At 40.8% G+C, this 57,671-nt stretch carries 43 protein-coding genes (1 of these 43 running past the window's edge); 27 read left to right on the top strand and 16 right to left on the bottom strand.

The features are described from left to right. The 9 genes from tsaE to QZ488_RS02500 all read left to right on the top strand — a co-directional run. Positions 1-11 carry the final stretch of a tRNA (adenosine(37)-N6)-threonylcarbamoyltransferase complex ATPase subunit type 1 TsaE gene (gene tsaE, locus QZ488_RS02540; RefSeq protein ID WP_293746065.1) on the top strand. Its footprint begins 481 nt before the window's first position, so 11 of the gene's 492 nt are visible here — the last part of the coding sequence; its start codon lies beyond the left edge, outside the window; it ends in the stop codon at positions 9-11. Positions 12-21: 10 nt separating this feature from the next. Further along, positions 22-1,356 (top strand): N-acetylmuramoyl-L-alanine amidase, encoded by a 1,335-nt coding sequence (locus QZ488_RS02535; protein ID WP_293746064.1) that lies wholly within the window; start codon positions 22-24, stop codon positions 1,354-1,356. Positions 1,357-1,391: 35 nt separating this feature from the next. Further along, positions 1,392-3,200, top strand: a complete 1,809-nt coding sequence (gene mutL, locus QZ488_RS02530; RefSeq protein ID WP_293746063.1) for a DNA mismatch repair endonuclease MutL — start codon at positions 1,392-1,394, stop codon at positions 3,198-3,200. After that, positions 3,193-4,146 carry a tRNA (adenosine(37)-N6)-dimethylallyltransferase MiaA gene (gene miaA / locus QZ488_RS02525; RefSeq protein ID WP_293746062.1) on the top strand — a complete coding sequence of 318 codons (954 nt, stop codon included), beginning with the start codon at positions 3,193-3,195 and terminating at the stop codon, positions 4,144-4,146. Before mutL ends, miaA begins: the two co-directional genes overlap by 8 nt. A 77-nt stretch (positions 4,147-4,223) precedes the next feature. Continuing rightward, positions 4,224-4,469 (top strand): RNA chaperone Hfq, encoded by a 246-nt coding sequence (hfq, locus tag QZ488_RS02520; protein WP_293746061.1) that lies wholly within the window; start codon positions 4,224-4,226, stop codon positions 4,467-4,469. 19 nt (positions 4,470-4,488) lie between these two features. Beyond that, on the top strand, positions 4,489-5,778 hold the full coding sequence (gene hflX / locus QZ488_RS02515; RefSeq protein WP_293746060.1) for a ribosome rescue GTPase HflX: 1,290 nt from the start codon (positions 4,489-4,491) through the stop codon (positions 5,776-5,778). 82 nt (positions 5,779-5,860) lie between these two features. Beyond that, positions 5,861-7,018, top strand: a complete 1,158-nt coding sequence (gene hflK / locus QZ488_RS02510) for an FtsH protease activity modulator HflK (RefSeq protein ID WP_293746059.1) — start codon at positions 5,861-5,863, stop codon at positions 7,016-7,018. A gap of 3 nt (positions 7,019-7,021) precedes the next feature. Next, positions 7,022-7,903 carry a protease modulator HflC gene (gene hflC / locus QZ488_RS02505; RefSeq protein ID WP_293746058.1) on the top strand — a complete coding sequence of 294 codons (882 nt, stop codon included), beginning with the start codon at positions 7,022-7,024 and terminating at the stop codon, positions 7,901-7,903. Between the two features lie 210 nt (positions 7,904-8,113). Further along, a complete protein-coding gene (locus QZ488_RS02500; RefSeq protein WP_293746057.1) occupies positions 8,114-8,500 on the top strand; it encodes a DUF1304 domain-containing protein in 387 nt (128 codons plus the stop codon). A 296-nt stretch (positions 8,501-8,796) separates the two neighbouring features. On the opposite strand, the gene prsT is transcribed toward QZ488_RS02500, so the two are convergent. Together prsT and QZ488_RS02490 are read right to left on the bottom strand one after the other, a co-directional pair. Beyond that, positions 8,797-11,565, bottom strand: coding sequence for an XrtA/PEP-CTERM system TPR-repeat protein PrsT (gene prsT / locus QZ488_RS02495; RefSeq protein ID WP_293746056.1), 2,769 nt, complete (start codon positions 11,563-11,565; stop codon positions 8,797-8,799). A gap of 113 nt (positions 11,566-11,678) precedes the next feature. Continuing rightward, the gene (locus tag QZ488_RS02490; RefSeq protein ID WP_293746096.1) at positions 11,679-12,917 is read right to left on the bottom strand and encodes a TMEM143 family protein; all 1,239 of its coding nucleotides are present in this window, start codon (positions 12,915-12,917) and stop codon (positions 11,679-11,681) included. A 341-nt stretch (positions 12,918-13,258) separates the two neighbouring features. On the opposite strand from QZ488_RS02490, the gene QZ488_RS02485 reads away from it, so the two are divergent. From QZ488_RS02485 to QZ488_RS02475, 3 genes are all read left to right on the top strand, one after another. Continuing rightward, positions 13,259-15,001 carry a DEAD/DEAH box helicase gene (locus tag QZ488_RS02485; RefSeq protein ID WP_293746055.1) on the top strand — a complete coding sequence of 581 codons (1,743 nt, stop codon included), beginning with the start codon at positions 13,259-13,261 and terminating at the stop codon, positions 14,999-15,001. Positions 15,002-15,173: 172 nt separating this feature from the next. After that, entirely contained in the window at positions 15,174-16,565 is a 1,392-nt protein-coding gene (gene cysG / locus QZ488_RS02480; protein WP_293746054.1) for a siroheme synthase CysG, read from the top strand. 171 nt (positions 16,566-16,736) lie between these two features. Beyond that, positions 16,737-17,960 carry an EAL domain-containing protein gene (locus QZ488_RS02475; RefSeq protein WP_293746053.1) on the top strand — a complete coding sequence of 408 codons (1,224 nt, stop codon included), beginning with the start codon at positions 16,737-16,739 and terminating at the stop codon, positions 17,958-17,960. Between the two features lie 93 nt (positions 17,961-18,053). On the opposite strand, the gene QZ488_RS02470 is transcribed toward QZ488_RS02475, so the two are convergent. Continuing rightward, positions 18,054-18,800 carry a ferredoxin--NADP reductase gene (locus QZ488_RS02470; RefSeq protein ID WP_293746052.1) on the bottom strand — a complete coding sequence of 249 codons (747 nt, stop codon included), beginning with the start codon at positions 18,798-18,800 and terminating at the stop codon, positions 18,054-18,056. A 106-nt stretch (positions 18,801-18,906) separates the two neighbouring features. Here QZ488_RS02470 and QZ488_RS02465 point away from each other — a divergent pair, with 106 nt between their 5' ends. From QZ488_RS02465 to QZ488_RS02455, 3 genes are all read left to right on the top strand, one after another. After that, the gene (locus QZ488_RS02465) at positions 18,907-19,725 is read left to right on the top strand and encodes a GGDEF domain-containing protein (RefSeq protein ID WP_293746051.1); all 819 of its coding nucleotides are present in this window, start codon (positions 18,907-18,909) and stop codon (positions 19,723-19,725) included. A 60-nt stretch (positions 19,726-19,785) separates the two neighbouring features. Next, the gene (locus tag QZ488_RS02460; protein WP_293746050.1) at positions 19,786-20,487 is read left to right on the top strand and encodes a TIGR02285 family protein; all 702 of its coding nucleotides are present in this window, start codon (positions 19,786-19,788) and stop codon (positions 20,485-20,487) included. A gap of 410 nt (positions 20,488-20,897) precedes the next feature. Continuing rightward, positions 20,898-21,206 (top strand): hypothetical protein, encoded by a 309-nt coding sequence (locus tag QZ488_RS02455; RefSeq protein ID WP_293746049.1) that lies wholly within the window; start codon positions 20,898-20,900, stop codon positions 21,204-21,206. A gap of 108 nt (positions 21,207-21,314) precedes the next feature. Here the strand turns inward: QZ488_RS02455 and QZ488_RS02450 are convergent, their stop codons facing one another. Further along, on the bottom strand, positions 21,315-22,061 hold the full coding sequence (locus QZ488_RS02450) for a hypothetical protein (protein WP_293746048.1): 747 nt from the start codon (positions 22,059-22,061) through the stop codon (positions 21,315-21,317). Positions 22,062-22,143: 82 nt separating this feature from the next. Then, positions 22,144-22,437, bottom strand: a complete 294-nt coding sequence (locus QZ488_RS02445) for a putative quinol monooxygenase (protein ID WP_293746047.1) — start codon at positions 22,435-22,437, stop codon at positions 22,144-22,146. Between the two features lie 99 nt (positions 22,438-22,536). Here QZ488_RS02445 and QZ488_RS02440 point away from each other — a divergent pair, with 99 nt between their 5' ends. From QZ488_RS02440 to msrB, 3 genes are all read left to right on the top strand, one after another. Beyond that, positions 22,537-26,172 carry a hydantoinase B/oxoprolinase family protein gene (locus tag QZ488_RS02440; RefSeq protein ID WP_293746046.1) on the top strand — a complete coding sequence of 1,212 codons (3,636 nt, stop codon included), beginning with the start codon at positions 22,537-22,539 and terminating at the stop codon, positions 26,170-26,172. Positions 26,173-26,205: 33 nt separating this feature from the next. Beyond that, on the top strand, positions 26,206-27,423 hold the full coding sequence (locus QZ488_RS02435) for an Nramp family divalent metal transporter (RefSeq protein WP_293746045.1): 1,218 nt from the start codon (positions 26,206-26,208) through the stop codon (positions 27,421-27,423). 229 nt (positions 27,424-27,652) lie between these two features. Further along, positions 27,653-28,225 carry a peptide-methionine (R)-S-oxide reductase MsrB gene (gene msrB / locus QZ488_RS02430; protein WP_293746044.1) on the top strand — a complete coding sequence of 191 codons (573 nt, stop codon included), beginning with the start codon at positions 27,653-27,655 and terminating at the stop codon, positions 28,223-28,225. A gap of 440 nt (positions 28,226-28,665) precedes the next feature. Here msrB and QZ488_RS02425 read toward each other — a convergent pair whose 3' ends face one another. After that, complete coding sequence (locus QZ488_RS02425) at positions 28,666-30,492, bottom strand: M2 family metallopeptidase (protein ID WP_293746043.1); 1,827 nt, start codon at positions 30,490-30,492, stop codon at positions 28,666-28,668. A gap of 1,170 nt (positions 30,493-31,662) precedes the next feature. Between QZ488_RS02425 and QZ488_RS02420 the strand changes: the two genes are divergently transcribed. From QZ488_RS02420 to QZ488_RS02405, 4 genes are all read left to right on the top strand, one after another. After that, positions 31,663-33,393 (top strand): DUF4856 domain-containing protein, encoded by a 1,731-nt coding sequence (locus QZ488_RS02420; RefSeq protein WP_293746042.1) that lies wholly within the window; start codon positions 31,663-31,665, stop codon positions 33,391-33,393. A gap of 159 nt (positions 33,394-33,552) precedes the next feature. After that, entirely contained in the window at positions 33,553-34,809 is a 1,257-nt protein-coding gene (locus tag QZ488_RS02415) for an imelysin family protein (protein ID WP_293746041.1), read from the top strand. Next, positions 34,802-37,045: a TonB-dependent receptor gene (locus tag QZ488_RS02410; protein ID WP_293746040.1), complete on the top strand. Its 2,244-nt coding sequence runs from the start codon at positions 34,802-34,804 to the stop codon at positions 37,043-37,045. Before QZ488_RS02415 ends, QZ488_RS02410 begins: the two co-directional genes overlap by 8 nt. 39 nt (positions 37,046-37,084) lie before the next feature. Beyond that, complete coding sequence (locus tag QZ488_RS02405) at positions 37,085-38,044, top strand: sterol desaturase family protein (RefSeq protein ID WP_293746039.1); 960 nt, start codon at positions 37,085-37,087, stop codon at positions 38,042-38,044. A 791-nt stretch (positions 38,045-38,835) separates the two neighbouring features. Here QZ488_RS02405 and QZ488_RS02400 read toward each other — a convergent pair. The 7 genes from QZ488_RS02400 to QZ488_RS02370 all read right to left on the bottom strand — a co-directional run bounded on the left by QZ488_RS02400 (position 38,836) and on the right by QZ488_RS02370 (position 45,789). Then, entirely contained in the window at positions 38,836-40,548 is a 1,713-nt protein-coding gene (locus QZ488_RS02400) for an ABC transporter substrate-binding protein (protein WP_293746038.1), read from the bottom strand. A 75-nt stretch (positions 40,549-40,623) separates the two neighbouring features. After that, positions 40,624-40,899, bottom strand: coding sequence for a DUF2160 domain-containing protein (locus tag QZ488_RS02395; RefSeq protein ID WP_293746037.1), 276 nt, complete (start codon positions 40,897-40,899; stop codon positions 40,624-40,626). Positions 40,900-40,927: 28 nt separating this feature from the next. Further along, positions 40,928-41,725: a carbohydrate ABC transporter permease gene (locus QZ488_RS02390; protein WP_366508967.1), complete on the bottom strand. Its 798-nt coding sequence runs from the start codon at positions 41,723-41,725 to the stop codon at positions 40,928-40,930. Continuing rightward, entirely contained in the window at positions 41,718-42,605 is an 888-nt protein-coding gene (locus QZ488_RS02385; protein ID WP_293746035.1) for a sugar ABC transporter permease, read from the bottom strand. Before QZ488_RS02385 ends, QZ488_RS02390 begins: the two co-directional genes overlap by 8 nt. Continuing rightward, the gene (locus QZ488_RS02380; protein WP_293746034.1) at positions 42,598-43,734 is read right to left on the bottom strand and encodes an ABC transporter ATP-binding protein; all 1,137 of its coding nucleotides are present in this window, start codon (positions 43,732-43,734) and stop codon (positions 42,598-42,600) included. Before QZ488_RS02380 ends, QZ488_RS02385 begins: the two co-directional genes overlap by 8 nt. Then, positions 43,734-44,846 (bottom strand): ABC transporter ATP-binding protein, encoded by a 1,113-nt coding sequence (locus QZ488_RS02375; RefSeq protein WP_293746033.1) that lies wholly within the window; start codon positions 44,844-44,846, stop codon positions 43,734-43,736. The genes QZ488_RS02380 and QZ488_RS02375 overlap by 1 nt, the downstream gene beginning before the upstream one ends. A gap of 82 nt (positions 44,847-44,928) precedes the next feature. Continuing rightward, entirely contained in the window at positions 44,929-45,789 is an 861-nt protein-coding gene (locus QZ488_RS02370; protein ID WP_293746095.1) for a hypothetical protein, read from the bottom strand. Between the two features lie 192 nt (positions 45,790-45,981). On the opposite strand from QZ488_RS02370, the gene QZ488_RS02365 reads away from it, so the two are divergent. The 3 genes from QZ488_RS02365 to QZ488_RS02355 all read left to right on the top strand — a co-directional run bounded on the left by QZ488_RS02365 (position 45,982) and on the right by QZ488_RS02355 (position 51,171). Next, positions 45,982-47,130 (top strand): efflux RND transporter periplasmic adaptor subunit, encoded by a 1,149-nt coding sequence (locus QZ488_RS02365; RefSeq protein ID WP_293746032.1) that lies wholly within the window; start codon positions 45,982-45,984, stop codon positions 47,128-47,130. A gap of 10 nt (positions 47,131-47,140) precedes the next feature. Further along, positions 47,141-50,335: an efflux RND transporter permease subunit gene (locus tag QZ488_RS02360; protein WP_293746031.1), complete on the top strand. Its 3,195-nt coding sequence runs from the start codon at positions 47,141-47,143 to the stop codon at positions 50,333-50,335. Positions 50,336-50,475: 140 nt separating this feature from the next. Further along, entirely contained in the window at positions 50,476-51,171 is a 696-nt protein-coding gene (locus QZ488_RS02355; protein WP_293746030.1) for a cupin domain-containing protein, read from the top strand. Positions 51,172-51,199: 28 nt separating this feature from the next. Here the strand turns inward: QZ488_RS02355 and QZ488_RS02350 are convergent, their stop codons facing one another. Beyond that, on the bottom strand, positions 51,200-54,298 hold the full coding sequence (locus QZ488_RS02350; RefSeq protein WP_293746029.1) for a beta-galactosidase: 3,099 nt from the start codon (positions 54,296-54,298) through the stop codon (positions 51,200-51,202). A 128-nt stretch (positions 54,299-54,426) separates the two neighbouring features. Between QZ488_RS02350 and QZ488_RS02345 the strand changes: the two genes are divergently transcribed. After that, the gene (locus QZ488_RS02345) at positions 54,427-55,266 is read left to right on the top strand and encodes an AraC family transcriptional regulator (RefSeq protein WP_293746028.1); all 840 of its coding nucleotides are present in this window, start codon (positions 54,427-54,429) and stop codon (positions 55,264-55,266) included. Positions 55,267-55,328: 62 nt separating this feature from the next. On the opposite strand, the gene QZ488_RS21455 is transcribed toward QZ488_RS02345, so the two are convergent. Together QZ488_RS21455 and QZ488_RS02335 are read right to left on the bottom strand one after the other, a co-directional pair. Beyond that, positions 55,329-55,523, bottom strand: coding sequence for a hypothetical protein (locus tag QZ488_RS21455; protein WP_366508966.1), 195 nt, complete (start codon positions 55,521-55,523; stop codon positions 55,329-55,331). A gap of 114 nt (positions 55,524-55,637) precedes the next feature. Further along, complete coding sequence (locus QZ488_RS02335; RefSeq protein ID WP_293746094.1) at positions 55,638-55,721, bottom strand: LacI family DNA-binding transcriptional regulator; 84 nt, start codon at positions 55,719-55,721, stop codon at positions 55,638-55,640. A 315-nt stretch (positions 55,722-56,036) separates the two neighbouring features. Between QZ488_RS02335 and QZ488_RS02330 the strand changes: the two genes are divergently transcribed. Further along, positions 56,037-57,671: TonB-dependent receptor (locus QZ488_RS02330; RefSeq protein WP_293746027.1), on the top strand; the 1,635-nt coding region annotated here is incomplete at its 3' end.

Below are 57,671 nucleotides of genomic sequence, written 5' to 3'. Positions count from 1 at the left end.
AATTAAACTAGAAAAATAATAATGCGAATATTTTGGTCACAACAATTTAATGCAATATTAGTCAGTTTTTTACTGATGGCTTTTAGTACGACAAGTTTTGCTAAAAACACTATCGAAGGGTTACGTATTTGGCCTTCTCCCAGTACCACTCGTTTAGTTTTCGATTTGTCTGATACCCCAAAATACACTTATTTCACCTTAAAAAACCCACAACGATTAGTCATCGACATAGAAAACACACCAAAAACGTTCAACTTTTCAAAGATTACCAATGACAGTAAATTGGTCAAAAAGGTGCGTTACAGTAAGGCCAAAAAGCCAGGGGCAGTAAGAGTCGTTATTGAATTAAACAAAACTCTCGAAAAAAATATTTTTGCTCTGCCACCCACTGCACCTTATGGCGATAGATTAGTCATTGATTTAAACGATCCAGAGAGCGCCGCGCCGCAAATTGTTTTGAATGCCAAATCAACAACCGACAGAGACATTGTGATCGTTATCGATGCGGGCCACGGTGGAGAAGATCCCGGCTCGATTGGGCCCAGTGGTAGTTACGAAAAAAATGTCACTTTAGGTATAGCTAAACGATTGGAAACTTTAATCAACCAAGAAAAAGGCATGAAAGCGGTGATGACACGCACCGGTGATTATTACATTTCGCCGAATAAGCGCCCGCAACTTGCCAGAAAAAACAAAGCAGATATGTTTGTGTCAATTCATGCTGATGCCTTCACTACCCCTCAACCTAACGGTGCGTCTGTTTGGGTTTTATCCATGAAAAGAGCGAATACTGAATTAGGTCGTTGGATGGAAAGAACCGAACGCCATTCTGAATTATTAGGTGGTGCTGCTGAAATTATTCAAGATACCGCAAATGAACGTTATCTAGCCCAAGCGTTGCTCGATATGTCTATGGATCATTCGTTGACCACCAGTTATGACGTGAGTCGTGACATGATAAAACACCTAAAGAAAGTCACAAAGTTACACAAAAAGACACCTCAAGCCGCGAGTCTTGCGGTGTTAACGTCACCAGATATCCCTTCGATTTTGGTAGAAACTGGCTTTATCTCTAATCCAAAAGAAGAGAAAAACCTGAATTGGTCGAAGTACAGACAGAAGCTAGCTCAATCCGTATTTAACGGCCTGAAACAACATTTCAAAGGATCGCCTCCTGACGGTTCCTTATGGGCTAAATGGAAACAAGAAAACCGTACTCATAGAGTTCGCAGCGGTGAATCTTTATCTTTACTGGCTCAACGTTATAATGTTCAAATCAGTTCTCTTAAAAAAGCCAATAATCTCAATACCAATATGGTACGTATTGGACAAGTTCTGACGATCCCTAGTACCTAATCCACTCGTTTAGCATTTATACCAAGGTCATTGTTTTGCCGATTCAAATTCTTCCCGCTAGATTAGCCAACCAAATTGCCGCTGGAGAAGTGGTTGAACGCCCTGCTTCTGTGGTTAAAGAGTTAGTGGAAAACAGCCTCGATTCAGGGGCAACATCAATTGAAATTGATATCGAGAAAGGTGGTCATAAACGCATTTTAATCCGTGATAACGGTAGCGGCATTGTGCATGAAGAACTCGCTTTGGCGCTAAGTCGCCATGCCACCAGTAAAATTGTCAAATTAGAAGATTTAGAAACCATTTGTAGTTTGGGATTTCGTGGTGAAGCCTTGGCAAGTATCAGTTCCGTTGCTCGTTTAAGCTTAAGCTCGAAACCAAAAAACCAGAATCAAGCTTGGCAAGCCCACTGTGAAGGCCGTGAAATGCAGGTTCAACTCAATCCGGTGGCCCATCCCGATGGCACCAGTGTTGATGTGGTAGATTTGTTTTTTAATACCCCTGCCAGGCGCAAGTTTTTAAGAACTGAAAAAACTGAATTCGCCCATATAGATGAAATAGTGAGGCGTATTGCGTTAAGTCGTTTTGATGTGAGCTTTAGTCTTAAACATAATGGTAAATTACTGCGAAAGTACCCAGCAGTGAAAGCGCAAGGTACTGAGATAAAACGCTTAAGTGCGATTTGCGGCAAAGAATTTAGCGAACATTGCATTGAGCTAAATAGTCAGTATCAACAATTTGAGTTAAAAGGTTGGTTAGTTCAACCAGAACAAGCTAAAGCTCAAGCTGAATTCCAGTATTTCTATGTAAACGGACGCATGATGCGCGATAAGTTAATCAATCATGCTGTTCGCCAAGCGTTTGAAGGGCTTATTGGTGCCGATTTATATCCCGCCTATGTACTGTATTTGACCCTTGAGCCAAATCAAGTGGATGTAAATGTACATCCGGCCAAACATGAAGTCAGGTTTCATCAGGCACGTTTGGTACATGATTTTATTTACAGAGCATTAACAGACACGCTGAATCAATATTTTCAACAAGGGCAACAACAACCAAATGCTGAAGTAAATATTTTGCCCCAGGCCGAACCTAAGCATGATTATATTCAACCTTTGCAAAGGCCAGCACCTGAACCAAAAGTGGATGAAGTTCCATCAAGCTATTCTGGAACTAAGACTCAATCTTTTGGCTATACCAATACATTGGTAAAAAAAGGAATGGCCGAGCACTTGGTTAACTCTTCTCAAGTCATTAATCAAACTTCAAAGAACTACCAACAGTTGATGACGCCGACACAGCACACTAATTCAACGAACAGTTCAATCACGATTCCTGGGCAATGGCTTCAAGTAACAGATAAACAAATCTTACTTAATATTGAGCATAAGTTTTATTTACTCGAGACAAAAGCACTGCATCTTAGTGTGATGTCTAAGCTGTACTCTGATTCGATGCCCGTTAGCCAACCTTTGTTGATGCCTATTTCAATTACATCCTCGGCTGAATTACTAACACAAGCAAAATTACTTTATCAGCCACTTCTAGAAAATAATGTGGAAATTGGCTGGACCCCAAATAGAATTATTTTACGAAAAGTACCCGCTGGATTAAGGCCATTTCGTTGGAGTGAATGTTTAGAAGATATTTTAGCGTGTCCAAAAATAGAAACTCATCAAGTGCGTGAGCACTTGCTAACATGTATTGTTTCAAATGAAGATATAGGTGCGAATCAGGTTCAGGAGCTGTGGCAACAATTTGCTAATACCTCAGTTAACTTAAAACGTGATGTAGCTCAAATAGGTAAATTGGTGGATTTAGATGGGTGGTTAAAATCCTATGAGTGATCACATCGTACATTCCCCTAACTCGTTACCACCAGCATTGTTTTTGATGGGGCCTACTGCCTCAGGCAAAACAGACCTCGCAATTGAACTTTGCGAAAATTTACCCTGTGAAATAATCAGTGTTGATTCTGCGTTGATTTACCGTGGCATGGACATAGGCACAGCTAAACCAAACGCTGCTGAGTTAAAAATAGCACCACATAAGTTAATTGATATTTTAGATCCTGCTCAGAGTTACTCAGTGGCCGAATTCAGAAAAGATGCCCTTTTAGCCATGCAAGACATCACCGCTAGAGGCAATATCCCATTATTAGTGGGTGGCACTATGATGTATTACAAAGCTTTAATTGACGGACTTTCGCCCTTACCTGAGTCTGATCAAAATGTAAGGCAAGCCATAGAAGCACAGGCCGAAAAATCAGGTTGGAATGTATTACATCAACAATTAGCGCAATTCGACCCTACCTCTGCTAAACGTATACACCCGAATGATCCCCAACGTTTAATTCGGGCCTTAGAAGTTTATCTTCTAACCAATCGCTCAATGACAGACTTGATGGCAACTAAATCCGCCCCCATACCCTATAATATAAAGCAGTTTTGTATCGCTCCCGACGATCGTAAAGTTCTGCATGAACGTATTGCTCAGCGATTTCAAATAATGGTCGATACAGGGTTTCAGGCGGAAGTTGAAAAATTAAAAGGTAGGAGTGATCTACATTTGAACTTACCCTCTATTAGATGTGTTGGGTATAGACAAATGTGGCAGTATCTGGATGGTGATTTTGATTTTAACGAAATGCGTGAAAAGTCTATCGCCGCGACTCGGCAATTAGCCAAAAGGCAGTTAACATGGCTAAGAGGATGGGAAAATATTTACTCATTGGATACATTTTCTTTAGACAATCTGTCGAAAGTTATTAAACTGAGTCAACTTCAATCCTAAGGCGGCCTATACAGCTATATGTTTTACTGTATAATCCTGTTTTAGGGTAAAATTTATAAGAATAAAAAGGATAGATCATGGCAAAAGGGCAATCATTACAAGACCCGTTCCTCAATGCGCTGCGTAAAGAGCGTATTCCTGTATCCATTTACCTTGTTAACGGTATTAAACTACAAGGACAAGTAGAGTCGTTTGACCAATTCGTGATTTTACTAAAAAATACTGTAAGCCAAATGGTTTATAAACACGCAATATCTACCGTTGTCCCATCACGCGCTATTCCAATGCCCACTGTTGGTCAGACGGAAGCAGACGAAAACTAGATGGTTTTAGGAGAGTGGCTTGTTTGACCGTTATGCAGCAGGTGAGCAAGCTGTTTTAGTGCATGTTGATTTTGCTGATGAAAATAGCAAAGAAGATTTATTAGAATTACAATTACTTGTGTCGTCTGCTGGTGTGAACGCTATTGATGTTGTCACGGGTTCTAGACAAGCACCCCAAGAACGTTATTTTGTAGGTAGCGGTAAAGCTGAAGAAATTGCGAATGCTGTAAGAGCACAGCAAGCTGATGTGGTGATTTTCAATCATAGTTTGTCCCCTTCCCAAGAGCGTAATCTAGAACAGCTTTGTCAATGTCGAGTACTGGACCGCACTGGACTGATTTTAGATATTTTTTCTCAGAGAGCCCGAACCCACGAAGGTAAGTTACAAGTAGAGCTTGCACAACTTCGGCATATCAGCACTCGTTTGATTCGTGGCTGGACTCACCTAGATAAACAAAAAGGTGGAATTGGTTTACGCGGCCCAGGTGAAAGTCAACTTGAAACTGACAGGCGACTATTAAGAGCAAGAGTCAAGGCAATTCAACGCCGCCTCGACAAAGTTCAAAAACAACGGGAGCAAGGCCGTCGTTCCAGAATTCGAGCAGAAATACCAACGGTCTCCTTAGTCGGGTATACCAACGCAGGCAAGTCAACGTTGTTTAATACCATGACACAGTCATCTGTATATGCGGCTGATCAACTGTTTGCCACGCTTGATCCAACACTTAGAAAGATTCAGTTACAAGATGTTGGTTCAGCCATTCTTGCTGATACGGTTGGTTTTATCCGCCACCTCCCCCATGATCTTATTGCGGCTTTTAAAGCGACTTTACAAGAAACGCAACAGGCAGACTTGTTATTACATGTAGTCGATTATTCTGACGACCAATTTCGAGAGAATATCGGACAGGTAAATGAAGTACTTGAAGAGATAGAAGCCAATGATATTCAGCAATTGGTGGTGTGTAACAAAATTGATCGCATGGGTGGCGTCAGTGCGAAAATAGATCGAGATGAATCAGGCATGCCTATTCGTGTTTGGATATCTGCCCAGCAAGGTATTGGTATTGATTTGCTGCTCGACGCAATTACTGAATGTTTATCAAAAAACATGGTACAACATAGCCTGTTGATTCCACCGCAGAAAAGTAATTTGCGAGGTGTGTTTTTTGAGATGAACTGCATTGCATCACAAGATTATGCCGAAAATGGCGATTGGCAAGTCGAAGTGCGAATGGAGCAAAGTGATTGGAATAGACTTATTAAACGTGTCGACGTTGATTTAGAGTCATATATAGTAAAAAATTAGCAACATAAAACAGATCAAAAATTTTTAAAAACTCGTATTGGTCATAGACCTATTTATTGAATTAACTAGTTGGAGAGAAATAATGGCTTGGAATGAGCCCGGTGGAAACAATAATGATCCTTGGAAAAACAAGGGCGGCCGAGATCAAGGCCCACCTGATTTAGATGAGGTTTTCAAAAACTTAATGAATAAGTTTGGCAAATTTGGCGGTGGCGGCAATAGTGGCTCATCAGGGGGTAAAAGCCTTGGTGGTATAGGTATCGCCGTTATTTTTGGCATATTAGTCATTGGTTGGGTGTTTAGTGGTTTCTATACTATTCGTGAAGCCGAACGTGGCGTAGTGTTGCGTTTTGGCGAATTTAGCCATTTCGTCGATCCTGGGCTGCGTTGGAAACCAACATTCGTCGACACTGTTAAACCTGTAGACGTGCAAACGATTCGCTCTATGCCTTCATCTGGTTCAATGTTAACTGAGGATGAAAACGTGGTACGTGTTGAGATGGAAGTCCAATACCGTATTCTCGAACCTTACAAATACAGTTTTGCCGTAACTAGCCCTGAAGAGAGTTTAAGTCAGGCATTTGATAGTGCAATTCGTTACGTAGTGGGTCATTCAAAAATGGATGATGTACTAACAAGTGGTCGTGAAGTGGCGAGACAAAGCGTAAGAGATGAATTGACCGGCATTATTGAATCTTACGACATGGGTATAGCCGTTCTCGACATGAACTTTAAAGATGCAAGACCTCCAGAAGAAGTGAAAGAAGCTTTTGACGATGCAATTGCAGCACAAGAAGATGAACAGCGCTTTATCAACGAAGCTGAAGCTTACTCTCGAGAACTTGAACCTAGAGCACGTGGTCAAGTTAACCGGATGGCACAAGAAGCTCAAGCCTATAAGGAACGAGTGACATTGGAAGCACAGGGTGCAATCGCACGATTTGAGGAATTATTACCTCAATATATTGCTGCGCCAGAAGTGACTCGTAGCCGTATTTACCTTGAAACAATGGAAGAAGTTTACAGTAATACCAGCAAAATTTTGGTGGACACTGAAGGCACTGGCAACATGATGTATTTGCCACTGGACAAAATACTGGGGAATCAATCTGGGCCAACTGTTCCTGCGAATATTCGCAGTACTTTAGAGGGTTTGCGTAATCAGGAAGCTGATCCACAACCAGTTAGCAACAACTCCAGAAACAGCCGCAGTAGTGGCGTACGTAGTGGGAGAAACTAAACCATGAAAAATTTTATTGCTTTAATTATTGTGGCGTTAGGCCTACTCGTATTTGGTTCTTTGTTTGTTGTTGAAGAAGGCAACAAAGCGATTGTTATCCAGTTTGGTAAAGTACAAAGAGACAGTGAAACGGATGTAACCAGAGTTTTCGAACCGGGTTTACATTTAAAGCTACCTTTCTTTGACCGTGTGGTAACGCTTGATGCTCGTATTCAAACGTTAGATGAAGCACCCGACCGCTTTGTGACTTCTGAGAAAAAGGATTTGATTGTCGACTTGTATGTTAAGTGGAAAATTGAAGACTTCGCTAAGTATTACCTTGCGACTGGTGGTATCAAATCTAGCGCAGAAATACTGTTACAACAAAAAGTAAATAACGGTCTACGATCTGAATTTGGTACACGTACTATTCAGCAAATTGTGTCTGGTGAACGTTCAGAGTTAATGGATGAAGCCATGGAACAAGCTTCTACTAGCTCGGATGAGCTAGGAATAGAGATTATTGATGTACGTGTTAAACAAATCAACTTACCACTTGAAGTTCGGAACTTTATTTTCCAACGCATGCGCACAGAACGTGAAGCGGTAGCGAGAGAGCATCGCTCTGAAGGTAAAGAAAAAGCTGAATTTATTAAAGCTGATATCGATGCCAAAATCACTGTTATGTTAGCTGACGCAGAACGTAATTTACGTAAACTGCAAGGTGAAGGTGAAGCACAAGCAGCGCAAATTTACGCTGAAACTTACTCCAAGAATGCTGATTTTTATAGCTTTTTACGTAGTATGGACGCTTACAAGAAAAGCTTTAGTAGCAAACAAGATGTGTTGGTTGTAGAGCCGGACAGTGACTTCTTCCGATATATGAAGAATCCTATCGGAAAATAACTATAACAATCTATGTATATTTGAAAGCGCCGCGAGGCGCTTTTTTGTTTCTACTCTATGCTTAATTGCACTTTTTTATGTCGACAAGAATAATGTAAACCTTAAAGTCTGCAAATTAAGACACTGGTATCTGCGCCAGTCCTTGCAACTGAAGTCAATTTACCACACTATAAAAAATACATCTGATGCAAAGTAGCCAAGGTATTATTAATGAAGTTTTTAGCTGGTTTTATGACCTTTTCAGTCGCCCTATTGCATATAGGCATAATGGTATTAGAGATGTTTTTCTGGAATCATCCTATTGGCCAAAAAATATTTTCAATGACAGAAGAGGTTGCAAAGTCGTCTGAAATTTTGGCTATGAATCAAGGTTTATATAATAGCTTTTTAGGTTTTGGTTTACTTTGGGGATTAATCAGCGGTAATCAAAGTCTAAAAGTATTTCTACTCTTATGTATCACTATTGCTGGCATTTTTGGTGGTCTCACAGCTAAAACCAGTATCCTATATGTACAGGCGTTACCTGGGTTTATTACACTATTATTAGTTCTAAAAGCCAAAAGACGCCAAGCCGGTGAAGCACGCCTATTCTCCTAATGAGTGGTTAAAATTAGCCACTCATTTAGTGGTCGAAATAATAATCCCATTCGATATGTCGCCAGTTTAGACTGGCTTTAAGTAGCAGAATTCCAACACTCTATATTCATTTAGTCTGGACAACGCGAATGATTCCCAACAATACTCTTCACTATTATCAAGAGTCCGGTGTCGTATATTTTGTTAGCCAATAGTTCAAAAAACCTCAATAACAATCAACATAAAAAAGGCTACAAACGTAGCCTTTTAATCAGTATTCCTAACATTTACCTGAATAACCTCAACCTAATCAAGTATTACTCAAGACCATAATCAGCTTTTAGCTTGGCTTCTCTGATAAGAGATGCTTCTAGCTTCATTTCGCGCTGGCTAAGTTTACGTTTAGCTAAAAAGGTTTCTTCTGCCAATAATAGTGCTTCGACATAATTGAGATATATTTCCTCATTTTGCATGGCATCAGTTATCGCTCGTTCATATAGACTTAACGCCTCTTTATAGTCTTTTTCCGCCACATATATTTGCGCTAAGGTATCCAACGCAGCTGAGTTATTGGGTTGAAGTTCAACTGCTTTTTGTCCAAACCCCTTAGCCTTATCTATATCCCCTTTTTGTAAATATAAATACGCTAAATTATTGTGGGCTATATAATTATTGGGGTTTTGTTGTAAGGCCACTTCATAGGTTGCGATTGCGCCTGCTACATCACCTCCTATCTGCCTTTCGGCCAATAACATTTTAGCAGCCAAATCTTTGGGTTGTTTTTCAACATGCTGCTTAAGTAACTCAAAGGTCTTGTCACGCTGCTCCAATGAGTCGTAAGTAAACGACAACAGGATCAAGTTTCTATTATTTGGCGTTGCGTTATAAGCAATCAGCGCGTTTTCTAATGCTAACTCTGGTTGATTGTTGTTTAACTGAAAGCGCGCCAGAAAGCTTTTAGCCAAAGGTAATCCAAGCACATTTTCTGGCAAATCATCATATGCCTTTTGTGCAGCAGGGTAATCTGTCTGCATCAGCAAAAAGTGAGTGTTTAACAACTGCATCTGCACGTCATCACGATTCTTCAGGTAACCTTGGGTTAATTGTGATGCCTCTGTAAGCTTATTCTGATTGTCGAGTAATAATAATTTACCGATTATGGCGTCCTTATCATTGGGTTCAATAGCTAACCACGCATCGTAATGCAGTGTTGCCGGCCTTAATTGATTAGTTTTAATGTAGCTTTGGCCTAAAGTTTTCCAATAACCTTTTGGCAAGTCTTTCTGGTCTTTTACTTCGGTTAACAGTTCAATAGCGGTTTCATAATTGGTTTCGACTACTTGAACCCTTGCTAAAAGTAACCTGGCAGCAATATTGGCAGGGTCGCGGTCAAAAGCAGATTGAATTTTTTCAATCCCTGAAGATAGTTTATTGATTTGTTTACTAACCAAATAATTGGTGGCCAGAACAGGTACATTATTCGGAAATTCAATTAGCATCTGCTCTAATAATAGATTCGCTTTTTGCATTTCTTTTTGCGCCACCATCACATTAACCATAGCCAAACTTGAAATGGGACTATTACTGTCTAAAGCAGACGCTTTCTCAATTTCTACTGTTGCCTCTGCAAATTTCTTTTGCCTTGTATAAATATCGCCAGCCAATAAATAGGGTTTTGAATCAGTAGGGCTGGTTTTTTTCCAATTATTTGCCAGTTCTAGCGCTTTGTCATATTGCTTCGTCACTAAATAAGCTTTTGCTAAAGTAGTTTGTGCGCTCTCTAATTCAGGAGACTTACTAACCGCCTCTTCTAGGTTTACTATGCCATCAAGGTTATTAAGTGAAAGTTGTAATAGTCCTAAGCGCGTTAAATCTTCAGCGGTACGGCTAATATCAGTAGATTTTTCAATTAACACTTTGGCATCTTTTTCAAAACCATCTCGCAGTAATTCAAAACTGGCCTTGGAAAATAAAGGCGCATCCTCTTCTGTTAACTGATCGAGTCTTTCCAACACGTCTCCGACTTCTGAGGTTAAACCTAGTTGTAACTGACTGGCTGCGAGTAATTTAAGGCCAGGATGATTATCTGGCAACAAGGCCGCGATGTAAGTCAAATGTCGATGGGCACTTGAGAAGTCTTGAAGTTGATAGGCTGAATAACCTGCAATCAGGCGAATCGACGGAGCTTCAACATTTCCCATAATGGCAACTTCTGCTCGTTTTAAGGCATTAGCATAATCACCTTGTTGTGCATAAGTTGCAGCCTTCAATTGATTCAAAAGAGGATTTTGATCATTCAACAAGAGAAGTTCATCTAAGTAGGGATCGGCTGCGGCTAAATCACCTATATCGACCAATAACTTGGCCAATACAAAAGTTGTTTGTTTATCTTCAGGATAAAACTGCACATAGTCTTTAAATATCTCAGCAGCTTCATCTGGTGCACCAAGTGACAATTTTAGTTGTGCTAATAACTTCAATATTTCTGCATTTTGCGGCGCTCGTTCGCGAAGCTCTGATACCAAAGCTGACGCTTTTTCATACTCTTGATCTAACACCACCATATAAGCTGCAGTCAGGCCCTTAAAAACAGAACTCGTTTCTATTTCAGATAATTCTTCAATCAATAAGCGAGCTTCATCTAACTTATTTAATCGGGCCAAAGACACCACTTTGAAATAGCCGATTTCAGCACGTTCAACTGAGGTTAAACCACTATCCTTATGTTCTATTTTACTGATAGCTGAATAGGCGCCAGTGCGCTGATAAGCTTGAGTTAATAGCGGTAATACTTTTGCTGCTTCAAAGCCATAGTCTAAAGCACGGTTAAGCTCTTTTTCAGCGCTTTCAAATTGTTTTTGTTGAATATAGAGTTTGCCAAGTTCAAACCTTGCTTGAGCTGACTTTGGTTCAATTTGCACCGCATTTTTCAGCGCTACTATTGCAGCCCCCGGATCATTTTCAGCGACATATTGTTGCGCTTCTTTTATATATTCGTCACTAGTTTGTTTACTGCAACCGGATAACACCCCTAATGCTACAACTGCTAACGCGAATTTTAATTGAGTAGAATTAAAACGTTTCATTTTGATTGTCCCTTGTATAAATACCTATGTAGCCATAATGACATGCGCTTTTACCTTATGCGACCAGCACTAACAATTTAATTAGCTGCTGATAGTCACTTTACAAATAGCGCTTAGGAAAAATTAAATAATGCATCCCACTGAGCATCCAGTTTGACTTGTGCGGTTTTTATAGGCAATGCAGTGTATTGCCCATCAGTTAATTTGACGATACCAAATCGCTGCAATTTGGATAAAGCATCGGTAATTTCAAAATCAATTTCAAAATCGAATTTTTTCTTAAACCACAATTCTATTTTTTCGTCTAACTGCTGCATTGCCATTGGTCCTTCCTGAGTAATAAGAAAGTAATAAGCCAATATAGCCTCTTTGCATTCCTCTTCCTCAGCCGAGTCAATAAGGTGATGAAAGACCCCTGAGTTGTTATCTAAATTTTTAAAGTACAGGTTGTCTGCTAACGCTTTCATAAATCGTAACTTACGGTTTTTAAACTTACTCCATTCTTTAAAAATAAAACCACCTAACACTCCTGTCCCTACACCCAGAGCGATCAATTCTTGGGTATTAATCGTCACTTCTTTATTACTCAAGCCCAGCCAGAAACCAAAAAGTCCAGCTAACACTATTAGAGAAGCGCCAAGTTTAGTCACTAGAACCACAGTTCCCCCGACTAACGCAGAGCCACCTATTATGGCTTTATCGATAGTCCTCATTCGAACCTGACTATTCGGAAATAACATTTCCAAATCGGCCTTAGGCACATTCTGAAAAAGTTTAATAATGGTGGAACCCGATTCAAAATTGGCCGTAGTAGATTTGCTTTGAGCAAAATAATTTACATCTTTAAACTTAATATACACTGCTACTTTGTCGTAATTGGTGAAAGTGATTTTTTGTTTGAGCAATCCCCAAAACTTACTGATGGTTTCAGTTTGTTGGTATTCCCCACGTCGATAAAACACTACATCTTCAAAATCTTCAAATTCAACCGCTAACCTGACTTTAAACAGGGACTCTTCCTGCAATGCCTCTTGCAGATCTTGATCTGTCACTTTTTCAAAATTTGCTGCATTTAAAACTTGGGTAAACCTGAAAGTAAAATTACTTTGTTTAGCCAGCAAAATGTCATCCGTTAACTTTGTCATAGGTAAAGTATCTGAATTAGGATCAAAAGGTGCGTAACTGTCTTTTAACTCCTCAAGAATTTGATGATATTCAAAATGCATTGTACTCACTATCAACTGACAAAGAATTTTAAATCCTTTCAGCTGGTCACTGGATAAACGCCCATCATCTAAACAAGTTTGAATTAAGTCTGATTTTCTCAACGGGATAAATCTGTCTTTTTTGATACTTTGCTGCATAGGGGCTTGTGATCCTGATTCTAAAAACTACTTTCGACAAAAATTAGCCAAATGAGGAATTTTCTCGCTTTATGTTAACCGTTAAGCACAACTAAAACACATATTTGCAACATCATTGACAATAAAGCATAAAGTTACCTGCTACAAAATGACATTTTCCAAAAATAATGCAATTAAACAAAGCATTACATGGAGTAAATGGTGAATATCGAATATAATTTAACCTTTGAAACCGTGCCGGCTTCGCCTTAAATAATTGTATTACCGATTTTCGAAATTGTATTACCGATTCAAATAATGCTGTGCCTGCCTGTACCCTGGGAATATTGATGACTACCACCACATCTGAAATAACATTTAGAGATTTAAACCTACCCGAAGAACTGCTGCAAGCATTGGACAAAGTCGGCTACGAAAAACCAACACCTATTCAAGCAGAGTGTATTCCACTTATTATTGATGGCCACGATTTATTAGGCACGGCGCAAACTGGTACCGGTAAAACCGCTGCTTTTGCTTTACCTATGTTAGCTAACATTGATCCTGACGAAAAAAATACTCAACTATTGGTTTTAGCCCCTACAAGGGAATTGGCCATTCAAGTAGCTGAAGCTTTTCAGGTTTATGCCAGCTTTTCTAAAAAAATTAACGTACTACCTATTTATGGTGGTTCGTCTTACGACAACCAAATTCGCCAACTAAGACGTGGCACGCAAGTGGTTGTTGGTACACCTGGGCGTGTAATTGACCATATTAAAAAAGGCACACTTAAACTCGATAAGTTGAAGTTTTTAGTACTAGATGAAGCCGACGAAATGTTACGTATGGGTTTTATCGACGACGTAGAATGGATTTTGGGCCACGCTCCTAAAGAACGTCAAACGGCTTTGTTTTCAGCAACGATGCCAGACCCAATTCGTAAAATAACCAAACGTTATTTGAATGACCCTAAGTCAGTCAAAATTGAATCCAAAGTCACCACTGCCAGCACTATTCGCCAGCGTTATGTGCAAGTAGCTGGGCACCATAAATTGGAAGCCCTGACGCGCATAATGGAAGTTGAAGTGTTTGATGGTGTAATCATCTTTGTACGTACTAAAACTGCCACTATGGAATTAGCTGAAAAGTTATCTGCAAGAGGTTATGCAGTTGAACCGCTTAATGGTGACATTCCACAAAACTCGCGCGAACGCACCGTAGACCGCTTGAAGAAAGGCAAAATCGACATTCTAGTCGCTACCGATGTAGTGGCTCGTGGACTGGATGTTGAGCGTGTAAGTCACGTTATCAACTTTGACGTACCTTACGATACAGAATCATATGTTCACCGTATTGGCCGTACCGGACGTGCAGGACGTCAAGGTGATGCGATATTATTTATCTCACATCGTGAAAAACGTATGTTGTTTTCTATTGAGCGCGCCACTAGGCAAACAATTGATGCGATGACTATCCCATCAATCTCAGAATTAAACGAAACACGCTTGTCTCGTTTCAAAAATAGTGTGATTGAAGCAATGGGTGATTCATCTATTGAAACACTCATACCTATCGTTGAGTCAATTCAAGCAGAAACAGAAGCTGCACCTGAAGTGATCATGGCGGCATTAGCCAAAATCGCACAAGGTGATGAGCCGCTAATTCTTAAAGAAAGCGACCGCCCTGATTTAAATGCTAGACCACCTAGAAATGACCGAAACGACAGAAACGATCGTGCCCCTAGAGAGCGTGGTGGTCGTAACGAACGTGGTGGCGAACGTGTTAAACGTGAGCGCAAATCTGGACCACCGAGTGAAGGTATGCAACGTTACCGCATAGAAGTGGGTCACACTCATGGAGCCAAGCCTGGCAACATAGTGGGCGCAATCGCTAATGAAGCAAACATTAGCAGTAAAAATATTGGTTCTATCGAAATTTATGATAATTTCAGCACCGTTGATTTACCTAAAGACATGCCCAAAGCAACACGCGAGACCTTGCAAAAGACTCGGGTTGCTGGCCGTAGTTTAGGAATGCGCGAATGGTCAGAACAAGCGCCCAAAAAACGCGGTAATCCAGCTAACCGCGACTAAGCTTCGAGCTTACAAAAATTAACAAGGGGCTGCATAGCCCCTTTTTTTTGTGTGCAAACCTAAAAAAAACACCTTTTTAATAACCTAATGGAATATCAATTCTGTTTTAATTGGTTTTCACTTTTAGTCTAAAAGGGCACACTGAACACGTCTTTTTCACGAGTATTAACACATGCAATATTTCCCGATATTTTTAGATACCACTGACTTAACTTGTTTAGTTGTAGGCGCCGGAGAAGTAGCTGCACGTAAAGTGGAATTACTGTTAAAAACATCTGCACACATCACAGTAGTCGCCCCTTTGGTGTGCGATACCGTACAACGATTTGCAGAACAAAAAAAGATCCAACTTATTGTCAGACCTTACTCTGAGTCAGATCTGACCAACCAACAAATTGTGTTTGTTGCTACCGATAACAGTGAATTAAACGCACAAATTCACGATCAGGCACGTGCTCAAAAGATTTTGGTCAATGTGGTAGACAACACCCCACTTTGTCAATTTATTACTCCTTCGATTGTTGATCGTTCACCTATCATCATTGCCATAAGCAGTGGTGGTGTCGCGCCAGTTTTACTGCGATATTTAAGGCAAAAACTCGAGTCAGTGATCCCAACAAAAGTAAGTTTATTAGGGCAGTTCTCTGAAAAATTTAGAGATTCAGTAAAGAAACGATTTAAGTCTGTTACTGAGCGCCGCTATTTCTGGGAAGACGTACTCGATGGCGATATTGCCGAAAACGTCTTACAAGGTAACGAACAACTCGCTGAGCAAAAAATGTTAGAAAAACTCAATGCTCAAGATGCCAACAAAACAGTTGGAGAGGTGTATTTAGTAGGTGCAGGCCCAGGCGATCCAGATTTATTGACGTTTAGAGCCTTACGCTTAATGCAAAAAGCCGATGTGGTAGTGTATGACCGTTTGGTGTCGCCAGAAATCCTAGAACTGGTTAGACGTGATGCAGAAAAAATCTACGTGGGCAAAGCGAAAAGCAAGCACACTGTACCACAAGACCAAATCAATGAGTTATTGGCAAAAGAAGCGTTAGCGGGTAATCGCGTGGTTCGACTAAAAGGTGGAGACCCTTTTATTTTTGGCCGAGGAGGTGAAGAACTCGAAACACTCATCGAACATGGTGTGAATTTTCAAGTCGTTCCCGGCATTACAGCAGCCAGCGGCGCAGCCAGTTATGCCGGCATTCCGCTAACACATAGAGATCACGCCAAGTCAGTGGTATTTGCCACAGGACACTTACAAGACAACAGTATTAACCTCAATTGGCAAGGATTAGCCCAGCCAGACCAAACCATAGTGTTCTATATGGGTTTAACCGGTTTACCTATTATTTGCGAGCAATTAGTCAAACATGGTCTAGCTGGCACAACGCTCATTGCTATGGTGGAATCGGCGACGACTTCACAACAAAAAGTAGTAACAGGCACCTTGCAAGATATTCAACAAAAAGCTGAAATCGCACAAATCAAACCACCAGCACTGATCATTGTAGGCTCGGTGGTAAGTTTGCATAAAAAACTGAATTGGTTTGGTCAAATCAACAATTAGTCATTCAGAAAATAAATGTATCTAAGGCTTTTTTTCTTGTTACGCAAGGCTTATTGTTGCAGGCTTAATAAATACTCAAACATTTTTACGTTTCTAACAGCATAGAAATTAGTCCCATCAAAATGTTCGGGTCAGTGTTACGATTTGTAATATCAACCGGAAGATATCACTATGAATTTTTATGTTGCACGCCAGCCTATTTTTGACAAAAACAAAAATCTATTTGCCTATGAGTTATTGCTTCGTGACAGCCTAGACAATGTATTTCCGCAAAATATAAATGATGATGAAGCTACCGCCAAAATTATTGAAGGTTTGGAATTTAATTTAGGCTTAGAAAGTTTAACCCAAGGCACCTTAGCTTTTATCAACTTTACCCATGACTCGCTAGTAAACGGCTATCCTTTGTTATTGGACAAAGAGAAAATTATGGTTGAAGTGCTCGAAACAGCCAAACCTAATAACAAACTTCTTGCTGCATGTATTAATTTGAAAGAAAAAGGGTATTCCATTGCTCTGGATGATTACGAGCATGATTCAGCATGGAAACAATTTTTTTCCTATGTGGATATTATCAAGCTCGACTATAGCTTAACCTCCGAACCGCAGTTTCAAGAAATTATAGCGGCCTTAAGTTCCTACCCTGATATAAAGTTATTGGCTGAAAAAATCGAAACTTACTCTGAATTTCAACACGCCTTAGGTATAGGTTGTGAGTATTTTCAAGGTTACTTTTTTAGTCGCCCAGAAGTGATTAAAACAGTGGCATTTAACCCTTCTCAAGTTTCAGTGATTAACTTGATGTCCGAAATCAATAAAGGCGAACTGGATATTAAAAAGATCACTTCCATATTCGAGGATGAGGTCAACCTGTCTTTTAAATTACTACGTTATGTACAATCTCCAATCTTCAAGCGCAACACCACCATACAGAGCATTAAACAAGCCTTACTAGTATTAGGTATAGACGAGTTAAGACGATTTATTTGTTTGTTGTTTACCGCACAATTTTCAGTGGGAAAACCCAAACAATTAACTGTCATGGCCTTGGCTAGAGGGCGTTTTTGCGAATTGATGGTAAAAGCGGCCTTACCTTCTCATTCCCAGTCTTCTGCTTTTCTAATCGGCTTATTATCTTTAATCGACGCCATGGTAGACGGCGACATCCAAGAACTTATGGACAAATTGCCGCTGCACGATGATATAAAAAATGCAATTATTAGTCGAAAGGGAGAATCAGCTAACTTTTTAAAACTATGTGAGTTATTTGAAAAAGCAGATTGGCAAAACATTGAACGTTTTTGCCAAAAAATAGAAGTAGATCGTGAACAATCAGGCTTGTTATTTCAAGACGCAATAATTTGGGCTGATGAGAGAATGTCTGCTATCCACTGACAATAACAATATTCAAACTCACTACCGTAGCTTTACGGTTTTAACTTACTCTGCACTGTTTTCTCTCATCACCTATAGCTTATTCCTTTAGTGCTACCAATACCGCTCTAATGATATTTGACCCGGAGACCGCCTAAGGTGTTTAGCTAAGCCTAATTCAATTAATGTTTGCGTCGCATCTTCTATCATGTCTGGGTTTCCACATAACATTACTTGGCTATGTGATGGGTGAATATCTAAGCCAACATGCTGCTGAATAGATAATGTTTTAAGCAAGGTTGGAATTCGCCCATGCAATGCGTCATCCTTATTCTCTCGACTAACAATTGGCACAAAATGAAATCTATCGGAGTAACGTTTCAACCAATCTTCAATTAATGGCATATAGGCTAAATCGTGCTGATAACGTGCACCGTATACTAAAATAATATTGTCATAACTTTGCCAAGCTTCATCAGTAGCTAAAATAGACAAAAAAGGCCCTACTCCAGTGCCTGTAGCCATTAGCCATAAATCCCGACTTTTAGGTACTTCATCCAGCACTAAAAAACCAGTTGCGGGAGACATGATTTTTAAACAGTCGCCAATTTGTAAAGTGTGTAACTTAGGAGACAACAAACCATCTTCAACAGGTACAGCAATAATCTCCAACTCATTATCATTAGGCCCACTCACTAATGAATAGGGTCGAGATAATATTTTGTCATCTTGTTCAACTCCTACCTTAGTGAACTGTCCCGCCTTAAACCGAGGAAAGTTTTCACACGAAAAACGCAAACTAAACAAATGATCATTCCAATCCGTTCTGCTCACTACTTTTGCATCTAACCACTGTGCCATTTGCTTCTCCTTATTAATTATTTATCCACAATATCATATGCGCATTTGAATAAAAGTGAGTATGATTTCTACCTAACGGATGGAATGCTTATTATTGGCTACTAAAATGGATAACCCATTGAATATTAAACAGACAGTCAACTCAGCGCGTAGCATGACTTTAACTTATGTTATTTCACTTACGTTAATGACTAGCTTGTCAATTATGGTGTATTTTTCGCTAGATAAACTCATCGCTGAACAACCTTATTCTGCCAGCCCAGTTAGTGTAAGTGAGTCACAAATTAAAGTTGATTACGACCAAATTAAACAACCGTTACGTGCCACTCAGCAATTAATACTGACTATTATCATACTCAGCGTTCTCATTAATGTGCTTATCATTATTCGAGCCATAACTGCCAAGACTGGCCAAGACAGTAAAGACATACAACATGCCAATCATGATTATCTGACCAATCTGCTTAATCGCCGGTCTTTTAATGTACTCGCAGAACAATCGGTAGCCATCAGTAAACGTTACAATTCTGATTTGTCTGTCATCAGTTTTGATATCGACCACTTTAAATCCATTAACCAGCAGTATGGACAAGAATTGGGTGACCAAGTGATTCAGAATGTCGCCAATACAATTCAAACAAATTGCCGAGATTCAGATTCAGTGTTTCGTTTTGATGGCAAAGCGTTTCTGTTATTACTACCACAAACCTCGCTAACAGAAGCCACTAAATTAGCCGACAAAATCCGCAACAAAATTGCCAACGCGCCTACGTTTTCAGATAAACTGATTGTAGAAATCACCGCCAGCGGCGGCGTAGCGCAATGGCAGAAACAAGAAGTTAATATTGAAAGTACGCTGAAACGAGCGGAACTTGGGTTAGCAGAGGCTAAGGCGCAGGGGCGAGACCGTGTAATAGTGGGTTAGGTTCCCATGCTTAATTTTTATTAGCCATACTGTGTAAAACTAATAACCGAAGGTCATTAAATGAACAAGGTTTTTCAACTGGTATTCTATTTCATTCTTACAATTTTCAGCTTTTCCAGCTGGAGCAAGAATAGTATTACTTGGTACGAAACCAATACCCCTCCTGTTTTTATTCATGAAGGGCCTTGTAAAGGGCAGGGCTATATACAGTTGATACTAGAGCAAATAATCGAAGGTTTAACTGATTATGAACATAGATTTGAAACTGCAACAGGCGCAAGGATCCTATATAACTTAAAACAAGAAGAAAAGTCTTGTTATCCCACTTTAATTAAAACCAAACAAAGAGAAGAGTTTATTGCTTTTTCAAAACCAGTAGAGCTTACGCCTACTTTAAGGTTAATTACTCGAAAAGGTTTCATTCCTGATATTAATCAAAATGAAAGTATCGATTTATTGGCTCTGATTAATAAAAAATATTCGATACTTTTAATTAAAGAAAGGTCATACGGACTTTTTATCGATGACATTTTAAGCCAATTAGAAACAGGTAATATCCAACGGATTGTTACTGCTGGAAATCAAACGATATTAAAAATGCTTCTCAAAAAACGCACTGATATGGCCCTTGCATATCCGTTTGAAGTTAATTTTTTTGTCAACGACCTTCAAATGTTTGAACAACTAGATCTGTATTCTATTAAGGGCTTACCTCAATACCAATTAGGCCATGTAGGTTGCCCAAAAAATGCTTGGGGGTAATAAAATTATCAAACAAGTCAATGAGCGTATTGATGAAATAAAAGATACTCCTGAATATATTAAGGCTATGACTAAATGGTGGCCTCATGAAGCTGAACGAATGAAAAGCATGGGATATTTAAACTTAACTGACAATTTAATAAGGTGATTTACCAGAGAGTTATTATCAATATCTTGCTAATACAATCCATCTACCGCAATTTAGACTCAGTATTGCATTTTGACGATGAAGCATTTCTACTATAACTGCCACAATCCTCGCTAACAGAAGCGACTAAATTAGCCGACAAAATGCTAATGCGCTAAAACGAGTCGATATTGGGTTAGTACAAGTAAAAAACAGATCGAAATCGGATTGTTAGTAGTAGCTAGTAATTTGTTAGGTATATGAATTAATTAAGGATAGAGAATTGAATTATTTAAAATGGATAAGAAAAACATTCCCTGAGTTGGGAGATATTTCTTGTGAAACTGTTAATACATATATTCAGGAAGCGAAGTCTAGAAGTGAGCTGTTGAGAGAGTTTCTAAAAGTACTAGGGTTTTCATTTATAGTTATCCCGTTTAATTTGTTTCTTTCCGCTTCAGATATCCAGGCTCCATTGTATTGGGTGTTGTTGTTAGCTTCGATTTTTGTTGGTGGCCTCGTTTCTCTTTATTTTGAGCAACAATTAATTAAAAAGAGCCTGCGAAAAATAGTTTCGTCAAAGTATTCCTAACAATTCAATCCTTTAGGAACGCGGAAACAAGGCTGTAAATATGTATTATGATAGCGCGAGTAGGCGTAGCAATTAAGCTATCTGTTTACCCCCCGCGCCATTCGAAATCTACTTCAAATCCCTTTTAATATTCTTCAGGTTAACATCACCAGAACCATCGTTTTCCAATTTAAAATCTGCAGCTCCATTTACATTGATATCGCCAGAACTGTCTTCGACGGTGACGATGCCTGATACGTTTTTAACCCGAATATCGCCTGATGAGTCGTCAATGTTTACATCGCCAACCACATCTTTTAACTGTATTTCGCCAGAACGATCATCAATCAACACATCTCCGCGTAAGTTTTTGCCAACTAAATCACCTGAACGGTCTTCGATTTTGATAAAACCTGCGATATTGTTTAATTCAATATCACCAGAGCGGTCATTCAAAGTCAGTCCATTGTCGACTGACTCAATGCTTAAATCCCCAGACCTATCATCCACCAGCAAAGCTAAAGATGACGGCATGTTAACCTCTACATCGATTCTTTCATTGTTGTAGGTATTATCATTGAAATGGGCAATCAATATGGCTTTATCACCGTCTCGTTCAAGACTAAGCGCATAATCATCATCATTTAGTTCTTCGCCATACACACTCGCAATTACGGTTATTTCGGTTTGGCCTTTTTTACCCACTACGCTTAAGTCGCCGGCACCTACATCGATGTTCAGTTGCTTGATGGCATCATCATCTAAGACTAAGCGCACTTCTTTGTGTAACGTTGCACTGCCCCACCCATCAGCAAAAAGCCCCTGACTCAAAAACGCGGTAGAGACAATTAAACAAACAACAATCAACTTTTTCATGACCTAATCCTTTTTTTAAATAAGAGTCTGATGACCTATTTAGATTAGGTCGCAAACAATCACCAAAAGGTTTAAACAACCTTTATTTAATTTGTTCGGCACTAAAAATATGTAAATTTGCTGGTGCTGATACTAATGCCCGCACTTCTGCGACAAACGCTTGGGAACTAGGTAAGGCAAAATGAGCGTCAATGGCGGCCTGATCTGCCCATTGTTCATAAAAAAACAAACGTAAAGCATTTTCAGGATCTTGGTACACGGCATGACTGATGCAGCCAGGCTCAGTGCGAGAGTGAGCAACATGCTTTTGCGACGCTTGTATGGCTTGCGGCATGTGGCCATCTTTTATTAGCAAATCGCCGGTAATAATAATCATAACTAACCTTCCCCTTTTACAATAACAATCAGTATAAGTTGATAGATTAAAGCATAGGGTCTGGCATAATCACAATTAAGCTACACAAGTGCACTTCAGATGAACAAAGACTCTTATACACCTTATAAAAGCTGGCAATTTTGGATTGATCGCGGTGGCACTTTCACCGATATCGTTGCTAGGCATCCAGATGGCACCCTGCTGTGCAGAAAGTATTTATCTGAAAACCCAGAAGCCTATGCCGATGCAGCCGTTTACGGCATTAAATCCATTTTGGATATCCCCCAATCCGATCCCGTACCTGATGACCTGATAGACAAAATAAAAATGGGCACCACAGTCGCGACTAACGCCTTGTTAGAACGCAAAGGCGACTCGGTTTTATTGGCTATCACAAAGGGTTTTAAGGATGCGCTTGAAATTGGCTATCAAGCACGCCCCGATACGTTTGCCTTAAAGATTGAAAAACCCGATATTCTGTACACTCAGGTCATCGAGATAAACGAGCGAGTCACAGCTAAAGGTGAAGGTGTGCAAGCCCTAGATATTGAACGCAGTAAAAAGGCATTGGAAACAGCTTACAGCCAAGGTCTAACGGCCATTGCAATAGTCCTAATGCATGGCTACCAATACACTCAACACGAAAAACAATTAATGCAGTTGGCTAAGGAAATTGGTTTTAGCCAAATTTCGACTAGCCATGAAGTCAGTCCTTTGCAAAAGCTCATTTCCAGAGGTGAAACCACCTTAGTCGATGCTTATCTCACCCCTATATTATTGCGTTATATTCAAAATATCAGCCAAGGTCTAAACCAACACACACCCGCTCAATTGTTATTTATGCAGTCATCTGGCGGCCTGACTAGCGCAGACACTTTTCGTGGCCGAGATGCCATATTGTCTGGTCCCGCTGGCGGCATAGTCGGTGCTGTACACACCGCTAAACTAGCCGGTTTTGATAAAATTATTGGTTTTGATATGGGCGGCACCTCAACTGATGTGTCGCACTATGCAGGCGAATTTGAAAAAGCCTACGAAACCGAAGTAGCAGGGGTACGTATGCGCGTGCCTATGTTGCACATTCATACTGTAGCGGCCGGTGGTGGGTCAATTTTACGTTACCAAGATGGGCGTTTTCGAGTAGGCCCTGAATCGGCAGGCGCGGTGCCAGGCCCGGTTTGTTATCGGCGCAATGGCGAGTTAGCAGTGACCGATATTAATTTATGCTTAGGCAAAATTCAGGCTGATTTTTTCCCCAGTATATTTGGTCCAGAGCAAAACCTACCTTTAGATAAAACAAGCTCCGTAAAAGCTTTTGCTGACATTGCGCATAATATTGGCGATGGTCGAAGTGCTGAAGACGTAGCCGAAGGTTTTCTAGCCATAGCGATTGAACACATGGCACAAGCTATCAAAAAAATATCCATCGCACGGGGTTACGATGTATCTAACTATGTGCTGAATTGTTTTGGCGGCGCAGGTGGGCAACATGCTTGTTTAGTGGCTGAAAAACTCGGCATTAAAACCGTATTTTTACACAGTTACTCGGGCATTTTGTCAGCTTATGGTATGGGTTTAGCCGATATAAAAGTAGAACGGCAAAAAGTCGCGTGCCCTCTGATCCAAAGCGGTGATATATCAGCAATACAAGTTGCTATTGAACAACTTAAACAAACTAATACTGAAGACTTAACCAGCCAAGGTTTGAACAACAAGCAAATAAATCATCAAAGCAGCGCTTTGCTTAAATACCTGAATACGGATACCAGCCTTAATATTCCACTCGATTCGTTTGCAGCTATGCAAAAAAACTTTACTCAGCAACATGAGCAACAGTTTGGCTTTAGTGCCGACAAACCCATAATGATTGATACCTTAATTGTTGAATCCTATGGCGGCGCTGAAAAGGTGGTAGAAGCCAAACACCCTCTGGCCAAAGACTTATCCATAAAAGCACACAGCGTTAGACAAATTTATAGCCAAGGTCAGTGGTTAGATGCACAGGTTATACATTTATCATCACTCACATTTGGCCATGAAGTATCAGGCCCCACGATAATTGTTGAACCAACAGGCACTATCATTATAGAAAAAAACTGGCGAGCTAAAGTGAATGTAAATGGCCATTTGGAGCTTCACTTTGAACCAATAAACACAGCCTTAATTTCAGGTCAGACAATAGAAGAAAGTGCTCTAAACAAGGCAGACCCTGTCACCCTAGAGCTATTTAACAGTGCCTTTATGAGCATCGCCCAGCAAATGGGCATAGTGTTACGTAATACTTCTCAGTCGGTGAATGTAAAAGAACGTTTGGACTTTTCCTGCGCCATTTTTGATGCCACCGGCAACTTGATTGCTAACGCTCCACATGTGCCCGTGCACTTAGGCTCGATGGATGCCAGCGTCAAAGTGATTATTAATGGTCAACAATCTATCAATCCGGGCGATGTGTTTGTACAAAACAATCCATACAACGGCGGCTCCCATCTACCCGACATTACGGTGATTACCCCTGTGTTTGATGCGGCTAATACCCACATTTTATTTTATGTGGCCAGCCGCGCCCATCATGAAGACGTAGGAGGCATTGCCCCAGGGTCTATGTCTTCATTAGCGACTAACATTCATCAAGAAGGCATTCTACTCGACAGTGTGAAGCTGGTTGCACAAGGACAATTTCAAACCGCTAATATCGAAACGTTATTTTCTTCAGGTGATTATCCTGCAAGAAATGTCGCGCAAAACATGGCCGATTTAATGGCGCAAACTGCGGCCAATAAAACAGGTGTGAATGAGCTACTCAAACTAGTCGACCAGCATGGACTTAAAACCGTGTATGCCTACATGCAACATATCCAAGACAGCGCAAAAACCTCTGTGCAGAACGTGCTGGCTAGATTAGAGAATGGAGAGTTTAGCTATCCGTTAGAATCCGGTTCGACCATTAAGGTCAAAATTACTATTGATAAGGTCAATCTACAGGCATGTATTGATTTTACTGGTACCAGTGCGCAACAAAACAACAACCTGAATGCGCCAAAAGCCATTACCCAAGCAGCTGTGATGTATGTATTTAGATGTTTGGTTGACGATGATGTGCCACTTAACGCGGGTTGTATGCAAGCACTGGAAATTATTGTGCCCGAAGGTTCGATACTTAACCCGCGCTTTCCGGCGGCGGTAGTAGCTGGAAACGTTGAAACAAGCCAAGCGGTGACCAATGCCTTATTTGCCGCTTTAGGTGCGCTGGGGTCCAGCCAAGGCACCATGAATAACCTGACCTTTGGCAATGAAAACTACCAGTATTACGAAACTATTTGTTCTGGCAGCCCCGCAGGCGATGGGTTTAATGGTGTCGCTGCAGTGCATACGCATATGACCAATACGCGTATGACCGACCCCGAAATATTAGAACAACGATATCCGGTGATGCTCAAGGAATTTGTCATTGATCGTGATTCAGGTGGTTCAGGCAAGTGGCATGCGGGTGACGGCATTACCCGTACTATTACCTTTTTAGAAGACATGCAGTGCTCTATTTTATCAGGACACCGAGTCACCCCACCCTTCGGTCTCAAAGGTGGACAAGCAGGCAGAGTCGGGCGTAATTGGTTAACGAAAGGCAACGGTGAACAACAAGCACTGGCCGGATGTGACTTTACGACAGTGGCAGCCGGAGACAGTATCTCTATTCAGTCGCCAACAGGAGGCGGGTTTGGAAAAGCTAATGAATAAACCAATCAAATATCTCAGAGTAGATAAAAATCTATGCTAAAACGTTTAAAAAACATCGGTCCTGGTGCGCTCATCGCAGCGGCATTTATTGGTCCCGGAACAGTCACGGCTTGTACTTTAGCAGGCGCAAATTACGGATACACTCTGCTTTGGGCGTTACTATTTGCCACCATCGCCACTATTATCTTGCAAGAAATGTCCGCTCGTTTGGGCTTAGTCACTCAACAAGGGTTAGGCGAAACATTACGAATCATGCTGAATCAATCTATCTGGAAATGGCCGTTATTTGCTCTGATCATGGTGGCTTTGTATTTAGGTAATGCAGCATACGAGGCAGGAAACTTATCCGGTGCGGCATTAGGCATCGATGCATTAACAGATAATAGCCAATCGTTTTACCGAATCTCAGTTATTCTTATTTCGCTGTTAGCGGGTACTTTACTGTGGCGTGGTTCATATAAACAAATTGAACGTATTTTACTGATATTAGTCGCGCTGATGGCGCTAGCATTTATTGCGACCTTTATCTCTGTTGGCCCCAATTTAAGCGCACTTTTTAAAGGTCTCACTACCCCCAAAATCCCTGATGGCAGCCTGTTAACTGTCATCGCCTTAATTGGTACAACAGTAGTACCCTACAATTTGTTTTTGCATGCCTCAGCGGTAAAAGCCAAGTGGTCATCTGTTAACGATTTAAATCACGCTAGAGCAGACACTGCCACCGCGATTGGATTAGGTGGGTTAATTACCATATTGATAGCCTCCACGGCCGCTGCCAGCATTTTTGGTAGCGGGTTAAATATATCTGGTGCGGGAGACATGGCAACCCAACTAGAACCACTGTTCGGTTCATTTTCAAAAACCATGTTAGGTGTAGGTTTCTTTGCAGCAGGCTTAAGCAGCTCAATCACCGCACCTTTAGCCACAGCCTATGCCATGACAGAAATATTAGGGGTTAAGGGCGGCACGTCATCACGTACCTTTAAGTTAATTGCCCTTAGCGTCATTTTTAGTGGTGTGATCTTAGCCTTAACTGGAATCAAACCTATTAGCATTATTTTAGCCGCGCAATTTGCCAATGGTTTGTTGTTGCCTGTTATTGCCATCTTCTTACTGGTTGTCATGAACCATAAAAAACAATTAGGTCAATATACCAATAAATGGTTGGGTAATACGCTTGGCATAATAGTAGTGATGGTGACTGCAGGTTTAGGTATTCGTTTGATCATGAGCGCCACTGGGATGCTTTGATCCTGTTTCACGAATCCGAAGTTGAGCGCTATAAGTAATCATTAACTTCATGCTTTATTGGTCATGAGTGGCGTAGTTTATGACATAGATAACGAAGCCACGGATGAAAACACATCCAAAGCATAACTATCTTAAAATAGACGCGGTCTCTTTTATTTTTACTCTTATCTAGAAATAAATACCGTAATTGACGGTCTAGTTATACATAATTTATAAAAAGAGGCATCTTATGAACCGCAGAAAATTTATCACGTCAACTATTGCAGTGACCGCAAGCCTGGGATTAGGCAGCACCATGTTTTCGGCTTTTAGTGAGCCCGCATTTAAAAAAAGCAGAACTGCACTCGCAATAGAGCAACAATGGCGCAAGTTTCTACCTAAAAGCTACAGTGGCAGCTTAGTGTTGACACCTCTGAAACTGAGTAAACAAGAATGGCAACAGCGACTTAGTTCGGCTGCTTTTAGAGTGCTTCGAGAAGAACAAACGGAGCGCCCTGGCTCTTCCATCTTAAATGAACAGCATGGTAAGGGCATATATGCCTGTGAAGGTTGTGATTTGCCGTTATTTACGTCAGCGATGAAGTTTGAAAGCGGCACAGGATGGCCCAGTTTTACTACCCATATCCCTGGGCATTTAGCGACCAAAAAAGATTATAAAATGATTTGGCCACGCACCGAGTATCATTGTATCCGCTGTGGTGGACATCAGGGCCATGTGTTCAATGATGGTCCTAAACCCACCGGTCAACGCTGGTGCAATAACGGCGTGGCACTGAAGTTTATAGCGATGAACCCCAGCTAAGTATAATTGATTGAACTAAAACTAGGTTTTTACAAGCGAATACCGTGGCATTAGCTTATTGAAAACGTTACCCGAACGATACTAAAATGAACAGTGTCGGTAAATAAACCCTTTAAACATTGCAAAAATGATGTTCGGGTCATCTACATGTTACTGACGTAAAACCGGTCACGTGATTAATCAAACACCACGCACCGATCATCGGTAAGTGGGGCAATTAAACTATCATAAAGCTATGAACTTATTAATATTACTTAAGATAGGGGGATATTTATATTTTCTTAGAAATATGATGAGGTGGATATAAACAGTGCTGCTGAGAACTATTTATATCCTCAAGGTGAGGTTTAATGCTATCTCATCGAGATGAGGTAGCATTAATGAGTATGGTTAGCTGCAAATAATCAGCAATTTAATTTTTGTATCTGGCTATGAACAGCTTACCACCCACACTGACGGTCAGCGTTTTGCTCATCTAACCACACTTTCAGAGGGGCAAAATACGCCTCAATAGTGGATGCATCCATATCTCGGCCACCCGTCATTGTTTGCATAGCCTCTTGCCAAGGCTGACTCTTACCCATTTCAAGCATGTCATTTAAGGCTGTTCCGGCCTCTTTACTGCCCACAATTGAACAGCGATGCAATGGCTCTTCACTGCCAGCAATATCGCACAATGCTTTATGAAATTGGAATTGTAGGATATGTGCTAAAAAATAGCGTGTGTAAGACACGTTGGCCGGTACATGATATTTAGCACCGGGATCAAAAGCATCAGCATCTCTGCTCACAGGTGCAGCTACACCCTGATAGGTTTCACGCAGTTCCCACCACAATTCGTTGTATTTATCTGGCGTGATGTCCCCTGCTAAAACCTGCCAGCGCCATTGATCAACCATTAAGCCAAAAGGAATAAACGCAATTTTATCCAGCGCTACTTTTAATAACATACCTATGTCGTTTGACGCGTCAGGAATGTCATCGATTAATCCGAGTCCTTTTAAATACGTAGGAGTCATCGACAAAGCAATAGTGTCACCAATCGCTTCGTGGAAACCGCTATTGGCAGAGCCACGATAAAGAATGGGGAGGTCTTTATATGCCCGTTGATAATAATTATGACCTAACTCGTGGTGAATAACGTTAAATTCTTCACCGGTAATTTGAATACACATCTTAATACGCAAATCTTCTTTACTGTCTATGTTCCAGGCAGATGCGTGACATTGCACATCGCGGCCGGGTGGCTTTTGAAACATTGAACGTTCCCAGAACGTTTCGGGCAATGATGTAAAACCTAAGGATGAGAAAAACGCTTCCGCTTCTTTGACCATTCTAATTTCATCATAGCCTTGGTCAGCCATTGCTTTTGTCACATCAGGGACATTCATTTCTTGTTCTGGTTTCACAATGTCGTAAATATTACCCCAGCTTTGTGCCCACATATTTCCTAAAAGATGTGCCGGTATAGGCTGGTCTAACGGCACAGTCTCTTCACCATAATGCTCAGATAACTCAGCTCGTACATGGCATTGCAAGGCTGCATAAAAAGGTTTTACCTGGCCCCAAAGTCGGTCCAATTCTTTTGGGAATTCAGCGGCGGGCATGTCATATTTAGCGCGCCATAATTCAGAAGTATTTGCAAAACCTAGCTCTTTAGCACCTTCATTCGCAATCAGCACTTGCTCCGCATAAACGTCTTTCATGGGCTTTGAAATTTCGCGCCACCCTTGCCAATATTCTTGCAGTAATTCAGGATCACGACTTGTTGCCATTTCAGCGCTCATTTGCACTAAAGACAAACAAGTCCCATCTTCTCTACAATACTCACCCGCTCCATAAATGCTGGTCATTTGGGAACCAATGGCAGCCAGTCGTTCGGCTTTTGCAGGATCTGCAGGTGGTGCTATTTCGAGTGAGGCTTTTAGGAGTTCTAGTTGGCGTCTAGTATCCGCGTCTACTTCTACATCATTAAATGTGGCTGCTGCAACGGCATACTGAGCGCTCAATACCGATGTTTGCTCGTTAAAATATGCGTTGACTTTTCCAGTATCGAAATTGATGTGGGTTGCATAAGCCCATGAAGCATGGGCTGCAGGTGTTGCTATCTTTTCCATTTCACTGGCATATTGCTCTAAAAATTCATTTGCATCTGCAGCCGTTAAGGTCACGGCGCTGATAGCAGTTTCAGGCTTGTTTGCGGGCGCGCAAGCAACGCAAGAAGCCAAAACGGCTACCGATAGTAGGGTTTGTTTTATTATTCGCATTATTTTCCCTGTCGTTTTTTATAGTCATTAGATATTAACAAAACAGAAAGGACAATCAATGTAACCTTACTTGGTAAGTGTCGCATTGATGGTTTCTGTTACTAACAATCTTGCAGTCAATACTTAACAAAGACAAGTGTACCAGTATGATCATAAAGCTAATCATCCACAAATAGCACTGAATCGTGGTTAAAAGTGCAAAATTACTGATAGCTTGCAAACGGATATACCACTCATTAGGCAAGTGAACACTCCAGATTCAGACCGTTATTGCCCGTATCTTTGCGCTATAAAGTTTCAGCATAGCGACAACAAAAAACACACCTGTACTGAAAAATAGCAGTGTCGGGAGTGATATGCCTCTTGTAATGGATACCACAAAAGAGACGGTGTGAAAGTATGCGCGCTCAAAATTTGAATCTTACCTCAAGCGCGGATCTTTTAAAAATAGGTTTTTGTGAGAACGTTTTGAAGGTTGTCATCATGAGCACTTGATTGTATTCAGATACACGCTCCTGCGAAGCCATGCGCGCGGCGAATGGAAAAATCATTCCACTTATGAGAAAAATACAGTGATAAATATTAATTCAGTAAGGAATTTTAAAGAACAACTAAAAAATTAAATCAATCGTTTGGTAAATGGATTAGCGAATGTACTATTTGCTGAACTTTAAATATGGGTTACATGGATGTAATTTTTATATGTTAGAAACTTCTGTTTTTTATAAGTGCACGGAAAAAATAAATAAAAGTGATAGGCAAATTAGATATTCAAAAGCTTTTAGAAAACGAGTAAATATTTATGAGTAAAGAAATGAGGAGCATCAGACTTCGATTTTTGTTACTGGCGCTTTAACAACTAATTTACGCACAGTATTTTATTGCAGAAAACCTTACAGACTATGACTTTTATTTGATTGAGAATATTAACGTTCGGATGACTTACAAATTATGATCAAAATGGCCACGACCATCTGTTTGACTTTCATACAGACTAACTTATCGACTACAGCAGTCATGAGTCAATCAATAAAATTCTGATTATTTACATTAAAACACTTTATCATCACTCACCAAACAATAATGCAAATAGCATTGATTCTTATTTGCATCTGTTTTATAGTGTTTACGTCAAATAAATTACTAATCCATTTGTATTTCGAGGGAAACATGCTTAAAACTAAAAAGAGTTTATTATCAGCCGCAGTTGTTGCTGCCACATTTGGATTAACAGCCTGTGGTGGAAGTTCTAGTGATTCTATGCCAACGCCGACTCCTACACCTTCGGTCAATAGCGCACCTACAGACATAGCTTTGTCTGCCAGTAATGTTTCAGAGAACGTTACAGGTGCCGCTATTGGCACCTTATCAGCAACCGATGCTGATACAGCAGATACCTTTACTTTTGCTGTTGACGACGATCGTTTTGAAATAGATGGTGCGGCGTTAAAACTCAAAGCAGAAAATACACTGAACTTTGAGCAAGAAGCCAACGTTTCCTTAATTGTCACAGTTACTGACAGTGCTAGTGCCACTTTCAGCAAAGATATAACCCTTTATGTCGATGACTTATTAGATTATTACGATTTCGAAAGTAAAGCGATGCCCGGAGAGTCTGCGGTAAATTATAGCGGACAAGTGGCTCGTCAAATACTGATAAGTGACCTATTCAAATTTATTGGTGCAGAAATAAGCGATGCAACAGCGTTTGATACCAATGGCGCTTTTATCAATCGTGATGCGGTAATCAATGCACTTAATTCATATTTTGATGTTTCTGATTATGATGTGGCTTCACAACGTTCAATTTTAACAACCACGTCGCCTGGCGCTCAAACTGTGTTGGCAGACTTATCAAGCTCGTCAAAAAATTTAGTAGGTAAAATAGCAGGTAATGATACCACAGGTCAGCATAAAGACTGGAATAGTGAGTTTGCAGGTTGGGGAGCAAAAGGCTCTACAACACCTGAAGGCCTTGTTCGTACCTTCTTTGATATGCTTGCTGATAATGCACAAACTCAACTAGACGGAACCGTTCGTCAAGACCCCTTTGGTAATGACATTACTAATATCTCATTAACCAGTGATGGTCGTGATTTAAGGCAACTTATTCAAAAATTCTTATCAATGTCAGTCTCATTTTCGCAAGGTGTAGATGATTACTTAGACAGCGATACAGATGGCAAAGGCTTGCTTTCTGATCACACTGATACATCAAAAGCATACACTGAGTTAGAACATCAGTTTGATGAAGGGTTCGGTTATTTCGGTGCGGCCAGAGATTATCTTGATTACACGGATGAAGAAGTCGCCACAAAGGGCGGTCGTGACGATTGGCAGCTTTATCACGATACCAATGGAGATGGAGCCATTGACTTCAATTCTGAGTACAACTTTGGACATTCAGCTAATGCAGCTAAGCGTGACCGTGGTGCAACAGTCGCTAACGATTTTAGCAAGGAAGCAATGGACGCATTTTTACAGGGTCGTAAATTGTTAAATGATACTGCTGGCGTTGCGTTAACAGAAGCGCAAAAAACTGAGCTCTATGGGTATCGTGATATTGCTGTTCTAACATGGGAAAAAGCCATTGCAGCAACGGTTGTTCACTACATCAATGATGTAGATGCAGATTTAGGAACGATTGGAACTGATGACTTTAGCTATTCTACTATCGCAAAACATTGGTCTGAAATGAAGGGCTTCGCTTTAGGTTTACAGTTTAACAAAGCCACACCTCTTAACGATGCAGACTTCATTACAGTTCACAGTATGATGGGTGACATGCCGGTATTAACAGGCGAAGCTGAAGTGTTGGCTTATCGTGCTGATTTAATGATAGCTAGAGATTTGTTGCAGGCAGCTTACGCATTTGATGCACAGAATGCAGCCAATTGGTAAACCTTTTATAACAGGATTTCGTGGTAAAATTTCATAATGAAAATCTATAACAAATCTTATCAATAAACTGGAATAACACTGCTGATATTCCTAAGAGGTTACCCTTTCGAGGCTAACCTCTTTTTTAAATTTTACGTTATGCATATTGGAGTATAAGAAGTGGCAAAACCTTTTAATTCGAAACTAATCAATCTAGTGCTCAATAGTGCCGCTATTGGAGCCATAATGGGTTTGGTGGCTTGTGGCGAAAGTTCAAGTAGCACTCAAGGGGCGCTATTTTCTCAAGCTGCCACTAAACCAACAACACCTAGTAATAGTTTCAACCAGACTTTGCTTCTACAAAGCTTAACTGACAATGTCATTGTTCCTACTTACACCAAATTTGCTCAGTTAGCGGTTGATCAAGAGACTGCGATTGGTCATTACTGCGATGCTCTGACCTCTCAAGCTGATGATATCGATGCAACACAAATATCAGCAAAACAAAGCTGGCGAGATGCCATGGCGGTTTGGCAAATAGCCGAAGTGATGCAAATAGGGCCACTTTTAGATAACAATAACGATCTCAGAAACAAAATATATTCTTGGCCTAATACGAGTGCTTGCGCTTTAGACCAAGACGTGGTGTTAGCTGAACAAGCAGACTATGACATCAGTACACGTACGGCTAGCAGAAAAGGCTTGGATGCCATCGAATACTTGTTGTTCAATCCAAACTTAGACCATAGCTGTACTGTATTTGGAACCGATCCCCAAGGTTGGAATAATCGTACAGATGAAGACAGAACAGTCGCAAGATGTGGACTAGCAAAAATCGCTGCTACAGATTTAGTCTCCAATATTGAAGCGTTATTAACGGCCTGGAACGGTTCAGAAAACGCGCAAGGTTATGCTGATATTCTTAAAAATGCGGGTCAACAGGATAGTATATTCAACAATGCTCAAGACGCAGTGAATGATGTGTCTGACGCAATTTTTTATATCGAAAAATTCACTAAAGACGCCAAATTAGCCACACCACTTGGCGTGTTTGCAAATGATTGTGGACTCGCACCCTGTGCTGAAAATGTAGAATCTCGTTTTGCTTATCATTCTCTACAAAATATCATCAGCAACATTCAGGGTCTCAATATGATTTTTTTGGGTGGCGAAACTGATGCAGGTATTGGATTCGAGGATTATCTGCTTGATGTCGGTGCAACTGACACGGCAGCAAAAATGCGTGGCGATTTAACCGAGGTTATTGAGTTTGCCTTGAGTCTACAAAGCTCACTTACAGACTTGTTAGTACAACAGCCAGAGCAAGTGCAAGAGGTGCACGATCAACTTAAAGACGTAACAGATAATATGAAAACAGATTTTATTCAGAGGCTAGCGCTCGAATTACCGGCTACATCGGCTGGTGACAATGATTAATTTAAATACATTAAAACCATCAATGATCAAAAAGCCCTTAGCAGTATTAATAACGAGCATATTGCTTAGTCCATTGGCTGTTGCAAATGATGATCACACTTCAATCGAGCGAATGAGTGTGATCGGCAGCAAAGAAGATCTCATAAAATCGACAGGCTCAGTCAAGTTGATTGATGAATTGGAGCTAGAAAAGTTTGAATATGATGACATCGGCAGAATTTTAGCTACCGTACCTGGCGTCAATATCCGTCAAGAGGACGGTTATGGGTTACGTCCTAATATCGGGTTTCGCGGCGTGACACCTGAGCGTAGTAAAAAAATAAATATCATGGAAGATGGTGTTTTAATTGGCCCTGCCCCCTACTCTGCATCTGCTGCTTATTATTTCCCCAACACCACACGTATGACGGCAATAGAAGTCACCAAAGGTCCATCAACCATTAAGTACGGCCCGAATACGGTGGCGGGAACGTTAAACCTCATTTCTAGGCAAGTACCAGACAGCCAAGAAAGTGCCCTAGATTTAGGTCTTGGTACTGACAACTATGGCAAACTTCACGCTTATTATGGCGATACTGTTGGCGACTTTGGTTTCCTGCTGGAAGGTTTGCATTTTAAAGCTGATGGTTTTAAAGAGATAGATGGCGGCGGTGATACTGGGTTCGATAAGTCAGATTTGATGGCGAAGTTCAATTATCGACTGGATGGTGATGATTATTCTCAGTTGTTTGAATTAAAACTTTCCTACGGAGAAGAAACATCGGATGAAACTTACCTCGGCTTAACTGATGCTGATTTTTCTGAAAATCCTTATAGACGTTATGTATCTAGTCAATTAGACCAGATGAATTGGGAGCATCAACAAATTCAACTAACTCATCATATTGAATTTTCTGATTTTAATGCCACAACGCGGGTTTATCGTAATGATTTCGAACGCGATTGGTTTAAAGTAAACGAATTTATTAGTTCCCAGGGTGGCTTTGTACCCACGTTGCAGCAAATTTTGCGCGACCCAACAAGCGAACAAAACCTTCCTTATTATCAAACGTTAACAGGTGATAGAGATAGCACTTTAAGAGAAATTCTGGTGTTGAGCACAAACGCTCGTGAGTATTATTCACAGGGCATGCAAATAGACTTTGCATGGGACTTGGGACTGTTTGGCCTTGAAAATGAAATTGAAGGAGGTATTCGTTTTCATGAAGACCAAATTGAGCGAAATCATATAGAAGACAACTTCTTTTTACGCTCAGGAAACCTGCAATCTACCGGTGAAGCTACAAAACCCACTTCAACCAATACTGAAAACACCGAAGCACTGTCTATATATATTCAAGATACACTGCAGTTTGAAGACCTCAGTCTAACGTTGGGTGTTAGAGGTGAGTCGATTGATGGTTATTATCAAAACCGTGCACCGGGCCGAGAGCAAGACTTTCTGAAAAAAACTAACAAGATCTGGTTACCCAGCATCAGTGCGTATTACGAACTATCTAAATTTTCAGGCATCTTTGGTGGCGTGTACAGTGGTTTTGTGCCTACCAGCCCTGCGCAAGCGGTAGAAATAAAAACTGAAAAAAGTGTCAACTATGAACTGGGCTATCGATACGTTAATAGTGGTCAAGAAGCTGAAGTGATTGGTTTTTTCACTGACTACAGTAACCTTAAAGAAAGTTGCTCTGTCTCTGCTGGGTGCGACACTGACGTAGAATTTAATGCAGGGGAAGTAGACATTTATGGGATCGAAGCCACTGTCAGTGATACCTATAAACTTAATAGTCAGTTGTCTCTACCTTGGTCGATTGTGTACACGCATACTGAATCCGAATTCAAAGACACCTTCTATTCTGATTTTACTCAATGGGGACTCGTAAACGAAGGAGATGGCGTCCCTTATTTAGCGGATGATATTTTATCTCTGAGTCTGGGTTTAACCGCGAATAACTGGCAAATATTTATATTAGCCAGTTATTCCGGCGAAATGAAAGAATCGGCTCAGACTGCTTTAACGGTTGATCCAGGCGATCCAAGAGATTCAGCTTTAGCAGGTTTAAAAACGCAAGCATTGACGAATGTTGATTTATCAGGAAGTTATAATCTAACAAGCAACAGCCAGCTGTATGCAAAAATAGATAATATTTTTGATACCGCAAAAATATCAAGCCGAAGACCTTTTGGTGCAAGGCCAACCAAATCGAGGCAGTTTCAAGTGGGTTATAAATACAGGTTTTAGCAAGGATTTTTTAAGTGACTGTGTTTTAAAGAGGATTAGATGCAAATAGTTGATTTACTAAGCGAGAGTATCCTGTACTTACCTGGATATTTGATGGATGCCAATAAACGTGTTTTTGGTATTTATTTAGTATCCGCTATTTTGCTCGCTATTCCGGCTTACTTAGTTCAAAAGAAAAATTTTAGGTTGGGTGCTTTTTGGGGTTACCTGTTTAATAAAAAAATATGGTTTCATGCTTCTGCTCGACTTGATTACAGCTTGTTTATTGTAAACCGCCTGCTAAAAGTATTGCTTTGGGCACCGATAGTGTTAACCATGGTGCCAATAGCAATCGGATTTTCAGATTTACTTGCAACACTGTTTGGCGACATGGCACCTATCACTGATAACCAAGTGGTTATCATCAGTATTTTTACTCTGGTACTGTTTTTGTTAGATGACCTGACGCGTTTTTTATTGCACTTAGCCATGCATAAAGTGCCCGTTCTATGGGATTTCCATAAAGTACATCATTCAGCAAAAGTGATGACACCGATGACAATATATCGAAGTCATCCTTTTGAAAGCTATTTATACGCATGTAGAATGGCACTCTCTCAAGGGTTAGCCGTGGGTATTGGTTATTATTTTTTTGGACCAACATTGAGTATGTTCGATGTTCTTGGTGCCAATATTTTTGTATTTGTTTTCAATGTCATGGGAGCAAACCTTCGCCACTCCCACGTATGGTGGTCTTGGGGAGATAAAATTGAGTCATGGTTTATCAGCCCTGCACAACATCAAGTGCATCATAGCGATAAACCTGAGCACTTCGACCGTAACTTAGGCTCAACCTTCGCTATTTGGGATAGGATGATTGGAACCTTAATTCACTCATCTAAGGTGGGTAAAATTCGGTTTGGTATCGGCACTGGTGACCCAGGTCACCAGTCAATATATCAAGCCTATCTAAAGCCATTCAAAGATAATCTAACAAGAATGACACCGGTTAAAAAATAAAGCTTATCTTTAAATTTATTATTGTATTTATGATTATAATTCTTCATTTTCATACTTAACATCATTGAAATTTCACAGCGCCGACAAATGAATGAGGCTTATTGGGTTTAGTTCACTATGTGATTAGGGCATGTTATTGCAACAAGGTGTTCATGGTGACACTCTTTACAATGAACTTGCAAAAAGCCATATTCCAAATTTCTTCACTTGGAGTACGTTTCAAATTCTGAACGCACATACTTGGGAAAACCATTAACTTGTTGTCCAATGAGGGCCAGAAACTGTGGGTAATAATTTGATAACAAAGGGAGTTGCAATAGTTTATAACGCTTAAATTTATTGTCCCCATCTATTCAGGCACCCTTTAAAAGGGGCATATCCCCCTAATAACGCTAACTCGTCATAGTGCGAGTATATCTTTATCGGAAGTATGCAGGAATTCGTGGTTGAAAAACTAATTATCCCAGCGTCTGTAATTCGCTTATCAAAGTCAGTATCTATATTATTGCCGTTGGTTTCTATAAGAAATTAGAATAAGTTTCCATGTAATACACTCAATATTTCTGGCTAAATTTTCCAGATAATTGGGGAATAACATATTTATAAGTATACCACCTCAAAATACGCATTTCAGAAGTGTTGATTGAAGAGGGTAAAAATAGGTATTCCTCTCGGGCAGCACCTTTGAGCCGAAAATGAATTAGAAATTTCAACTCAATAAAGAAGGAATTTATTAGTCCTTCTTTATATTTGAACCTACTTTTAAACAACCTTTCAAATAAATAACACTCTTACTCTCCCTGCCAACTTTTCAAAAGTTGCTCATAAGCTACTGTCTGGCCTTGGGGTTTTTCATTGGCCAGTTTGGCTTTGGGTGAACCGGGTTGAGCTAGCCAATATTCGGGATCTCTTGGTTTGTTCAATTTTGGTCCACATTCGCCTTGCACTTTAGCCCGCTCTATACGTCGCATTACCTTGTCTTGTGCAGCCGCTAGGCCGTCTAAAGCTTTTTGCGCAGAGCTTTCACCGCTAGCGACTTCAGAAATGTACTTCCACCAAAGTTGTGCCAGTTTCGGGTAATCGGGCACATTAGTACCTGTAGGTGTCCACTGTTTACGGGCTGGGCTGCGGTAAAACTCCACTAATCCACCAAGCATAGGTGCCACATCGGTCATTTGTTGTGAGTTAATATCTGATTCACGGAAAGGCGTTAAACCCACTAAGGTTTTTTTCAGCGATACAGTTTTAGACACAGTAAACTGAGCGTACAACCAAGCGGCCAAACGACGTTTGTCAGGAGTAGAATTTAAGAAAGTCCAAGCGCCCGTGTCTTGGTAGCCTAGTTTCATGCCTTCTTGCCAATATGGGCCTTTAGGTGAAGGCGCCATACGCCATTTTGGTGTGCCGTCTTCGTTCACCACGGGTAACCCAGGTACATTCATACTAGCGGTAAAAGCGGTGTACCAAAATATTTGCTGGGCGATTGCACCTTGTGCCGGTACTGGGCCAGATTCAGAAAAGGTCATGCCTTGGGCTTCTGGTGGTGCGTATTGGCGTAACCAATCAACATATTTTTGCGTGGCATAAACAGCAGCAGGGCCATTGGTTGCACCGCCTCTGGAGACACTAGAACCTACTGGCTGGCAGCCTTCTACACGAATACCCCATTCATCTACTGGTAATCCGTTTGGAATACCTACATCGCCTGCACCTGCCATAGAAAACCAAGCATCGGTGAATCGCCATCCTAGGGACGGGTCTTTCTTACCGTAATCCATATGACCGTATACAGGTTTACCATCAAGCACTTTGACTTTTTCACTAAAAAACTCGGCAATATCTTCATAGGCTGACCAATTGACTGGCACACCTAAGTCATAACCGTATAACTCTTTGAATTTACTTTTTAAGTCTGCGCGCTCAAACCAATCGGCTCTGAACCAATATAAGTTAGCAAACTGCTGACTAGGCAACTGATACACTTTGCCGTCAGGGCCTGTGGTAAAACTCAAGCCGATAAAGTCTTCTAAGTCCAAGGTAGGCAAGGTTAAATCTTTGCCATCACCGGCAATCATATCGGATATAGGCACTACTTTACCGTAACGAAAATGTGTACCTATCAAGTCAGAGTCATTCACATAAGCATCATAAATATTACGACCCGATTGCATTTGGGTTTGTAGCTTTTCGACCACATCACCTTCTTGGATCAAATCATGGGTGATCTTGATACCAGTGATTTCACTGAATGCTTTGGCTAAGACTTTCGACTCATATTCATGAGTCGCAATCGTTTCTGAGGCAACATTAATGCTCATACCAGCGAAGGGTTTCGCCGCTTGAATAAACCAACGCATTTCCTCTAACTGTTGCTCTTGGCTCAATGTCGAGTCGGTAAATTCAGTTTTTAACCAACGATTAGCGGCCTCCTCATCGGCTTTTACCGATTGAGCGGATAAACCCAATATCAACATCAAACTGGTCCACTGTAATTTTTTTTGCATACAACCCTCTAGATTTTTTGACGCTTTACCAAGTGACTGGTAATAATTAGCTTGAATAGACAACAACGATGAAGATCACCCCCAACGCAGCAGTATTAACATCAGTAACGCCGACATAGCTAAAGCTATCCACAACGACAAATCTGATAATCCCAAAAACGATAAATGTATAAATGCACTGCTTAATAAGCCAATAAAAAGCCTATCCCCGCGCGTAGTAGGAATGGGTAACCAACCTTTACGCTCAACACACGGCTTACGAATTTCGAAAATAGTCATCACCAACAAAATGCTCGCAATGCCAATAAAGAACAAACCACTTGGCATGGTCCACGCCATCCAATTCAACATGTTTTTTCACTCCAGCTTAGATCAGTGGTCATACCCGCCCCAAGGCAAAACCTTTAGCAACATGGTTACGCACAAACCAAACAACTAATATACCTGGAATAATAGTTAACACACCCGCGGCCGCCAATACCCCCCAATCTATTCCGGTCGCCCCCACGGTGCGCGTCATTATGGCGGAAATCGGTTTTGCATCAACAGAGGTTAACGTGCGCGCCAACAGTAGTTCAACCCAAGAAAACATAAAAGTAAAAAAGGCGGTGACACCGATCCCAGAGCTTATCATCGGGATGAAAATTTTGATAAAAAAGTGGCCAAAACTATAACCGTCAATATAAGCAGTCTCGTCTATTTCTTTTGGTACCCCAGACATAAAACCTTCTAAAATCCACACTGCCAATGGAACTGTGAACAAACAGTGAGCTAACGCTACGGCCAGATGTGTATCGAATAGCCCAACTGAAGAATACAACTGAAAAAACGGTAACAAAAACACCGCTGGCGGTGCCATACGGTTACTCAACAACCAAAAAAACAAATGTTTATCACCCACAAATTTATAACGACTAAAAGCATACGCTGCGGGTAGCGAAACCAGCAAGGTGATCACCAAATTCATGGCAACATAGGTCATAGAATTCACATATCCCATATACCAACTCGCATCAGTAAAGATGGTGATGTAATTATTAAGCGTAAAGTCTGTTGGCCATAATGTTAACTGCCCTAAGATTTCATCATTGGTTTTAAACGACATATTTAGCAACCAATAGATAGGTAACAACACAAATATGAGATACATGAACATGCCCAAGTTGCGTTTACTTATCATGTTTGTTGCCATTATCAGACTTTTCCATATGTGTAATTGTGGTAAAAAACACCCAAGACACCAGCAACACAATTAAGAAATACACCAGAGAAAATGCTGCAGCTGGGCCAATGTCAAACTGCCCAATGGCCATTTGGGTCAGGGTTTGGCTCAAGAAGGTGGTAGAGGTGCCTGGGCCGCCGCCAGTTAACACAAAGGGTTCGGTGTAAATCATAAAACTGTCCATAAAGCGCAGCAACACGCCTATCACCAACACATTCTTTAAGCGTGGTAACTGGATATACCGAAATACTGCCCAAGGTGAGGCACGATCTATTTTAGCCGCTTGATAATAGGCATCAGGAATAGCCCGCAAGCCGGAATAACATAATAAGGCAACCAACGAGGTCCAATGCCACACATCCATCAGTAATACAGTCAACCATGCATCAAGCGAATTGGAGGTGTAGTTATAGTCGACGCCAAGATTGTTCAATGTCCAACCAAATAATCCAATATCGCCTCTGGCAAATACTTGCCAAATGGTACCCACTACATTCCAAGGAATAAGTAACGGCAAGGCCAATAAGATAAGTACCGCTGACGCCTGCCAACCGCGGGTGGGCATCATTAATGCCACTGCGATCCCTAAGGGTATTTCTATTAATAGAACCGAAAGTGAAAAGCCAAACTGACGCAGTAAAGAATCGTGCAAGCGCGTATCTCTTAATACTTCTTGATACCACTCCACTCCAACAAAATAGGCAGTATTTTGGTCAAAAATATCTTGTAGTGAATAGTTCACCACTGTCATCAACGGAATAATGGCTGAAAATGCCACCAGCAAAAACATTGGCAACACTAACCACCATGCTTTGTTGTTGGGTATCTTATTCATGGTTCTTTTCCATACTTTGGCCCCCGTCATCCATTGCCGGCTCACCCACTAAATATTCATCCACATACAACTTTAACCATTTACTCGGGAAAACCAAGTGCACTTGTGCACCACTAAACTGCATTTTTTCAGCCACGCGAACCTGCATTTCTAAGCCATTAAAGTCGATAACCACCAGTTGATAGCTGCCTAAATGCTGCACTGATAAAACACTCACAGCAAAACTATTACTCTCTGGTCTTGCACTTAATTCAACAAACTCTGGACGGATACCCAACTTTAGATTTTGTGAACTAGTGTTCTGCAAAGCGACTTGCTGTTGTTGGCTAATGTTAAGTTGCATATCTTTGTAATACACACCTGCTTGGCTTTTTGTAATCGGAATAAAGTTCATGCCTGGACTACCAATAAAATATCCCACAAAGGTGTGATTAGGTCGTTCAAATAACTCTTGAGGTGTACCAAACTGCACAATTTTACCTTGATACATTAAGGCTATTTCATCCGCAAAAGTGGCCGCTTCAAGCTGATCGTGGGTCACGTACAACATAGTGATATTCAACTGCTCGTGGATTTGTTTAAGCTTGCGCCTGAGTTTCCACTTAAGGTTGGGGTCAATCACTGTGAGGGGTTCGTCAAACAAGATGGCTGATACATCTTCGCGCACTAAGCCACGGGCCATGGATACTTTTTGTTTCTGATCTGCACTTAGGTTTTTGGCTTTTTTATTGAGAGAATCGGTTAACTCAAGTAGGTCTGCTATTTCGGCTACTTTGTCTTTTATTTGTGCTTTGGGCAGCTTGATATTTTTAAGAGGGAAGGCCAAATTCTCTGCCACTGTCATAGCATCGTATACCACAGGAAATTGGAATACCTGCGCGATATTGCGCTGCTCTGGGCTGAAAGAGTTCACTACTTGCTCATCAAATAACACCTCTCCCTCAGACGGATTAATTAAACCCGAAATAATATTCAACAGAGTAGACTTTCCGCATCCAGAAGGTCCTAACAATGCATAAGCACCACCTTGTTTCCACACATGGTCTAACGCTTGAATTGCATAGTCCTGCGATTTTGTAGGATTAGTTAGGTAACTATGCGCTAGACCTTTTAGGGTAATAGTGGCCATTACAATTCTCGCTCAATATGAGTGTCAGGCCAACGTAGTGCTTTACCGTTTAGATCAAATACAAACAGATCTTCCAAAGGTAAAAAGATCTCAAGTTCACTGCCCGTCCTAAAGCTCATAATAGACAATATGTGCACAATCCAATTCAAACCTTTTTGAGCTGAATCCACACTGGTTTCAACATGCAAATAGGTTTCAGAAGCGCTGATTTCTGCTAAATCCACCTTCGATGCTAAGACAATTGAAGTCAGATCGTTAGATTGCAAAGAAATATGATTCGGTCGGATAGCAAACTGATACTCACCGTTTGGCAAATCTGCTAGATGATCGGCACTGGCCAAACTAATAGGCTGTTGAAGTTGCATAACGCCATTGGTAACACTGGCAGAAAAAACGTTTAAAGGGGGTTCATTATATAAATCAGCCGCATCTAAGTTTATCGGTTTAGCAAACTGTTGTTTGGCTGAGCCAGTCTGTAAAACGTTACCTTGATGGAGTAAAGTCGTTGTGCCACCTAAGGCTAAGGCTTCATGGGCCTCGGTGGTAGCATAAATAGCAATGGTTTCTCGGGTTTTGAACAAGGCTTTTAATTCGCTGCGTAACTCTTCTCGGAGTTTGTAGTCCAAATTCACCAGAGGTTCGTCGAATAAGACTATGCCAGCGTCTTTAACTAATGCTCTGGCCATGGCGCAACGTTGTTGTTGACCTCCCGACAGCTCTAAAGGTAATCGTTGCAGATACTCGCCAATATGCAACATTTCAGCTGTTTGTTTGACCCGTTTTGTAATTTCATCGGCAGAGACTTTAGCCAGTTTTAACGGAGAAGCAATGTTTTCCCAAACGGTTAAGTGGGGGTAATTAATAAACTGTTGATAGACCATAGACAGGCCCCGTTTTTGCACTGCGAAGCCAGTTACATCTTGCCCGTTGTAAACAACCTTTCCACTACTAGGTTTGTCTAAACCGGCGAGTACTCGAAGTAGCGATGTTTTGCCCGCCAATGTCCGGCCTAACAACACGTTGAAAGAACCAGCTTCAAATGTAAGTGAAATATTATTCAGGTAGGTTTGCTGTTCCATTAGCAAACTAACATCTTGTAATTCTAACGCCAACAGATACCCCACCACTTCATTTGAATGAGCAAAAACATAACATGTTCATTGCCGTAACAGATTGTTTTTTATTGATAGATACTCATAACATTTCAATAAATGCATCGACAAATCGTTGTGGCGAGTCGGCGTCCATATTGAAATACAACGAAGGTTCTATTAGCTCTATTTCGATGACCACAAACTCTTTTTTGTGTCGTACTAAGTCTATCCGCGCATACAGTACGTCTTCTGGTAATGCCGCTAAGCTGTGTCTTGCTGTAGTTAACATATCTTCGCAGGGCTGAATAGAACTGAGTCTTCCGCCGTGCTCTTCCTGCACTCTAAAATCACCTGATTCAGGTTGCTTTAAAATACTATGGCTGTAATGCCCTGCAAAATAAAACAGTGAATACTCACCTTCATCAACAATCCCATTTAAAAATGGCTGCAGCATAAATTCACGGCTAGCAAAAATAGCTTTTAGGTCATCGGCTTGTTGCACAAGACTTTCTGGGGTCAATCTATAAGTATGATCAGCGTTAGCGCTTATTAAAGGTTTGATGACTAATTGTGGCGAGTCAAAATAGTCAAAACCGGCTTGAATTTCACTTAACGAAAAAGAATCAAACCAAAGAGTAGGCACAATGTTGATGCCTTGGTTTTGCAAATCCTTTAAGTAGCTTTTACTGATATTCCACTCGACGATTTTCAAACTATTTTGCAGTTGAGCAGAAGACGCCTCAATACGTTGTAAACAGGCCATAAATCCTTCTACATCATCCTGATAATCCCAAGTAGTGCGGATGACTACAGCATCATAATTATTCCAATCAACATCAGGCTTTCGCCAAGACACCTCTTCGGCTAACCAGCCCACTGTTTTTAACGGTTCAAATAACATTTGGTCATATGAAAAAAAGTCTTCAAGACTGTCCATGGATAAAAATGCACAACGTTTCATAAGTTTATTCATTGCTGATAATTGAATGGAGTTCACTATAGTTAATTCGGCATTTATTTACACTAGAGTTTGCAGATCTTTTAATTAACCATAGGAATTTAAAAGTCACATATTTTTACAAATGAACTTATGTATCTTTGTTGTCCTAAGTTACTATATAGCAATGAAAAATTGTGGTGAGGGCAAAATGAAATGAAGAACAAATGGTTTAAAGGAATATTTCCCGTAGTGATACTGGCTATTGGTTTCGGCGGCATGACTGCAATTAAGGCTTCAGGTGAAGAAGACGAAGAGAAAAAACCGGTAGACACTCGCCCCACGGTAAAAATTGAAACAGCCATAGCTGAAGATTACCAAGTTAGAATCACTAGCTATGGTGAGGTTAAACCTCTTGAAAGTACTATGGTTTCTGCTCAAATATCAGGCGAAGTACTTAGCTGGCATCCTAACTTCGTGCCCGGTGGTTTAGTTTTACGTGGCGACACCTTGTTTACTATTGAGCTAGTCACTTACGAAGCCGCCTTTTTACAAGCCGAAGCTGACCTTAGTTTAGCTAAAGCCAACCTAATTGAAGAACAGGCCAGAGCAGAAGTAGCTGAACGTGAAGCAAAGGGCAGCAAAGTATCTGACTTATATTTACGTAAACCACAGATGTTAAGCGCCCAAGCATCAGTAAAATCAGCTCAAGCTAGATTAAAAATAGCCCAACGAGATTTAGATAATGGCGTGATAAAAGCACCATACGATGCTTTGGTAGTTAGCCGTGATTTAGGCGTTGGACAATACGTTAATAAAGGAGCTCAAGTAGGTGAGCTGTATAACATTGAATCTGCAGAAGTATCTTTCCCCATTGCAGGCTTTGACAGAGAATTTTTACCCAGTGATATTACCCAACAAGTAGCCACTATTAGTACCAAAGGTTATAACCCGATTAATCGCGAAGGCAAGGTTGTCCGTGATTTAGGCATTATTGACCAAAGTACACGCATGAGTCAGCTAATTGTCAGAATCGAAGACCCTTACAGCTTAAAATCATCTCTACCTCCGCTTAAATTTGGCCATTATGTAGAAGTAGGATTCGCCGGAAAAACTCTTAATAATGTGTATCGTTTACCCCAAGAATTAGTCAACAATCGAATTATTTGGTTGTTAGACGATGAACAACAGATGCAACCTCAACGAGTTGAAATCTTGCGGGAAGAAGGCGCATATTTTTTGATCAGCGAAGGTTTGCAAAACCAAGATACGTTAGTGACTACTCTGCCTGAATATCCGCAGAAAGGCATGAAGGTTAAAGTTGCCAAGCCGCAAGAAGATTTAGTCGTTAATAAATCACTATAAGGACACCATTATGTCTACTGAAAATACAGACAGTCCAGCGACTGAATCACAGATCGCCGAGCCTAAGCAAACTGGTATTATTGCGTTTTTTGCGAATAACTCGGTAGTGGCTAACTTAATGATGATGTTTATCATCATAATGGGCCTTTTTAGTTATTTTACGATTCAACGGCAAATGTTTCCTAACATTGAAATTAACTATATCAATGTTAGTGCTGTATATCGCGGTGCATCACCACAAGAAATTGAAGAAAGCATCTTAATCAAAATTGAAGAATCGATTAAAGATATCACCGAGATTAAAAAAGCCACCTCTCGAGCGTTTCGAGGCAATGGCCGGATTACCTTAGAAATCCATAAAGATAAAGAACTCACCGGAGTACTCGACAAAGTCAAAGCGAGGGTAGACAGCATTGCTACCTTTCCTGCTGATATGGAGCCTCCAACCATCTCGCAAATCGAGTTTAGGCAAGATGTGATTGAAATGTCACTTGTAGGTGACTTGCCTCTTAGCGATCTAAAACCCATAGCCAAACAAATTGAAGACGAACTTTTACAACTTAATAACGTGTCGCTGGTGTCGCTTGATGCACCACAAGATGAAATTGCGATTGAAATCAACCCTGAAACCTTACGTAAATATAACTTAACCATTGCAGATGTGACTCTAGCTATAAGAAGTTATTCGGCTAATATTTCAGCCGGCCAGTTACGCACAGATTCAGGCATTATTGCAGTACGGGTTGAAAATCAACTCTACAAAGGTGACGAATTTAGACGTATTCCAATTAAAATTGGGGCAAATGGTGCCAAAGTATTGCTCGAAGACGTGGCTAAAATACATGACGGCTTTACCGAGGGTGAGCGTTATTTCAAATACTCAGGTGAAAATGCGATATTTTTATCGGTAAAAGCCACCAAAGATCAAAACACCGTACCAGTAGCTGAATCTGTCAAAGCCTATATAGAACAACGTAATAAAACCCTGCCAACAGGTTTGCAAATTAAAACCTTAGTCGACATGACCTTTTACCTGAACGGTCGCCTAGATATGATGTTAAAAAACCTGTTTCAAGGGGCTTTTTTAGTGGCCTTGCTACTGACTATATTCTTAAGATTTAGATTGGCATTTTGGGTAATGGTTGGTTTGCCTGTTTGTTTCTTGGGGGCAATGATGATGATGCCAGTGTTTGGTATCACCATTAATATATTATCTTTATTCGCCTTCATTATGGTGTTGGGAATTGTGGTGGACGATGCCATTGTCATAGGCGAAAGCGCTTACTCTGAGATAGAGGAAAAAGGTGGCGGAGTGGAAAGCGTAGTCCGCGGTGCCAAGCGTGTAGCAACACCTGCGACTTTTGGCGTATTAACTACCATTGCGGTATTTGCTCCAACACTGTTTTCAACCGGCCCAGAGGGCGCATTTTTCGTCAATATCTCCGCTGTAGTGATTTTGTGTTTAATATTTAGCTTAATTGAATCAAAGTTAATCTTGCCTGCTCATCTGGCGCACATGAAATTCACTCCAATCAAAGAAAGTAGCTGGCGTGCACGTTTTAACAAAGGATTTTTTAGTTTTGTTAATGGCCCATACAAAAACTTCATCAGTCGCTGCATTGAGTGGCGCTGGTTAGTATTGACTGCCTTTATTGCAATGCTGTTAATTAGCATTGGTTTGATCCAAGGCAATCAGGTACGCATGATCCCCTCTCCCAAAGTGCCCCATGACTTTCCAGGCATCAATATTTCGATGAATGAGAATGTGTCGGATATGTCTACCATAGATGCGCTTAAAACCATTGAGTCTACAATTTTAGCGGTAGATAAAAAGATTATTGAAGAATACGGTAGCAGCATGATGAAAGACATTATGGTGTTTAATACCGGTCGTACCGACGGACGAATTGTGGTTCCCTTGGTAGACGAAGAAAAACGTCATTTTGATGCTTTTGAGTTAGCCAGACGATGGCGCGAAGAGTTGCCAATTATTCCTGGCCTCAAATCTATTACTATTCAAGACGATTTGATGGGCGGCGGAAACGATGGCGGCGAATTTGGCTTTATGTTGTTTGGCGCCGATATTAATATGCTGAATGCTGCCGGACGGGAATTTATATCTATGTTGCAGCAGCAAAAAGGCTTATTTGATATCAGTTCGACTATCGATCCTGCCAGTAAAGAAATTCAAATTGAATTATTGCCTGTGGCTTATGACTTAGGTCTGAATTTATCTAGTATCGCCAGCCAAGTAGGCGCAAGTTTCTTTGGTGGTGAAGCACAACGTGTTATTCGAGATGGTGAAGAAGTACGTGTGATGGTCCGCTACCCCAAACTTACCCGCGAACGCTTTGCTGAACTAAAATACGCTGTAATCACCACTCCATCTGGGCAAGAAGTGATGTTAGGCGATGTAGTGGCATTAACCGAAACACCTGGCATTAATTATATTCGCCGTGAAGAAGGTTATCGTAGTGTGTATGTGTATGGTTCAATCGATGAAGAACAAGTAGAGCCAAACGAAGTCATCAAAGAAGTTGAAGAAAATCTTCTACCTCAGCTACAGTCTAATTTTCCTGGAGTAAAATCAGAGCTGGGCGGTAATATTGAAGAACAACAAGCTCAACAAAGTCAGCAATTTACCTTCCTTATTACCGGTATGTTAATTGTCTTTATCTTGCTGGCCGCACCGTTAAAAAGTTACGGACAACCGTTGATAATCATGTCGGTCATTCCTTTTAGTTTAACTGGCGCTATTTGGGGGCATTATTTCTTCGGTATAGACATGAGCATGATGTCGTTCTTTGGGCTCATCGCGGCTGCAGGGGTCGTGATAAACGACAGTCTGGTGATGACCGACTTTGTTAATCAAAGGCGCAAGCAAGGGCATGCGATTATAGCCGCGGTAACTGAAGCGGGTTGCGCAAGGTTTAGAGCGATTACTCTGACCTCTATCACGACTTTTGCGGGTGTATTACCTATAATGTTTGAAACTAGCTTGCAAGCCAGAATCATCGTACCTATGGCTGTGGCTTTAGGGTTTGCGGTACTTTACGCAACTTTGGTGACATTGGTACTCGTTCCTTGTTTATACATGATATTAGAAGATCTTAAATCAGGGTTTATAAAATTCTTTGGACTTTTTGGGAAAGTGTTTAAGCGTAAGAAAGCGCAAGCAATAGATACAACTCCCTCAAAAGCCTAGGTTCTATAACACTTGAAAAAGCGCTGATTTCAGCGCTTTTTTTGTTTTATTAAAGACAATAGCGCTAGGCGTCACCAAAGAGTAGTGACTCCTATATTTGAAATAGAATGAGTATTTCCTAACTCTCATCGAGAATAAATATGAAAATTGCTGCTGATTTTACTAAAAGAGAAATAGTACACAGTGCCAACATGCCATGGCTAGACTCGCCAATGGCAGGTGTGGCTAGAAGGCCATTAGATAGAGTAGGAGAAGAAGTAGCACGGGCAACAACAGTAGTGCGTTACGCACCAGGTAGCCAATTTTCACCCCATGTACATACCGGCGGAGAAGAGTTTGTTGTACTTGAAGGTGTATTTCAAGACGAACACGGCGATTATCCCGTAGGCTCATATGTGCGTAACCCACCTCAATCTAGCCATACCCCAGGTTCAGAAGCGGGATGTGTGATTTTAGTAAAGTTATGGCAATTCCAACCTGAAGACAGAACACCCGTACGTTTAAATATTAGAGAATTAGCGGCAGTAACTAAACCTGACGATACAGGTGTTTCAGTTGTTCCATTATTTAAAGATAAACACGAACAAGTTTCTGTTATTCAGATGAAACCCAATACGAATTTGGAATTAAGCCCAGAAGGTGGCGCAGAACTTTTTGTTTTACAAGGCAGTGTAAAAGAACAGCAAGACTCACTCATAAAACACAGTTGGTTACGCGCCCCAATCGGTTATTCGGTATGCCTAAACACTGATGAGTTAGGCGCTGAAATCTGGCTTAAAACGGGCCACTTAACCGATGTAGATCAGCAAATACGAAGAGTGCTTGAAACACGTTGAATAGGCATTAAATGCCTATTCCGTTGTTTTAAAGTGTGCTTTTTGTATTAAAAATCAATGAATAATTATAATGTTTGTCATCCAACAAATATTCTTTGTGGGTACTCGGACTCCAAGAGTCATCACCGCCCACTCCCATATGTTGGTGGTCAATATGTACATGAACCACATCATCTGCTACCAACTCATGGCGGTGTTTAGCAGCCGCTAGCTGGCTCTGCGAATATTCGCTTGCTGCAAATAAAAACTCACCAGCAACCCGCAACTCACCGATTTCAAGCAATTTACAATCACTGCGCAAACCGTTATCTGTAGGGAAAATATAAGGTGTATGCAATTCGTTTATAGTCAAACTGTACTCACCAAAGCGGGCCGACGATTTTCGGTCTGGATAGTTTTCAAATGGTCCTAAACCTAACCATTTAGCATGCAGATCATTTTGTTTTGCTATGGCTAAACTGATCCCCACTCGAGGCAAAGGGGGTAAGTTTTCACTTAAAAGTACAGCAACATTAACCTTTACTGCACCGCTATTATTGATGGTATAAATCCATTCGGTTTGACAGCATAACTCGCCGTTATATTCGTAGTCGAAAACACAAGTAATACGCACATCAACCTTTGAAGATAGAGCATCAATCTGGCGGCACCTGCGTTGCCAATTGCCTAATCCAGCGGTTATCCAGCGAGCTTCCCATGCATTGGGATCAAGGTTATCAACTTCACTTACACCAATATCATTATCCAGAGGCGCTCGATAAAAATTATCAACCAGAGGGCTAGCTATGACTTGTTTATTGTCTTGCAGCCAATTTTCGAGCAGTCCTGTTTTACGATCAAATACCAGTTCTAAGCCAGCTCCTTGAATAATAAAGGTTTGGTCATTTTCATTTAGGCTAAGGGTAGCTTGGGCACTTGGTTTTGCAAAACTGTGACTAGTTAAGCTTTGCTTGTTTACTAATGAAAACTGCTCTGTGGCCATTACATGACCAGCTTCTGCAAAGCTACAATTCACAGCCAGTTCTACTTCTACGTTTAAGTGATATTGTGCGCCCTGCTCAAATTGGGTAGTAGGTTTAATAGTTACGTTCACTTCGTTTTGCGGCGCAATGTTCAGAGGAAAATCACCTTTTTCAACTTCGCTACCATTTTGTAAAAGTCTCCAAACCAGTTTTTCATTGTCTGTGCTTCTAAACAAATTATCGCTAAAAATAGAAAGTGAATATTCATTCTGGTTAGAGTTTGGCGCGAGTGTAAAAGACAACTGTTGTTGGCTATATTTCGCTTCAAACAAACTCGGATGCGCAGTACGGTCGGGGAATAGCAGACCATTAATACAAAACTGACGATCATTCACTGTATCGCCAAAGTCACCGCCATAGGCCCAATAATGTCTACCGTTTTCATCTGTTTTTGATAAACCTTGGTCAACCCAATCCCAAATGAAGCCCCCTTGCAGGCGCGGGTATTCTTTAAAGGCTTGCCAATAATCGTCAAAACTACCCAGGCTATTTCCCATTGCATGGGCATATTCACATAAAATTAGAGGTCGAGTTTCACCGGGTAAACTAAGCCATTTTTTAATTGAATATTTAGGCACCGCCTCGTCTTCAACATCTGTATCCACTCGCGAATACATAGGGCAAATTATGTCGGTAGCTGCGGTGTTAGCCCCACCTCCTTCGTATTGCACAGGCCGTGACGGATCAAAACTTTTTGACCAACCGTACATAGCATCGTGATTTGCACCATGTCCACACTCATTGCCTAATGACCAAATAATGATAGAAGCATGGTTTTTATCCCGTTCGACCATTTGTGTGTAACGTGACATAAACGCCCCCGCCCACTTTGGGTCAGATGCTAATCGGCCCATAGGAAACATACCGTGTGTTTCTATGTTGGCTTCATCCACCACATAAAGCCCTAATTCATCACATAACTCATACCAACGTGGATGATTTGGATAGTGAGCGGTGCGCACGGCATTAAAATTATTTTGTTTCATCAGCTTAATATCGGTAATCATGTCTGATTCGCATACCGCATGACCATTTTCTGGATGATGTTCGTGTCGATTAACGCCGCGTATCAATAGCGGCTTGCCATTTACGCATAATTGACCTTGGATAATCTCGACCTTTCTAAAGCCAATATCATAACCTTCTACATCAACAGTATTGCCTAGCTCATCTTGCAGGCTTACCACACAGCGATATAAATGGGGCGTTTCTGCAGTCCACTTTCTAGGATTTTCAATTTCCAGACTATGGAATACCACATCATGCCAACCACCTTTCTCATCTACTCTTTTATTGTTTGTGCTTTGAGTTTGGGGTTCACTGACCGCAGTCTCACCATCAAATACTTGAATACAAACTTTGTAATTTTCGGGCGCGTTAACAGTAGTTTTGACTGCCAAAGTAGCATCCCGATAACAAGCATCTAAGTCAGGGGTAATAAATACGTCGCGAATGTGTTCTTGAGGTTTAGTCAGCAAAACCACATCGCGGAATATGCCGCTTAACCACCACATGTCTTGGTCTTCAAGGTAACTGCCATCACTCCAACGAATCACCATAACAGCGATTCGGTTTTTACCCGCTAGCAAAAATGGCTGTAAATCAAACTCGCTTGGCAGGCGGCTGTCTTGTGAATACCCAACCCATTGGCCGTTGCACCACAAATGAAACGCCGAATTAACCCCATCAAAAATTATATGGTTACGCTGACTGAGTTGCTCTTGAGTGATATTGAATTCAGTTCGATAACAACCTGTTGGATTATCATTTGGCACAAAAGGTGGGTTGACCGCAAATGGATACTTAACGTTGCAATAAATGGGCTTATCAAAACCTTGAAGTTGCCAATTTGAAGGCACTGGAATTGTCTCCCAATTGTTATAAATTTGCTCATCTAGAAATGACTCGTCAACCTCTTCTGGCTTATCAAATAACTTAAACTGCCAATCACCGTTGAGTAGTTGCCTTTGAGGATTTTGTTTTTGACGGGCATCACTAATACTTTTAAAACCATTAAGTGGGCTATGAGCTCTGAGTGTATTGATTTGGGTAGTTAAGGGGGTTTCCCAATCGCGGCGCTGAATAATGTGATCGAATGACGTCATGGTATTTCCCGTAGGCATGTAATATAAAAATATTAGGGTTGGCTTATGTTACCTAATATAGCTAAAACCCTGTATTTAGATTATGCTTAAAACTATCTTATTTTTATCCAAAACTATCATTTTATATCATGACTCATCATATCAAAGACATCCTAGATATTGGCCCAAACTGTTATGAACGTTTCATAGATTCAGAGGTGTTAGCTGAAATAAAACCTCTGGAAATCACCTTAGCTGGGTGTTCCAACTTATCAGGAAGATATTCTGTAGGACGCACTGCGCCTCTTGAACATACGCTATTTTATACCATTAAGGGGCAAGGCAAGTTAACCACTATAGACAAAGAAATCCCTTTGCTAACAAATACCTTAGCTATTTTGCCAACTAAGCAGAGTTTTGAAGTAAGTATTGACGCAGATCAATGGGATATCATTTGGCTAAACCTCGCTAATACAAAACGTTGGCAACATTTAACTACAGAACCAGCTCGAGTAATAAATAATCAAAAACTCGAACCACTACATTTTGCCATGGAGATTTTATATAGCGAACCGGATGCAACTATGCGCCAAGGTGTTTTCCCCTTAATAAGTCATTATCTCAATGCGGCCTTGCTTGGTAACAATCAAAATAAGACAAATACTCGGCTACATAACTTATTTCAGGATATTGAAAAGCGTCTTCAGTTTGATTGGACGATAGAGGCGATGTGTGACCAGGTGCACTATTCGCCTCCCCATTTGCATCGCTTGTGTCAATCACAATATGGCAAAAGCCCCATACAAAAACTCATTTATATACGAGTCGAGCGCGCCAAAAGTCTCTTACTTAATACCTCTTGGTCTGTTCAACATATAGCTAGCTATGTGGGATACACTTCTATTTTTAATTTTTCGAAAAGCTTCAAAAAAGTGGTTGGAGTATCACCCAGTGAATTTAGGCTGAGTAATACCAGTCAACATAAATAAAACCATTCTAGATAAGCCCCAATCCTATTTTGCAAGTTCAGCTAGAGTCGATTCACACTTCACTAATTGCGACCTAGAGTGTAAATGAGAAATACTATCCACACAGGTTTTAGGGGTGCACTAAATGTTGAATTAAAGATGCGGCTGCTTGGCAGCGCTATGAGGTTAGTTGGCTGTGCTGCGGTGGTTATCATTGGCCAAGTTTGGCGAGAGAATGGACTATCTTCAAAACCAGCAATAGCGATTTCATCCGGCACATTGAGTCCTTGTAAACGCACTGCAAATAACGCCCTGCCGCTATTTCATGGTTACTAATTGAGTTGACGGATCGCCTCGTTAACTTTTAGTAACGTTTCCTTACGGACTGACCCTTAATTATTGGTTACGCGAGACACTGCTTTAAAAGACACACCAGCTAATTCGGCCGCATCTTTAATGGTAGTTTTTGTTTTCATTGTTATATCGAGTACCATTCCTTATATGTAGACGCTGGTACTAACTCTCAAAGTCAACATTAACCCAATAAATTTCAAATACTTAAAAACCCTCGATATTTATCTACGGAGCACAATACGAGTATTTTGTTGATTAAACATACAAGTTTGTTTGTGTTTATTTTGTAAAAAATGTTGCAGAGTTTATTTAATTCATTTAGATTACCCACAAATGACAGCGTTGTCACCTAGTCCAGGTGAACAACATATGCGCTGTCATTATTATTTCTTAATGAATGACAACGCTGTCAATAATAACAAGAGGTACATATCAACATGTCACAGTTTAATAAAATCACCAGGGCTATTAAAGTTGCCTGCCTAGTGGGCACAGCTTTTGGCAGCGTAACTGCTACCTCGGCCTATGCACAAGAATCCGCCAGTGAAGACACTGAAGTCATCCAAGTTAGTGGTATTCGTGGCTCAGTCAAAGCAAACTTAAATGCAAAACGTTTTTCAAATGCCATTGTAGATTCTATATCTGCTGAAGATATCGGAAAATTTCCAGATAAAAACGTTGCCGAAACATTAGCGCGTGTTCCTGGTGTTACTGTAAATAGAGACTTTGGTGAAGGCGAAGGCGTGACTATTCGTGGTTTCTCTCCCTCACAAAACGTGACTTTGCTGAATGGCCAAGCAGTAGGTACCGCACAATGGTTTATCTTGAATCAAACCGGCCGTAACTTTAACTTCGAACTACTAGCATCTGAAATGGTAGGTAAAGTTGATGTCTACAAATCACCTCAAGCGGACATTGAAGAAGGCGGTTTAGGCGGCACAGTAGTAGTGCACACCCGTCGTCCTTTAGATATGGAATCTGGCACAATTGCTGGTTCAGTTGAAGGTCAATATTCTGATGTCCCAGAAAAATGGGATCCTTCAGCTTCAGGTTTATACAGCTGGAATAACGATGATGAAACATTCGGTTTTGTGGTTGCAGCCTCTTTACAAAACAGAACGGTAGAACGTCATTCTCAAGAAAGTGATTTTGGTTGGTTTGGCCCTGGTATTGCCCGAATTGAAGGCGGTCTGTCTGCACCATCAACTGACGGTGTGGGTAACCCAGGAAATGAGAAAGGTTCGTTACCTTGGGGTGTAGGTTCTGCGGTATTTAAACAAGATCGTAAAAGAACGGGCATCGATGCAACCGCTCAATATCGTCCAAATGATAAGTTAGATGTTGCTTTACATTATTTATTCTCTGAATTGCAAGCTGACAACGTGAATTCAAACTTGATTGGTATTCCATTTCGAGGCCTATTTGTTGGTGCTGATAATGCCCGCCCGGGTAGCGTTGAAAATGGCTTTGTTACCGATCTAAACTTTACGGGTAATGCTGCACAACCAGGTTGGGCACCATTTTTAGCTTATGATAATATTTACCGAGATGGCTCTAAAGCACAAACTCAAGTACTCGATTTAGAAATTGATTATCTAATTAGTGATGACGCTAAACTTCATTTACAGTTAGGCACGACTAAAGGTGAGAGTCAGATTAATGATTTCTTTACTGAATTTTTTGCTAGTCCTAATGATTCACGTATAGCCATTGACTTTACCAATCCTAATCCAAGCAGCCATGGTGCCGCAATTGACTTTACGGGTGCTAACCCATGGTTAAGCAATCCAGGTGATGAGTTTCCATTAGCAGCTGTTTTCGATCAAGAACAACAAACTGAAGATAAAGAAACCTATTTACAAGCAGACCTTACATTGGATGTTGAACTAGGTGCGATTGAATCACTTAAATTCGGAGCTAAGTTAAAAGACCGCGAATTTGGTCAATACCGTATTCGTGATGATATTGGTGGAGCATCTAGTTTTGGCACTGCTGCAGATTTCTGGTCAGGCGAAATGTTAAATCCGAGTCACTCTGGAAACTCATTAGCTTCACAAAGTTACTTTGCGCCA

This window comes from uncultured Paraglaciecola sp. (assembly GCF_913020055.1).
Taxonomy (GTDB): domain Bacteria; phylum Pseudomonadota; class Gammaproteobacteria; order Enterobacterales; family Alteromonadaceae; genus Paraglaciecola.
The sequence above is the reverse complement of the archived record's forward strand: the minus strand, read 5'-3'. Positions and strand labels throughout refer to the sequence as shown.

Excerpts from the sequence above, each read along its gene's own strand:
- QZ488_RS02435 (WP_293746045.1), top strand. The coding sequence starts at position 26,206 with ATGCTAAAACGTTTAAAAAACATCGGTCCTGGTGCGCTCATCGCAGCG.
- QZ488_RS02500 (WP_293746057.1), top strand. The coding sequence starts at position 8,114 with ATGAAGTTTTTAGCTGGTTTTATGACCTTTTCAGTCGCCCTATTGCAT.
- QZ488_RS02535 (WP_293746064.1), top strand. The coding sequence starts at position 22 with ATGCGAATATTTTGGTCACAACAATTTAATGCAATATTAGTCAGTTTT.
- QZ488_RS02370 (WP_293746095.1), bottom strand. The coding sequence starts at position 45,789 with ATGAAACGTTGTGCATTTTTATCCATGGACAGTCTTGAAGACTTTTTT.
- hflC (WP_293746058.1), top strand. The coding sequence starts at position 7,022 with ATGAAAAATTTTATTGCTTTAATTATTGTGGCGTTAGGCCTACTCGTA.
- QZ488_RS02425 (WP_293746043.1), bottom strand. The coding sequence starts at position 30,492 with ATGCGAATAATAAAACAAACCCTACTATCGGTAGCCGTTTTGGCTTCT.
- QZ488_RS02355 (WP_293746030.1), top strand. The coding sequence starts at position 50,476 with ATGAAAATTGCTGCTGATTTTACTAAAAGAGAAATAGTACACAGTGCC.
- msrB (WP_293746044.1), top strand. The coding sequence starts at position 27,653 with ATGAACCGCAGAAAATTTATCACGTCAACTATTGCAGTGACCGCAAGC.
- QZ488_RS02335 (WP_293746094.1), bottom strand. The coding sequence starts at position 55,721 with ATGAAAACAAAAACTACCATTAAAGATGCGGCCGAATTAGCTGGTGTG.
- QZ488_RS02450 (WP_293746048.1), bottom strand. The coding sequence starts at position 22,061 with ATGAAAAAGTTGATTGTTGTTTGTTTAATTGTCTCTACCGCGTTTTTG.
- QZ488_RS02395 (WP_293746037.1), bottom strand. The coding sequence starts at position 40,899 with ATGTTGAATTGGATGGCGTGGACCATGCCAAGTGGTTTGTTCTTTATT.
- cysG (WP_293746054.1), top strand. The coding sequence starts at position 15,174 with ATGCAATATTTCCCGATATTTTTAGATACCACTGACTTAACTTGTTTA.
- QZ488_RS02485 (WP_293746055.1), top strand. The coding sequence starts at position 13,259 with ATGACTACCACCACATCTGAAATAACATTTAGAGATTTAAACCTACCC.
- miaA (WP_293746062.1), top strand. The coding sequence starts at position 3,193 with ATGAGTGATCACATCGTACATTCCCCTAACTCGTTACCACCAGCATTG.
- QZ488_RS02445 (WP_293746047.1), bottom strand. The coding sequence starts at position 22,437 with ATGATTATTATTACCGGCGATTTGCTAATAAAAGATGGCCACATGCCG.
- QZ488_RS02405 (WP_293746039.1), top strand. The coding sequence starts at position 37,085 with ATGCAAATAGTTGATTTACTAAGCGAGAGTATCCTGTACTTACCTGGA.
- prsT (WP_293746056.1), bottom strand. The coding sequence starts at position 11,565 with ATGAAACGTTTTAATTCTACTCAATTAAAATTCGCGTTAGCAGTTGTA.
- QZ488_RS02380 (WP_293746034.1), bottom strand. The coding sequence starts at position 43,734 with ATGGCCACTATTACCCTAAAAGGTCTAGCGCATAGTTACCTAACTAAT.
- QZ488_RS02475 (WP_293746053.1), top strand. The coding sequence starts at position 16,737 with ATGAATTTTTATGTTGCACGCCAGCCTATTTTTGACAAAAACAAAAAT.
- QZ488_RS02465 (WP_293746051.1), top strand. The coding sequence starts at position 18,907 with ATGGATAACCCATTGAATATTAAACAGACAGTCAACTCAGCGCGTAGC.
- QZ488_RS02345 (WP_293746028.1), top strand. The coding sequence starts at position 54,427 with ATGACTCATCATATCAAAGACATCCTAGATATTGGCCCAAACTGTTAT.
- QZ488_RS02360 (WP_293746031.1), top strand. The coding sequence starts at position 47,141 with ATGTCTACTGAAAATACAGACAGTCCAGCGACTGAATCACAGATCGCC.
- QZ488_RS02460 (WP_293746050.1), top strand. The coding sequence starts at position 19,786 with ATGAACAAGGTTTTTCAACTGGTATTCTATTTCATTCTTACAATTTTC.
- QZ488_RS02385 (WP_293746035.1), bottom strand. The coding sequence starts at position 42,605 with ATGAATAAGATACCCAACAACAAAGCATGGTGGTTAGTGTTGCCAATG.
- QZ488_RS02410 (WP_293746040.1), top strand. The coding sequence starts at position 34,802 with ATGATTAATTTAAATACATTAAAACCATCAATGATCAAAAAGCCCTTA.
- QZ488_RS02470 (WP_293746052.1), bottom strand. The coding sequence starts at position 18,800 with ATGGCACAGTGGTTAGATGCAAAAGTAGTGAGCAGAACGGATTGGAAT.
- QZ488_RS02365 (WP_293746032.1), top strand. The coding sequence starts at position 45,982 with ATGAAGAACAAATGGTTTAAAGGAATATTTCCCGTAGTGATACTGGCT.
- hflK (WP_293746059.1), top strand. The coding sequence starts at position 5,861 with ATGGCTTGGAATGAGCCCGGTGGAAACAATAATGATCCTTGGAAAAAC.
- QZ488_RS02350 (WP_293746029.1), bottom strand. The coding sequence starts at position 54,298 with ATGACGTCATTCGATCACATTATTCAGCGCCGCGATTGGGAAACCCCC.
- QZ488_RS02400 (WP_293746038.1), bottom strand. The coding sequence starts at position 40,548 with ATGCAAAAAAAATTACAGTGGACCAGTTTGATGTTGATATTGGGTTTA.
- QZ488_RS02420 (WP_293746042.1), top strand. The coding sequence starts at position 31,663 with ATGCTTAAAACTAAAAAGAGTTTATTATCAGCCGCAGTTGTTGCTGCC.
- hfq (WP_293746061.1), top strand. The coding sequence starts at position 4,224 with ATGGCAAAAGGGCAATCATTACAAGACCCGTTCCTCAATGCGCTGCGT.
- QZ488_RS02440 (WP_293746046.1), top strand. The coding sequence starts at position 22,537 with ATGAACAAAGACTCTTATACACCTTATAAAAGCTGGCAATTTTGGATT.